Source organism: Tessaracoccus sp. OS52 (assembly GCF_020687685.1).
Classification (GTDB): Bacteria; Actinomycetota; Actinomycetes; order Propionibacteriales; family Propionibacteriaceae; genus Arachnia.
In genome coordinates this window covers 172,213-229,503 of record NZ_JAJEWM010000004.1, presented here as the reverse complement: position 1 = coordinate 229,503, position 57,291 = coordinate 172,213, and the positions used below count along the sequence as shown (strand labels likewise).

General features: G+C 70.0%; 49 protein-coding genes and 1 tRNA gene (2 of these 50 cut by a window edge). 12 read left to right on the top strand and 38 right to left on the bottom strand.

The features are described 5' to 3' along the window. The 3 genes from LKO27_RS13480 to LKO27_RS13470 form a co-directional block, all read left to right on the top strand. A protein-coding gene (locus LKO27_RS13480) for an ammonium transporter (RefSeq protein WP_227738030.1) crosses the window boundary here: on the top strand, window positions 1-938 show its 3' portion. It extends 394 nt beyond the left edge of the window; only the last 938 of its 1,332 coding nucleotides appear in the window; the start codon falls outside the window, past its left edge; the stop codon is at window positions 936-938. Beyond that, entirely contained in the window at window positions 935-1,273 is a 339-nt protein-coding gene (locus tag LKO27_RS13475; protein ID WP_227738029.1) for a P-II family nitrogen regulator, read from the top strand. The genes LKO27_RS13480 and LKO27_RS13475 overlap by 4 nt, the downstream gene beginning before the upstream one ends. A gap of 90 nt (window positions 1,274-1,363) precedes the next feature. Then, window positions 1,364-2,818 carry an NAD-dependent succinate-semialdehyde dehydrogenase gene (locus LKO27_RS13470; protein WP_227738028.1) on the top strand — a complete coding sequence of 485 codons (1,455 nt, stop codon included), beginning with the start codon at window positions 1,364-1,366 and terminating at the stop codon, window positions 2,816-2,818. 3 nt (window positions 2,819-2,821) lie between these two features. Here the strand turns inward: LKO27_RS13470 and LKO27_RS13465 are convergent, their stop codons facing one another. From LKO27_RS13465 to LKO27_RS13455, 3 genes are read right to left on the bottom strand one after another with little or no spacing between them, the layout of a single operon-like run. Beyond that, window positions 2,822-3,886, bottom strand: a complete 1,065-nt coding sequence (locus tag LKO27_RS13465) for a glycoside hydrolase family 88 protein (protein WP_227738027.1) — start codon at window positions 3,884-3,886, stop codon at window positions 2,822-2,824. Continuing rightward, window positions 3,883-5,880 carry a hypothetical protein gene (locus LKO27_RS13460; protein WP_227738026.1) on the bottom strand — a complete coding sequence of 666 codons (1,998 nt, stop codon included), beginning with the start codon at window positions 5,878-5,880 and terminating at the stop codon, window positions 3,883-3,885. The genes LKO27_RS13465 and LKO27_RS13460 overlap by 4 nt, the downstream gene beginning before the upstream one ends. Further along, window positions 5,877-7,295, bottom strand: coding sequence for an MFS transporter (locus LKO27_RS13455; RefSeq protein ID WP_227738025.1), 1,419 nt, complete (start codon window positions 7,293-7,295; stop codon window positions 5,877-5,879). Before LKO27_RS13455 ends, LKO27_RS13460 begins: the two co-directional genes overlap by 4 nt. A gap of 160 nt (window positions 7,296-7,455) precedes the next feature. Here LKO27_RS13455 and LKO27_RS13450 point away from each other — a divergent pair, with 160 nt between their 5' ends. Next, window positions 7,456-8,385: a hypothetical protein gene (locus LKO27_RS13450; RefSeq protein ID WP_227738024.1), complete on the top strand. Its 930-nt coding sequence runs from the start codon at window positions 7,456-7,458 to the stop codon at window positions 8,383-8,385. Between the two features lie 65 nt (window positions 8,386-8,450). On the opposite strand, the gene LKO27_RS13445 is transcribed toward LKO27_RS13450, so the two are convergent. The 5 genes from LKO27_RS13445 to LKO27_RS15640 all read right to left on the bottom strand — a co-directional run bounded on the left by LKO27_RS13445 (window position 8,451) and on the right by LKO27_RS15640 (window position 14,152). Beyond that, window positions 8,451-9,536 carry a winged helix DNA-binding domain-containing protein gene (locus LKO27_RS13445; protein ID WP_227738023.1) on the bottom strand — a complete coding sequence of 362 codons (1,086 nt, stop codon included), beginning with the start codon at window positions 9,534-9,536 and terminating at the stop codon, window positions 8,451-8,453. A 39-nt stretch (window positions 9,537-9,575) separates the two neighbouring features. Next, window positions 9,576-9,806, bottom strand: a complete 231-nt coding sequence (locus LKO27_RS13440; RefSeq protein WP_227738022.1) for a hypothetical protein — start codon at window positions 9,804-9,806, stop codon at window positions 9,576-9,578. Window position 9,807: 1 nt separating this feature from the next. Continuing rightward, window positions 9,808-10,512, bottom strand: coding sequence for a DUF2306 domain-containing protein (locus tag LKO27_RS13435; protein WP_227738021.1), 705 nt, complete (start codon window positions 10,510-10,512; stop codon window positions 9,808-9,810). Continuing rightward, window positions 10,509-11,195, bottom strand: coding sequence for a hypothetical protein (locus tag LKO27_RS13430; RefSeq protein WP_227738020.1), 687 nt, complete (start codon window positions 11,193-11,195; stop codon window positions 10,509-10,511). The genes LKO27_RS13435 and LKO27_RS13430 overlap by 4 nt, the downstream gene beginning before the upstream one ends. A gap of 116 nt (window positions 11,196-11,311) precedes the next feature. Beyond that, window positions 11,312-14,152, bottom strand: a complete 2,841-nt coding sequence (locus LKO27_RS15640; protein WP_227738019.1) for a LuxR C-terminal-related transcriptional regulator — start codon at window positions 14,150-14,152, stop codon at window positions 11,312-11,314. Between the two features lie 107 nt (window positions 14,153-14,259). Here LKO27_RS15640 and LKO27_RS13420 point away from each other — a divergent pair, with 107 nt between their 5' ends. After that, the gene (locus LKO27_RS13420; protein ID WP_227738018.1) at window positions 14,260-14,787 is read left to right on the top strand and encodes a GNAT family N-acetyltransferase; all 528 of its coding nucleotides are present in this window, start codon (window positions 14,260-14,262) and stop codon (window positions 14,785-14,787) included. 4 nt (window positions 14,788-14,791) lie between these two features. Here the strand turns inward: LKO27_RS13420 and LKO27_RS13415 are convergent, their stop codons facing one another. Continuing rightward, window positions 14,792-16,141 (bottom strand): FAD-dependent oxidoreductase, encoded by a 1,350-nt coding sequence (locus LKO27_RS13415; protein ID WP_227738017.1) that lies wholly within the window; start codon window positions 16,139-16,141, stop codon window positions 14,792-14,794. Window positions 16,142-16,343: 202 nt separating this feature from the next. Continuing rightward, a tRNA-Thr gene (locus LKO27_RS13410) sits at window positions 16,344-16,419 on the bottom strand. A gap of 125 nt (window positions 16,420-16,544) precedes the next feature. Between LKO27_RS13410 and LKO27_RS13405 the strand changes: the two genes are divergently transcribed. Beyond that, window positions 16,545-17,762: an ROK family transcriptional regulator gene (locus LKO27_RS13405; protein ID WP_227738016.1), complete on the top strand. Its 1,218-nt coding sequence runs from the start codon at window positions 16,545-16,547 to the stop codon at window positions 17,760-17,762. On the opposite strand, the gene LKO27_RS13400 is transcribed toward LKO27_RS13405, so the two are convergent. The 14 genes from LKO27_RS13400 to LKO27_RS13335 form a co-directional block, all read right to left on the bottom strand. Continuing rightward, entirely contained in the window at window positions 17,717-19,363 is a 1,647-nt protein-coding gene (locus tag LKO27_RS13400) for an alpha/beta hydrolase (RefSeq protein ID WP_227738015.1), read from the bottom strand. The genes LKO27_RS13405 and LKO27_RS13400 overlap by 46 nt on opposite strands. Window positions 19,364-19,372: 9 nt before the next feature. After that, complete coding sequence (locus LKO27_RS13395; protein WP_227738014.1) at window positions 19,373-20,206, bottom strand: regulatory iron-sulfur-containing complex subunit RicT; 834 nt, start codon at window positions 20,204-20,206, stop codon at window positions 19,373-19,375. A gap of 56 nt (window positions 20,207-20,262) precedes the next feature. Next, entirely contained in the window at window positions 20,263-21,735 is a 1,473-nt protein-coding gene (locus LKO27_RS13390) for a DoxX family protein (RefSeq protein WP_227738013.1), read from the bottom strand. A gap of 82 nt (window positions 21,736-21,817) precedes the next feature. Continuing rightward, on the bottom strand, window positions 21,818-22,972 hold the full coding sequence (locus tag LKO27_RS13385) for a DNA polymerase III subunit delta' (protein WP_227738012.1): 1,155 nt from the start codon (window positions 22,970-22,972) through the stop codon (window positions 21,818-21,820). 30 nt (window positions 22,973-23,002) lie between these two features. Then, a complete protein-coding gene (gene tmk, locus LKO27_RS13380) occupies window positions 23,003-23,614 on the bottom strand; it encodes a dTMP kinase (RefSeq protein ID WP_227738011.1) in 612 nt (203 codons plus the stop codon). Beyond that, a complete protein-coding gene (locus LKO27_RS13375; RefSeq protein ID WP_227738010.1) occupies window positions 23,611-24,978 on the bottom strand; it encodes a hypothetical protein in 1,368 nt (455 codons plus the stop codon). Before LKO27_RS13375 ends, tmk begins: the two co-directional genes overlap by 4 nt. Window positions 24,979-24,987: 9 nt before the next feature. Continuing rightward, window positions 24,988-27,693 (bottom strand): type I DNA topoisomerase, encoded by a 2,706-nt coding sequence (gene topA / locus LKO27_RS13370; RefSeq protein ID WP_227738009.1) that lies wholly within the window; start codon window positions 27,691-27,693, stop codon window positions 24,988-24,990. Between the two features lie 169 nt (window positions 27,694-27,862). Then, window positions 27,863-28,519, bottom strand: a complete 657-nt coding sequence (locus LKO27_RS13365; RefSeq protein ID WP_227738008.1) for an SRPBCC domain-containing protein — start codon at window positions 28,517-28,519, stop codon at window positions 27,863-27,865. A gap of 1 nt (window position 28,520) precedes the next feature. Then, a complete protein-coding gene (locus LKO27_RS13360) occupies window positions 28,521-28,910 on the bottom strand; it encodes a helix-turn-helix transcriptional regulator (RefSeq protein ID WP_227738007.1) in 390 nt (129 codons plus the stop codon). A gap of 48 nt (window positions 28,911-28,958) precedes the next feature. Beyond that, window positions 28,959-30,428 carry a methyltransferase gene (locus LKO27_RS13355; RefSeq protein ID WP_227738006.1) on the bottom strand — a complete coding sequence of 490 codons (1,470 nt, stop codon included), beginning with the start codon at window positions 30,426-30,428 and terminating at the stop codon, window positions 28,959-28,961. 9 nt (window positions 30,429-30,437) lie between these two features. Beyond that, window positions 30,438-30,812, bottom strand: a complete 375-nt coding sequence (locus LKO27_RS13350) for an Rv3654c family TadE-like protein (RefSeq protein ID WP_227738005.1) — start codon at window positions 30,810-30,812, stop codon at window positions 30,438-30,440. Continuing rightward, the gene (locus LKO27_RS13345) at window positions 30,809-31,129 is read right to left on the bottom strand and encodes a TadE family type IV pilus minor pilin (protein WP_227738004.1); all 321 of its coding nucleotides are present in this window, start codon (window positions 31,127-31,129) and stop codon (window positions 30,809-30,811) included. The genes LKO27_RS13350 and LKO27_RS13345 overlap by 4 nt, the downstream gene beginning before the upstream one ends. A gap of 77 nt (window positions 31,130-31,206) precedes the next feature. Beyond that, the gene (locus tag LKO27_RS13340; protein ID WP_227738003.1) at window positions 31,207-31,473 is read right to left on the bottom strand and encodes a DUF4244 domain-containing protein; all 267 of its coding nucleotides are present in this window, start codon (window positions 31,471-31,473) and stop codon (window positions 31,207-31,209) included. Between the two features lie 125 nt (window positions 31,474-31,598). Next, on the bottom strand, window positions 31,599-33,845 hold the full coding sequence (locus LKO27_RS13335; protein WP_227738002.1) for a DEAD/DEAH box helicase: 2,247 nt from the start codon (window positions 33,843-33,845) through the stop codon (window positions 31,599-31,601). A 189-nt stretch (window positions 33,846-34,034) separates the two neighbouring features. Here LKO27_RS13335 and LKO27_RS13330 point away from each other — a divergent pair, with 189 nt between their 5' ends. After that, complete coding sequence (locus LKO27_RS13330; RefSeq protein ID WP_227738001.1) at window positions 34,035-37,487, top strand: bifunctional proline dehydrogenase/L-glutamate gamma-semialdehyde dehydrogenase; 3,453 nt, start codon at window positions 34,035-34,037, stop codon at window positions 37,485-37,487. 60 nt (window positions 37,488-37,547) lie between these two features. Here the strand turns inward: LKO27_RS13330 and ald are convergent, their stop codons facing one another. From ald to ssd, 5 genes are all read right to left on the bottom strand, one after another. Continuing rightward, window positions 37,548-38,657 carry an alanine dehydrogenase gene (gene ald, locus LKO27_RS13325; protein ID WP_227738000.1) on the bottom strand — a complete coding sequence of 370 codons (1,110 nt, stop codon included), beginning with the start codon at window positions 38,655-38,657 and terminating at the stop codon, window positions 37,548-37,550. Window positions 38,658-38,781: 124 nt separating this feature from the next. Beyond that, window positions 38,782-39,522, bottom strand: coding sequence for a type II secretion system F family protein (locus LKO27_RS13320; RefSeq protein ID WP_227737999.1), 741 nt, complete (start codon window positions 39,520-39,522; stop codon window positions 38,782-38,784). Next, entirely contained in the window at window positions 39,519-40,331 is an 813-nt protein-coding gene (locus LKO27_RS13315; RefSeq protein ID WP_227737998.1) for a type II secretion system F family protein, read from the bottom strand. The genes LKO27_RS13320 and LKO27_RS13315 overlap by 4 nt, the downstream gene beginning before the upstream one ends. Continuing rightward, window positions 40,328-41,476 carry a TadA family conjugal transfer-associated ATPase gene (locus tag LKO27_RS13310; RefSeq protein ID WP_227737997.1) on the bottom strand — a complete coding sequence of 383 codons (1,149 nt, stop codon included), beginning with the start codon at window positions 41,474-41,476 and terminating at the stop codon, window positions 40,328-40,330. Before LKO27_RS13310 ends, LKO27_RS13315 begins: the two co-directional genes overlap by 4 nt. Next, the gene (ssd, locus tag LKO27_RS13305) at window positions 41,473-42,510 is read right to left on the bottom strand and encodes a septum site-determining protein Ssd (RefSeq protein ID WP_227737996.1); all 1,038 of its coding nucleotides are present in this window, start codon (window positions 42,508-42,510) and stop codon (window positions 41,473-41,475) included. Before ssd ends, LKO27_RS13310 begins: the two co-directional genes overlap by 4 nt. A 96-nt stretch (window positions 42,511-42,606) precedes the next feature. On the opposite strand from ssd, the gene LKO27_RS13300 reads away from it, so the two are divergent. Together LKO27_RS13300 and LKO27_RS13295 are read left to right on the top strand one after the other, a co-directional pair. Next, window positions 42,607-43,353, top strand: a complete 747-nt coding sequence (locus tag LKO27_RS13300; RefSeq protein ID WP_227737995.1) for a class I SAM-dependent methyltransferase — start codon at window positions 42,607-42,609, stop codon at window positions 43,351-43,353. Window positions 43,354-43,403: 50 nt separating this feature from the next. Further along, window positions 43,404-43,874, top strand: a complete 471-nt coding sequence (locus tag LKO27_RS13295; protein ID WP_227737994.1) for a phage holin family protein — start codon at window positions 43,404-43,406, stop codon at window positions 43,872-43,874. 6 nt (window positions 43,875-43,880) lie between these two features. Here the strand turns inward: LKO27_RS13295 and LKO27_RS13290 are convergent, their stop codons facing one another. From LKO27_RS13290 to LKO27_RS13265, 6 genes are all read right to left on the bottom strand, one after another. After that, window positions 43,881-44,510, bottom strand: coding sequence for a CoA pyrophosphatase (locus LKO27_RS13290; RefSeq protein ID WP_227737993.1), 630 nt, complete (start codon window positions 44,508-44,510; stop codon window positions 43,881-43,883). Next, a complete protein-coding gene (locus LKO27_RS13285; protein WP_227737992.1) occupies window positions 44,507-45,202 on the bottom strand; it encodes a TlpA disulfide reductase family protein in 696 nt (231 codons plus the stop codon). The genes LKO27_RS13290 and LKO27_RS13285 overlap by 4 nt, the downstream gene beginning before the upstream one ends. Next, complete coding sequence (nth, locus tag LKO27_RS13280) at window positions 45,199-45,876, bottom strand: endonuclease III (protein WP_227737991.1); 678 nt, start codon at window positions 45,874-45,876, stop codon at window positions 45,199-45,201. The genes LKO27_RS13285 and nth overlap by 4 nt, the downstream gene beginning before the upstream one ends. Beyond that, window positions 45,877-46,338, bottom strand: coding sequence for a RidA family protein (locus tag LKO27_RS13275; RefSeq protein WP_227737990.1), 462 nt, complete (start codon window positions 46,336-46,338; stop codon window positions 45,877-45,879). Further along, window positions 46,339-46,500 carry a DUF4177 domain-containing protein gene (locus tag LKO27_RS13270; protein WP_143939381.1) on the bottom strand — a complete coding sequence of 54 codons (162 nt, stop codon included), beginning with the start codon at window positions 46,498-46,500 and terminating at the stop codon, window positions 46,339-46,341. Window positions 46,501-46,601: 101 nt separating this feature from the next. After that, window positions 46,602-46,889, bottom strand: coding sequence for a WhiB family transcriptional regulator (locus tag LKO27_RS13265; RefSeq protein ID WP_227737989.1), 288 nt, complete (start codon window positions 46,887-46,889; stop codon window positions 46,602-46,604). 234 nt (window positions 46,890-47,123) lie between these two features. Between LKO27_RS13265 and LKO27_RS13260 the strand changes: the two genes are divergently transcribed. Both LKO27_RS13260 and LKO27_RS13255 read left to right on the top strand, forming a co-directional pair. Then, entirely contained in the window at window positions 47,124-49,580 is a 2,457-nt protein-coding gene (locus LKO27_RS13260) for a transglycosylase domain-containing protein (RefSeq protein ID WP_227737988.1), read from the top strand. Then, entirely contained in the window at window positions 49,549-50,490 is a 942-nt protein-coding gene (locus LKO27_RS13255; RefSeq protein ID WP_227737987.1) for a metallophosphoesterase, read from the top strand. Before LKO27_RS13260 ends, LKO27_RS13255 begins: the two co-directional genes overlap by 32 nt. Before the next feature lie 11 nt (window positions 50,491-50,501). Here the strand turns inward: LKO27_RS13255 and LKO27_RS13250 are convergent, their stop codons facing one another. The 3 genes from LKO27_RS13250 to LKO27_RS13240 are packed head-to-tail and all read right to left on the bottom strand — an operon-like array spanning window position 50,502 to window position 57,057. Continuing rightward, window positions 50,502-51,953: an L-fucose/L-arabinose isomerase family protein gene (locus tag LKO27_RS13250; RefSeq protein WP_227737986.1), complete on the bottom strand. Its 1,452-nt coding sequence runs from the start codon at window positions 51,951-51,953 to the stop codon at window positions 50,502-50,504. Further along, complete coding sequence (locus tag LKO27_RS13245; RefSeq protein WP_227737985.1) at window positions 51,950-54,439, bottom strand: hypothetical protein; 2,490 nt, start codon at window positions 54,437-54,439, stop codon at window positions 51,950-51,952. The genes LKO27_RS13250 and LKO27_RS13245 overlap by 4 nt, the downstream gene beginning before the upstream one ends. Beyond that, window positions 54,436-57,057 (bottom strand): glycoside hydrolase family 2 protein, encoded by a 2,622-nt coding sequence (locus LKO27_RS13240; RefSeq protein ID WP_227737984.1) that lies wholly within the window; start codon window positions 57,055-57,057, stop codon window positions 54,436-54,438. Before LKO27_RS13240 ends, LKO27_RS13245 begins: the two co-directional genes overlap by 4 nt. A 160-nt stretch (window positions 57,058-57,217) precedes the next feature. On the opposite strand from LKO27_RS13240, the gene LKO27_RS13235 reads away from it, so the two are divergent. Further along, a protein-coding gene (locus tag LKO27_RS13235; RefSeq protein WP_227737983.1) for a LacI family DNA-binding transcriptional regulator crosses the window boundary here: on the top strand, window positions 57,218-57,291 show its start. Its footprint extends 1,015 nt past the window's final position; the window shows 74 of its 1,089 coding nt (coding positions 1-74); it begins with the start codon at window positions 57,218-57,220; its stop codon lies off the right edge, out of view.

Below are 57,291 nucleotides of genomic sequence, written 5' to 3'. Positions count from 1 at the left end.
TCGTGTTCTCCGCGGTCTGGGCCGTGCTCGTCTACTTCCCGGCCGCCCACTGGGTCTTCGCCTTCGACGACAGCGTCTCGGCCAAGGGCGGCTTCATCGCCAACACGATCGGCGCCATCGACTTCGCCGGCGGCACCGCGATCCACATCAACGCCGGAGCCGCCGCCCTGGCGCTCGCGCTGGTCCTCGGTCCCCGCCTCGGCTGGGGCCGCACCCCGATGAGGCCGCACAACCTCACCCTGGTCATGCTTGGCGCCGGGCTGCTCTGGTTCGGCTGGTTCGGCTTCAACGGTGGCTCGGCGCTGGCCGCGAACGGCACCGCCGGTCTGGCCTGGGTCAACACCCTGGCCGGCGCCTGCGCCGCCATGGTCGGCTGGCTGGTCGTCGAGCGGCTCCGCGACGGTCACGCCACCAGCCTCGGCGCGGCCTCCGGCATCGTCGCGGGCCTCGTCGGCATCACGCCCGCCTGCGCCGCGGTCAGCCCGCTGGGGGCACTGGTGATCGGCCTGCTCGCCGGCGTCGGCTGCGCCTACGCGATCGGCCTGAAGCGCAGGTTCGGCTACGACGACTCGCTCGACGTCGTCGGCGTCCACCTCGGTGGCGGCCTGATCGGCACACTGGCCATTGGCTTCCTGGCCGATCCCTCCTCCCCCACCGGGGCTGCGGGCCTCTTCTACGGCGGCGACTTCACCGTCCTGTGGGCGCAGATCCTCGGCGCCGGTGCGGTGCTCGTGTACAGCTTCGTGGTGACCCTGGTCATCGCCAAGGTCCTCGACGCGGCCATGGGCCTGCGCGTCACCGAGACCGCGGAGACCGCCGGCATCGACAACGCCGAGCACGCCGAGTCCAGCTACGACCTCAGCCAGGTCGGCTACTCCGCCTACACCGTCAAGCAGACCATCGTCATCCCCAACCGTGAAGAGGAGACCGTCTCATGAGGCTCGTCACCGCAATCGTCCAACCCGGAATGCTGACAGCCGTCCAGGTGGCCCTCGCGCAGCACGGAGTGGCGGGGATGACCGTCACCGAGTGCGCCGGATACGCCCGTCAACGCGGCCACCGCGAGGTCTACCGCGGGGCCGAGTACACCATCGACTTCCTCACGAAAGTCAAGATCGAGGTCCTCGTGGCCGACGACGAGGCCAGTGACGTGATCGACGTCATCCTCGACTCCGCCCGCACCGGGGCCGTCGGGGACGGCAAGGTCTGGTCCACCCCCGTCGATGAGGTGGTCCGGATCCGCACCGGGGAAACCGGGGCTGCCGCCGTCTAGGACCCTCTGCCCGAGTAGAGCCAGTCCCCTCCAGTCCGCAGGCTGGAGGGGATTCGGCCTTGTCCGGGCCACTCGCGATAGCCTGTCGCCATGAGCCGACGCAGCCTCCCCGAAGACCTGTCCACCCAGCTGTTCATAGGCGGCGAGTGGGTCGACGGCGCGCGGGACGCCATCCCGGTCGTGAATCCCGCCACCGGCCAGGAGCTCACCCGGGTGGCCAACGCCGACGTTGCCCAGGGACTCGCCGCCCTCACCGCCGCCGACGACGCGCGCGCGGCCTGGGCCGCCACCCCACCCCGCACCCGCTCCGACCTCCTGCGCGCAGCCTTCGACGCCGTCGTCGCCCGCCGCGAGGACTTCGCCCGCACCATGACGCTCGAGATGGGAAAGCCGCTGGCCGAGGCCGACGGCGAAGTCACCTACGGGGCGGAGTTCCTGCGCTGGTTCTCGGAGGAAGCCGTGCGCATCCATGGCCGCTACGGCACCCTGCCTGAAGGGGCGCTGCGCGCTCTGGTGATGAAGCGGCCCGTTGGCCCGTCGCTGCTGCTGACTCCGTGGAACTTCCCACTTGCCATGGCCACCCGGAAGGTGGCGCCCGCGCTGGCGGCCGGGTGCACCGTGGTGCTGCGCCCCAGCTCGGCCACCCCCCTGACGACGCTGCTGCTGACCAAGGTGCTTGCCGACGTCGGCGTCCCCGACGCCGTAGTGAACGTCATCGTGTCCTCTGAGCACGACGTCACCGACGCGATCATCGCCGACCCCCGTCTTCGCAAGCTCTCGTTCACCGGTTCCACGCCGGTGGGGCAGACCCTGCTGAAGCAGGCCTCCGACGGCGTCCTGCGCACCTCCATGGAACTCGGCGGCAACGCGCCGTTCCTGGTGTTCGAAGACGCGGACCTCGACGCCGCCGTCGCCGGGGCGCGGGCCGCGAAGCTGCGCAACATCGGGGAGGCCTGCACCGCAGCCAACCGGTTCCTGGTGCACGAGTCCGTGGCCGAGGAGTTCGCCCGCCGGCTGTCGGAGGTGTTCGCCGGCCTGGAGGTCGGCGACGGCCTTGCCGAGGGCACCGACGTCGGCCCACTGATCTCCGCCGAGGCCCGCGACGGGGTGCACGCCCTGGTGACGGGCGCCGTCGAGGCAGGGGCGGAACTGCTGACCGGCGGCGAGATCCCTGAGGGCCCGGGCTACTGCTACCCGCCCACCGTCCTGACGGGAGTGGCGGCGGACGCGGAAGTCATGATGAACGAGATCTTCGGGCCCGTCGCGCCGATCACCACGTTCCGCGACGAGGATGAGGCCCTCAGGATCGCGAACTCCACCCGGATGGGCCTGTCCAGCTACGTGTTCACCCGCGACGTCGACCGCATCCAGCGGATGGGTGCCCTGCTCGAGGTCGGGATGATCGGAGTCAACACCGGGGTGCTTTCCAACGCGGCCGCGCCCTTCGGGGGCGTGAAACAGTCCGGGCTGGGACGTGAGGGCTCGTTCGAGGGGATCGAGGAGTACCTGGAGACCGTCTACCTGGCATTGCCCGACCCCTCCTGAGGGTCAGCCGCCGAGGCGGTCCCAGTTGATCGCAGCCAGCACGAACGCCGCGATGCCGTAGGGGTGGTTGGCTCCCGTCGGGGTCCACAGGTAACCCAGGCGCGGGAAGAGGGGCACTGGGATCGTCGGGCCAGAGATCTCCGGCAGTTCCAGACGCCCCGCCCGACGGCGAACCGCGGCCGTCACCGTCGCCAGTGCCCGCTCGGCGGGCTCCCGGAAGTCCGGTCCGATGTAGCCGGCGCGGACCGAGTGGAGCCAGCCGGAGGCGACCAGCCCCGTCGCCGAGAGCTCCCGATACCCGCCGCGCGCGGGGCGGCTCCGCCGCTTGTCCGCCAGCACCGTCGGCCACGTCCCGTCCTCGTGCTGCAACCCCAGCAGCGCGTGGCTGGTGCGGGCGAGCAGCTCGATGATCCTGACGCGCTCAGGGTGCTCGGCGTCGAGCTGGTCCAGGATCATCGGCAGCGCCGCCACCACCCAGCCATTGCCACGGCCCCAGAACACGTTCGGGAACGGCCTGCGCATCCGTACCCAGTAGGAGTGGTGCCACAAACCCGAGCCCTCGTCGAACATCCGCTCGGCATAGAGCCCGGGCTGGCGCGCCGCGACTTCGACCAGTGCGCCGTCGCCCGTAGCCCGGCCGTACAACGCGGGGAAGACGCTGAACATCATCAGCGAGTCCACCCAGACCGAGCGCGGGTACAGCCAGTTCCACGGTGAGTTGCCCAAGTGGTTCACGGCGTCGTCGACGGCGCGTGGGGCAGTTCGGATGTAGTCGACGGCGCGCTCGGTCAGCGGCGCGAACCGGTCCAGCCCCCGGAGCTGGAGGGACCACGTCACGAGTGCGGGCGCGACGGTGTCGGAGGAGTGGATGGCCGGGGCGTGGTTGAGGTAGTGGTCCCCGTAGCGCTCCAGCCACGGCAGGTAGCGCGCCTGGCCCAGGTGGTCATCGAGCTGCGCGAGCGCGAACCCCAGCAGCGCCGGCCCCCACATCCACTTCAAGACCGGGCGATCCAAGCTGGCCGCGGTGACGTCGTCGCACAGCGCAACGGCGGTCTCCAGCGGGTTCACTCCCCGCCCCCGACGGCGCGCGCTCCCCCGGCGTTGGCTCCCTGCGCACCGGTGCCGCCGTCGACGACGCGGCTCCGGGCCTCCCAGTCCAGGTCGAGCGTGTGCCCGTCGTGTTCAACGTGCAGTCGGGTCGGGTTGCGCTCGGCCCTGACGAACGGGGTGTCGAACCGCGGGTAGTCGGCGCCCAGGAGCTCGCCGTCGCGGAACAGGCCACAGTCCCAGCGCAGTTCGTAGTCGATGCCGTCGATGAGCGTGGTCACTCTGCCGTGCCGGGGTTTGCGGCCCCGGGTGTGGTGGACGTGGAGGTTGCGGATCCGGGCAGTGAACTCCTCGAAGCTGCCTTCGCCGCTGGAGCCGGCCACCACCACCCAGCCGGTGACGTCGCCGCGCTGGACCACCGACTGCGGTTCGGGCTCGGCGCCGAGTTCTGCCGGGCGCAGCGTCACGATGCCGACGAAGCCGTCCCCGCAGCGCGCAACCAACCACGAGCCACCGCCGGGGTGCGGACCTATGTCGTGCTCGTCGAAGCGCTCCCTGGGCCAGAACAGGTGCGAGAACTCCAGCCGGTCGCGCTCGAGGAAGCCGCCGCGGAAGCGCAGGTCGTGGAGGGCGATCAGCACTCCCCTGTCCTGTCCCACCCGTGGGTTGATGCCGTTGCCCACCCAGGACGCCGGGGAGAAGTTGCGGGCGGCGCCGTCGAACATCGGGGCGCCGGGGTGGAGCGCGAACACCGGCACGCCCCCCGGGAGCACCGCCTGCCAGATGTGCTGCTGGTCGCCGAAACCGCCGGGCTGGTAGCCCTGCGCACTGGAGAGCAGGTAGTGGGGTGTGCGCCAGGTCTGCACGTTGGCCCGCTGGATGGCAACACCCTGCGTCGCGGGGTTGAGCAAGCGCACCAGGCCGGGCATGAGGGATGCTGGTACGTGCCGGAAGGCCCCGAGTGGTTCCAGGAACCGGTTGGTGTGCATCCGCCAGCGGCGCACCATCTCCATGGTGATCCGGATGGACTCCGGGGTGGTGAACGCCTCCATCAGCCAGAAGAACAGCCCCGTGGTGGCGACGTCGTCGGCAGGCCCCACCTCGCCGACCACCTCGTCCAGGTCGAGGCCGAAGCTCTCCCTGATGAGCACCTCACCCGGTTCCGCCGCGATCCTGCGCAGCACCTCCGGGGTCTCGTACGAGCTGACGACGAAGTGCCCGCCGGTCTTGTCCAGCGTCGGCCGGAACTCCCGCCCGAAGGCGTGGTCGGCGACGTCGTTGGTGTCGGCCCGGCGCGGGTCCTTCTTCTGCACCTCGTAGGCCCGGCCCGCCGATGAGATGAAGAACCGCTCGAAGCGGTGCATGGCGATGTCGAGCAGGAGCAGGTCCAGCACCGTCGTCGCCCCGGTCACCACCTCCTGGTCCTCGGCGTGGTCCACCAGCAGCCCCAGCGGTCCGGCGTCCTCCTCGTAGTAGGTGTTGGAGTTCCACTCCGTGAAGCCGTAACGGAAACGGTGAGCGAACCACTGCTGGAGCCGTTCGCGGCCCCGCCGCTGGCGCTCGCGACCGGTCAGCCGTCGGCCATCCGGTCCGGGGTTGGTGAACTCCTCGTCGGGGTAGAGCTGTCCGGCCAGGTACTCGCAGGTGGCGAAGATCACCTGGTGGTTCTCCGACCAGAAGCACATGGAGTCCTCACCGGGCTCGTCCATCCAGTACCGGAAGCCGAGCAAAGAACCACGGATGCGCTCGCTCGCCGCCTGCGACAGGTGCGGGTTGCCGCTGTAGGCGATCCGCAGGAGCGTGAGGACCCGGAAGTCGGCGCAGTCGAAGCGGGTGTCGACGAACTCGCAGATGGTCTCGATGGGCCCCTCGTCAAAGGGTTCCCCGGCCACCACCTTGTCCAGGTCGGACAGCCCCGACGCCGACATCTTGATCCCCATGCCGGGGTCGTCGGGCTGCGGCGGGGTGGTCTCGCGGCCCAGGGAACGCAGCCAGAGGGCGAGCGAGGTGATCATGCGGGCTCCTCCTGTGGTTGGACGGCGCCGCGACGACGGACGAGTTCGGCCTGGTTGGCCAGCGCCACCGTGCGGCTCAGCGGGTAGCGGCGGGAGATGAACCAGCCGAGCGACATCAGCCCCGCGATGCCGACGAGCATGAACACCCTGATCCCCCACACCGCGGACTCCGGCTGGGTTGGGACCTCGTTGGCCACCGGCGCCAGGTAGCCGGAGAACTGCAACACCAGACCCAGCGACTGGATCACCAGCGCGGAGGCAATGCCCCGGGTGAAGGTCATCAGCCCGGCGTAGGAGCCGGCATTGCGCTGCCCCGTCTCCAATTCGGCCGCGTCGAGGACGTCGGGGAACATCACCCAGCACATCAGCTGCGCGCCGGCCATCCCGGAGGCCAGCACGAAGGCGAAGCCGTAGACCAGGGCCACCGGACCGTCCGCGGGGAACAGGGCCACCGCGAACGCACCTGCCAGCGCGAGCGGAATCAGCGTCCGGTACACGCGAACCTTGGAAACCCGGCCCACCAGCCAGCTCACGATCGGGTAGGCGATCACGTTGACCGCGATGAACACACCGAGGAAGACCTGGGAGTTCGCCCCCACCACCACGTAGAGGGCGTAGTAGAGGACGGTCGCGGAGACGATGTCGAAGGCGAGCGCCTGACTGAGGTACATGCCCAGCAGCCTGCGGAACGACGGCGTCCGCAACGGCGCGACGAAGGTCGCGGCGTCGAACCGGTCCTGCTTCGGCGGGATCGGGACGCGTTCGCGACAGAACAGGGCGACGCCGAGCATGACCAGCATGAACACGGTCCCGAACCCCAGCACGATCGCGGCGTACATCGTCGACAGGTCCATGGAGCCGGCGCGGTACTGGCCGAAGAGCCAGGACGCCAGCAGCGTCACGCTGGCCGAGGCCACGGTCGAGAACAGCAGGCGGGTGGTGTTCACCAGGTTGCGCTGGTCGTAGTCGGTGGTGATCTCCGTCGACATCGAGGCGTACGGGACTGCCATCACGGTCTGGACCGTGTTGTAGCCGATGTAGGAGACCATCGCCCAGACCATCTTGCCGACCTGCGACTCCAGCACCGGGAAGGGCAGCCAGAGCAGCGCCATGATCGGTATCAGCAGCAACGCCCCTGCGAGGATGAACGGGCGACGGCGGCCCCAGCGCGTGCGCGCCCGGTCGGAGATCGCACCCATGAGGGGGTCGTTGACCGCGTCCCAGGTCTTCGCCACCAGAACGGCCGTGCCGGCCAGCCCCGGAGCGAGCTTGATTACGTCGGTCAGGAAGATCAGGTACATCACCGCGATCAGCGACGAGGCCCCACCCGCGAAGATGTCTCCTGCCGCAAAGGTGAGGCGCTCGCGCACGGTGATGTCGCCCGGGACCCTGCTCGCGGCGCTCTGCTGGCTCACGGGCCCCAGTCTGGCAGACCGATCGACCCCACCGGCGGCAAGCGTGGAACATGCGGGTCCGAACTCCGACCCGCATGCGCCACCCTTTTGACGGACCCGGTTTCCACAGCCACCAGCCCCATATGACGCGCGACGCGCCCCCACAACCAGAGTGCGACGTATGAGGAAGAAGTTCCCGGTCCCGACCGGACTCTCGGCCCTGATCACCGCCCAGGGCGGCATGTTCACCGTTGCCCAGGCCAGCGCGCTGGGCGCAACCCATTCCGTGCTGGCGAGGTGGCGCAAGGAGCGCCGTTGGTACCGGGTGGGACAGGACCTGTGGTCGGTGAACGAGAACCCGACGTGGGACGGCTGGGCGTGGGGTGGCGTCCTGCTGGCCGGCGACGGAGCCGCGCTGGGAGGGCTGGCCGCAGCGCATCTGTGGGGCTTCGCGCCGGAGCCCGAGGTCATCGACGTCTGGGGAGCCAAGAAGTCTCGCCAGCGCCCCGGCGGGCGTTGGCGATTCCGGCGGGGCAAGCGGCTGGGTCTGGGCGAGCCGGCCAAGGTCTGCCGGGAACAGGCAGTCCTCGAACTGTGCTCGGAGGCCCAGGACGAGGACGAGGTCGTCGGGCACATCACCACGGCGCTCGCGAACACTCCGATGACCGCCGGCTCCCTGCAAGGCTTCGCCTCAAACACCCGCACGCAGCCCTACCGATCGTTGATCCTCGACGTCCTGGCCGAGCACCGGACGGGGGTGCACAGCCCGCTGGAGCGGCGCTACGTCCACGACGTCGAGAAGCCGCACGGCCTTCCCGCCGGCCAGAGGCAGCAGAGCCACTCCGCAGGAACGCAGACCGACGTGTCATACGAGGAGTACCTGGTGCTGGTCGAGCTCGACGGAAAGGCCCACCACAAGGGCTTGGTGGCCCACGCAGACATGGCCCGCGACAACCGCCACGAACTCATGGGGTTGCGAACGTTGCGGTACGGCTGGAAGGCGCTGCTGAGTCCTTGCCAGGTCGCACGCGAGATCGGGCAGGCACTCCAGAGGGGCGGTTGGACGGGTTCGGTCTCCAAGTGCGCCCGCTGCAAGCGTGTGCCGGACTGACCCGTCGGGAAGAGTGGCGCATGCGGGTCCGAACTCCGACCCGGATGCGCCACCCTTGGGACCGGTCAGGGGGTGGTGAAGGGGAACCGTTCGAACTGGTCGGCCAGCGCGGCACGGACAGGCTGGCTGAGTGGCGTGAACTCGACCACCTCAAGCGTCCGCTTGCCCGGCCGGCCACCCCGCTTCCAGAGGCCGAGCACCTGGCCGTCGACGACGACGCTGCGGCCGAAGACGCCGTTGTTGCCCGGCACCAGGCGCTGGTGTTCCTCCTCCGTCATCGCGAACAGCCTGTCCTGGTAGCCGAGGATGAACTCGTCGAACCCAGGCAGCAGCACCGGTGAGGCGACGGCGTCGCCGAGTTCCCGGACCTCCTCACGCAGGCCGGGGCGCCAGTAGGTGGGCTCAGGCTCCGTGCCCACTTCGAACTCGCCCACCACCAGGTCCAGCGCGGCGCGGGCCTCGCGCAGGGTGAGCTTGGTCCACCAGGCGAAGTCGCGGATGGTGGCGGGACCGTGGGAGTTCAGGTAGCGGCGCAGGAACTCGGCCGCGGCCGCGATGCGGTCGCCGTTGAAGCGGTCCTCGAGCCCGGTTCCGGCAGGCACCCAGGTCTCGGCGAGCACCACGTTCTGGTCCTTGCCGTTCCACGGACCGTAGAACAGCACGGTCTCGGAGACCATGCGTCCGAGCAGGTGGTAACCCGGACCACCCTTGGTCGGCTGGCCGTCGGCCTCCCACAGCGCGAACAGGTCGGCGCGGGAGAGCCCGTTGGGCGCCTCGGCCAGCGCGGCCACTGCCACCTCCCGGGCCCGGGCCATGCGGTCATCGTCCAGGCCGAGCTGGTGCTGGCGAGCCCGCGCGGCCTTCATGGCGGGCAGCGCACAGAGCTCGCCCATCCACGTCGCGTCGGTGGCCGGCATCAGGAAGACGGTGCCGCGCATCGGGTAGCCGCGCACGATCTCTCCTGCATCCATGGCTGCGGTGACCGCTGACGCCTCGGACCCGCTCCGGAGGGCGGCCGAGGCAACTACCCCGGGCAGGTCCTGGCCCTGCATGGCCCCGTGGGCGGCGACGGCCTCACCCGGCGACCCGTACGGCTGGGTGACCAGGCCTTGGGCGACGAGGCGGGCGCGACCGAGCAGCTTGTCTGGCATGCGACCATTCCTACCAGCACTGGGGTCCGACGTCCGTGTCTACTGTGCCTTGGCAACGGGGTTCACCGAGACGAGCGGAGCACCCAGGTCGCGGATCCTGCCGATCAGGCCGTGCAGTTGCGCCTGGTCCCTGACCTCGCCGCGGATTGTGGTGGTGCCGTCGTCGTGCGCAGTGACCGTGAGGCCGTCGAACCAGTCCGACCAGCGCTGCTCCAAGTGCCCCAGCACCCGCAACTCATACTGGCTGGGAGAGGTCTGGCGCCGAGGCATGTCAGGACACCGTCATAACGGTTGCGCTCCGCTCGGTTCGCCGGACGCCGGGACGGCGGATCACCCATTCGGCGACCGCGGCGTTGATCAGCCATCCCGCACTGACCGACAGGGCGGTGCTGAGGTCGCTCTTCCCGAACAGGCCTTCTCCGAGACCCTGCGTGAACGCCTGCGTGCCGGCAGCCACGGCGAGCGCGTAGGCCCGGATCATCCAGGCACGGTGCGCGAGGACGTCGCCGCGACGGATGGCTGCCACTCCCAGCACGAGGCTGGAGGCCATGGCCACGGCAACTGCAATCCGGACCGTCCACAGCAGGAGACCGCCTGGGGCATCGTGGTAGAACAGCGTCATCCACAAGCCCGAGCCCGCCACCGCCAGCCCAGCAGCAACCAGTAGCCGCCCTGCTCCACGGTGCCATGCGGGGTGGCCGCGTCGGATTCGAGCGGGGAACTGGAAGGCTCCTGCCAAGGCGAACACCGCGGCCCCGACCACGTGGACCACCAGCGGCGCGGGAGAGGCCGCGATGCGGGCGTTATCCGGCAGCAGCCGTTCACCGCCGGCCAGCTCCAGGACGCGCAGCGAGCCTGCGATGAGCGGGATCATGACAAGGACCGCCAGCGCGACGGGGACCCGCCACGCCGAGCCACGGCCGCCCGGCGGACGCTGTCGCGCTGGCCGGGCGGTGGCGAGGGAGTACCGGGTCATCTGGCACCAGCTGTGGAGGGATGCTCGTCTGCAGGGATCGGCGTCGACGAGGCGATTGCGCGGGTGGAGCGCCACAGCGAGAAGCCGAGCGCGACCAACGCCACGCCGTTGGGGACTGCGAGCAGCCGGTGGAAGGCGTCTGGGAGCAACGACAGACCAAAGGACACCAGGCCTCCGATGGCGAGAAGCGCAGAAGCCCAGCGCCACAGCACGCCTGCGCGGAAGAGCGCGATGCCGAACACCGTGCCACCCACCAGATAGGCGAGACCCTGGATCTGGATCATCGTCTGCAGGATGCCGATGTCACTGGCCGGCTGGCCGCCGTCGGCGGTGATCAGCACGGCGTTGACGAAGCCCGGCAGTTCCGGCGCGATCGCCGGCAGGACGAAGGCCGCAAGGAACGAAGAGCACAGGATCAGCAGGTAACCCGCTGCGAGGCCCAGGAAGCCGACGAGTCCGACGATCCCATTGCGCCGCACCTGGCTGAGGTACATCCCGGTGATGCCGATCAGCGCAAACACCGCCATCAGCAACTTCAGGGTGTTGCGAACGGCCAGCTCAAGAGTGGTGATGGTGTTGGCGTCCAACGGTGGGTGGTTCACCTGGACCCCGAGGAAGATGAGGCCAGCGGCCGCTGCCGCGACGCCCGCCCCCCGGGTGAGGGTCTTCGTGGTGATGTTCATAGCCGGCTCCTTGTCCGCGTCCCGCGTCGTTGTGCCGCGATGACTGCTCGAAACCTACGGCGCGCTCCGGTGAGCGGGCGTCACCACGTGTGGTGACCCACAGTGTGATTGCCGGACTAGAGCAGACCGAGTTCGCGACCCCGCCGGACAGCGGCCGCCCGGGTGCCGACGTCGAGTTTGGTGTAGATGCGCTTGGTATGTGTCCGCAGCGTGTTGAGGGACACGAACAGCTGCCGGGCAAGTTCGGGCCCGGTGAGGTCGCCGGGCAGGAGCCGGAGGATCTCCAGTTCTCGGCGGCTGAGCGGGTCGGGCAGCGAGGGCATGTCGGCTGGCGTGGGTGGTCGTGGGACCAGCCCCAGCCCCACGGACGCTTCATCCGTCGGCGCAGCCGAGGGTGCCGGCACTCCCTCTGCGGCCCGCAGGAGTCGCTGCGCGTGCCGCCGAAGCCGTCCGCTGTCGACGCCCCCAGTCAAGGATGCGTTCCCGTCGTCGGTTTCGGGCGGCTCATCATCGGCAGTCCGCAGGAGAGCCAGCATCGCAGGACCCTCATCCAGGAACAGTCGGACGTAGCCGTCCGGGTCTGGCGCCAGCGCCAGGGCGACGCCGAGCACGGCAAGCGCATCCGCCATCCGTCCGGCAGCGTGCAGTGCGAGCGCGCGCAGCACGCGGATCTCCAGCAGGCTGCCCGCACGCTTTGGCGCGGCGTCGGCCTCAAGGCGATCCAGCAGCCCGAACACCTCATCCAGAGCGCGGGGGGTGGCCACCGCACGGAGTACCCCCTGCGAGTGCCTTTGCTGCCCGAGTAGCAGCCGGACAAGGGTGAGATGTTCGTACTCTCGGAGGAAGGTCGCGGGCCGGCTTGCCGAGACCCCATGCTCACGCGCCCATTCCCTGGCCGTGTCGAGATCCCCGGCGGCGATGTGGAGTCGCGCCCGGATCGCCGGTATGGGGCGGATGTCGGGGTAGGAGCCCGCCCGGTAGCGTTCTTCCGCCTCGTCCAGCAGTTGAAGGGCGACGGCATGTTCCCCCTGCGCGGCACGCACCTGGGCCGTGACCACGTACCAACGGTGACGGTTCTCCGTGATGGAACCGTGGACCCCGGCAGCTCTGGCGGTCTCCAGGTGCGCCTCGGCCGCGGCCAGGCGTCCCTGCTCCCGTTCCAGGTCCGCCAACGCGACGTGGAGGTCCGGCACCGCGCGCGCATGCGGCTCGCCGATCGCGGAGACCGACTCGAGCGCCGCGTCGTACTCCTCCCGAGCGCGCTTGGGCTTTCCGGCCGTCACCCACATGTCGCCGAGGACGACGCTCATGTCGAGCGCGTCAACCACGTTGCCCGCGGCCCGGAGACTGCTCCGGGCAGCTGTGAACGTGGTCAGCGCCTCCTCAACACTGCCCGTGGCCCAAGCGGCCAGCCCGACGAAGCCCGCCGCGCTGCCTCGGGTGAGATGGTCCCTCGGCTCCGCCATCGCCAAGGCCTCACGGGCATGCCGCGCCGTCGCTGGAACGTTGCCGCGCGCCTGCGCGAGGGCAGCGCGGTACAGCCGGATCGTGGCGGGGGCGCGCCTCAGGTCCTCGGTGTCGGCCCAGGAGGAGCGGAGGCTCGGGTCCTTCACGCCGGCCGCCAGGGCGGCGTCGGCCGCGTCCAGCCGGGCCTCCATGGCGGCAAGGTCACCGGCCAGCATCATCGACCACGCCGATGCGACTCCAAGGACGGGGCTGGCTCGCACCACGGGCTCCGGCAGGGAACGCACCGCTTCGAGCAACACACTGTCCCGGCGCGCCCGGCGCAGTTCGGGGATGGCCCGTTCCACCAGTTCCGCGGCGCGGCCCGGTTCCCCTCCCGCGACGGCGTGCCTCACCGCTTCGGGAAGGAAGCCCTGCCCTTCGAACCATCGGCTCGCGACGGCGTGCAGGTCTTGCGCCACCCCCGGCTCCTCAGCCGCGAGCCGTGCGCGCAGCACGTCGCCGAAAAGGTGGTGGTACCTGTACCAGTTCCGCTCGGCGTCCAGCGGCACCAGGAACAGGTTCGCCCGTTCAAGTTCGTCCAGCACCCCGCTGCCACCGGTGCCTCCGGTGACGGCGTCGCAGAGAGGACCGTTCAGGCGGTCGAGGACGGACGTTCGCAGGAGGAACGTCCTCACTTCCTCGTCCTGCCGCGCCAGCACCTCATCGACCAGGTAGTCGATGACGAAGCGGTGGCTCCCGGTGAAGGCCTCGATGAACCCTGCGACGCGTCGTGGTGTGACTCCTCGCAGCGAGAGACCAGCGAGTTGGAGTCCCGCGGCCCAGCCCTCGGTACGCTGCTCCAGAGCCCTGATCTCGGGCCCGCCGAGTTCGAGTCCCATCACGTCGTTGAGGAACTCGCCGGACTCCGACCCGGAGAACCGGAGCTCCGCGGCGCGCACCTCGGTCAACTGCCCGCGACCGCGCAGCCGCGGGAGTGGCAGCGGCGGGTCCGCCCGGGTGGCGAGCAGCAAGTGCAGATTCTCGGGGGCGTGGTCCAGCAGGAACGTCACAGCCTCGTGCACGTCAGTCTTGGTTATCGCGTGGTAGTCGTCGAGCACCAGGAGCCAGTGCTCCTCGGGCCGTTCCCACCCTGCTCTGGCGGCTGCGTTGACGACGGCGGTCAGAGCGTCCGTGGGAGGTGACTTGGGCAGCTCTCCGGCGTCGGAGCCCAGTTCCAGGCCGGCTCCGGTCAGCGCGGCCACCAGATGGGTCAGGAACCTGGACGGCTCGTTGTCGGCATCATCGAGTGAGACCCAACCCACGCGCTCCCGCCCGGAGACCCACTGGGCCAGGAGCGTTGTCTTGCCGAAACCGGCTGGCGCGGAGATGAGGGTGAGGCGGTGGCCAGGGTGCAGGGCGGCACCCAGGAGTTCGGCCAGACGCGGGCGGGCGACCGACCCGGCGCGGGGGGTGGGCGGGAAGAGTTTGGTGGCCAGCACCTCGATCGACACCCATGGATCATACGGCCGGGTGCTCGCAGGGGTGAACTGTGGCACAGCGGGTCGACACTCGGACCCGCTTGGTCCGGGCCTGAGTGGCCCTTGCGCAGGCTTGCGCCGTGCGCGAGGCTGTGGCCGTGACCGAGAACGACTCCTCCTGGCTCCCGGAGGACTGGGACCATCCCCTGCGTGTGGACCTGCCCACGGGGCACCACCTGCGCCCAATTCGCGCGGACGACGTCGAGTTGGACATGCCCGCCGTCATGGGGTCGCAGCAGCGGCTGTGGTCCATCTACGGCAAGGCCTGGGGCTGGCCCCCGGCGTCGATGACGGCGGAGCAGGACCGGGAGGACCTGGCGCGCCACGAGGCCGAGATCGCCAGCCACGAGTCGTTCAACTACGCGCTCTTCGACGAGGGCGAGACCGAGTTGCTGGGCTGCGTCTACATCGACCCACCGGAGAAGCCGGGAGCCGACGCCGAGATCTCCTGGTGGGTGGTCGACCGGCTCGTCGGCAGCGACGTCGACGCCGCGCTCGAGGAACTCGTCCCGGAATGGATCCGGACGAAGTGGCCCCTGTCACGGCCACGATACGTGGGACGGGACCTCTCCTGGGACGAGTGGCTGGCCCTGCCGGACCTGGACTGACCGCTCAGGCGCTGTGCAGCGCCACCACGGCGGCCACCTCGTGGCCGGAGCGCACCGCACCCTCCATGTAGCCGTTGAACCGGGGCGCGTACTCGGCGCCGGCCCAGTGCAGCACGCCGTCGGACTCCCCCAGCGCCGGGCCGTTCGCCGTCCAGACGCCCGGCGCGAAGTGGGCCCCATGGCAGCCGCCGGTGTAGACCTCGGCCGACCAGTCCCGCTCGACGTACTCCAGCGGCTTCGCGGCGATGTCACCGAAGGTGCGCACCACTGAGTCAACGAACGCCCGCTCGCGGAGGGTGACCGACCGCTTCGACAGTGAGTCCGCGTCGGCTCCCTCGAAGAACCCCATGAGCAGCCCCCGCTGGCTGTCACCCGTGGTGGTGTCGAACGTCACGCGCACGGGGCCCTCGTCGGCGCTGGACTGGCCAGACAGGCCCTCCTCGCGCCAGAAGGGGGTCTCGTACACGAGGTAGGCCTTGATGACGTTGCCACCGGCGACCTTGTCCGCGGTCTCCGCGCGCCATTCGGGCAGCGGCGGCTCGTGTTGCAGCTTGACCGCCAGCTTGGGAGGGAGGGTGGAGACGATGTGCCGCGCCTGGACGCGTTCGCCGTTCTCCAGGACGAGCGTGCCGGATTCAGCCGAGTGCTCGACCTTGACCACAGGGGTGCCCAGCCGGACCCTGTCCCCCAGCTCATCGGCCATGGCCTCGACGAGGGCGTACATGCCGCCGTCGACGCGCAGCTGGTTCAGTCCGCCATTGGAGGCCAGCATGGATTCCAGATCCGGCCCGGAGTTGACCTCCATGAGGCCCTCCTGCAGCGTGGTGCCGTTCTCCAGGGGGCCGAAAGCGGTCTGGTAGACCTTCTTGAAGCGCTTCTGCGCTCCGACGGTGCGCAGGTTGGTGGTGACCCAGCGGTTCAGGTCCTGGCCGAGCCAGACGTGGTTGGCCTTGGCCCAGGCCTCGTCCTCGCGCAGCCGCTGGCCGAGGCGGCGCAGGCGCAGGAGCCCGCTGCCGAGGTCGGCAACCTCGAAGGGTGTCAGTTCCGAGGACTCCTCGGTGGAGGGCAACGGCATCGTCTTGCCGCGCAGGCGCACCATCAGGTGGCCGCTGGCCGGGTTGCCGATGGTCTTGAGACCGAAGTGTTCGATGAGTTCACCGATGGAGTCGTGGCCGCCGCCGATCCACTGGCCGCCGAGCTCGACGTACTGTCCGTCGGCGAGGATGCCGTTCTCGACCCGGCCACCCACGCGATCCCGCGCTTCTATGACGACGACGTCGAGACCACGCCTGACCAGGTCCCGGGCGGCGGTCAGCCCCGCCAGACCAGCTCCGATGATGGCGCAGTCCAGCATGTCCCCTCCTCGTGTCACTTGGGCGCGCGGTCCGCACCAGCCCAACCAGAGTACAAGGGGGGCACCCGGGCCCCGAACACCACCCCTGCCTACGGATCCTGCGACCGCATGTTATTGCGCCCACCGGAACTGCACCCACGGCGTCGCGAGCCCGCCACGAAGAACGCGAACCCCGGCCATGGACCGAGGTTCGCGCTGGTGCTGGAGCCGCCCACGAGAATCGAACTCGTGACCTACGCTTTACGAGAGCGTCGCTCTGCCTACTGAGCTAGGGCGGCAGCAAGCAAGAACTATAGCGGTGTCTGCCGCAACGCGAAAAGTCCGCCGATGTGCTCCGAGACCCGCGTGTCGGTTTGACAGACCCGTGCGGGGATTCGTGCTATGCGTGGTGGACAATAGCTGTATGGAGACAAGCGGCCACGGCGCCAACCCGAGTTCCGTCCGAGGGTGGAACGAGTACGCCGTGGTGACCTCACTGCGCGAGGGACCCAAGCGCGTCTCCGCCCTTGCCACGGCCACCCGCCTGACGCCTGCCGCCCTCGGAGACGTATTGCGCGGATTGCAGGACAAGGGGTGGGTGAACGTCAGTGCCCCGGTGAAGGCTGGCCGCGGGAGGCCCGCCCAGCTCTACCGGCTCCGGCACCCCAGGGCCTGCCTGGTCGGACTCGACGTCGGCTCGCACGCCACCCGCGCAGTCGTCGTCGACCTTTCGGGGAAGGTGCTCTCCCTGTCCGAGGACCGATCCGACGCCCACGCCTCGGTGGCTGAGCGTCGGAGAGTCGTCGGGTCCGTGCTGAAGCAGGCAATGACCGACGCCGGACCGCATCCGGTGTGGCTGACCATGCTCGCGGTGGGCGGTCTCATCGACACCAGTGGCCGCATCCTGAAGTCGGTGGCGCTGCCGGAGTGGGAGGGCCGCAACCCTGCGGCCCTGTTCGCCGACCGGCTCCCCAGCAGGTCTCTCGTGGTCAACGACGTCCGCGCGGCCACCTGGGCCGAGCACGTCGCCGGGGCCGCCAGGAATCACGACGACGTGATGCTGGTCCACCTCGGGAGACGGCCCTCGCTCGGGCTGCTGCTGGGCGGCGTACCGCGTCGCGGCGCCCACGGCATGGCCGGCGACATCTCCCTCAACCCGCTCCTGCCGAGCGAGGAGCGGATGGACTGGATCCGGCGCTTCGACGGCGACGACCCCCTTGGCGACGCTGTCCGCGCCGCACTGGCGGGCGACGCCGATGCACTGGCCGGCGCCGTCGGATACGTGGAATCCATCTCGCCCGCGCTGGCTCTTGCGACGTCGGTGGTGGACCCGGCGGTCGTGGCCATCTCCGGGGCGCTGGCGCCGCTGGCGCCGCACTTCCTGCCGGGCCTGGTGCGCCACGTTGCCGAGCGCGTCCAGGCGCCCCCGCTGGTGGTCGCGTCCGCCCTCGACCAGTACGCGACGGCGCTGGGCGCCGCACTGCTCGGGCTGCGCCGGCTCCGGGACCTGCTCGCGTCACCGACCGCGGGCGTCGCCCCGCTCACCCGGGAGGAACTGGAACTGCGGCTGGCGGCGGCGGGGTCGTCGGGCGTGGATCAATTGCAGGTGGTGCCGTCGTCGGGGACCGTTCCGTCCTCGTAGAACTCGGTGAGGACCCGGTTCAGACACTCGTTGTCCCCGGTGGCCGAACCGTGCCCGGCGCCCTCGAAGGTCACCAGCACACCGGAGACCAGTTGCTCGGCCATCGTCACCGCGTGCTCGTAGGGGGTTGCGGAGTCACCTGTGGTGCCGATGACCAGCAGCTCAGGAGCGCCCTTCCCGGTCAGCTTGAGCCGGGGGGCCGAGTCCGCGGTCCACAGCTCGCAGACCAGGTCCATGCCGGCGTTGGGAGCCAGCACAGGTGCCTTGGGGATGATCTCGGCGAACCGCTCGTAGGACGCCTCGACGCCCTCGTCCGGCCAGTCGGCGCACCGCATCGCCGGGAACGCGAGGATGCTGGGCCCGCCGCGTCCGTTCAGGTTGTCAGCGGCGCTCAGGAGGTCCCCACCCCGACCCTGCATGGCCTCCATGACCACGTAGGTGAGGCCCTCGTAGGCCTCCTCGTCCGCGTAGAGGAAGGCCATGACGCCCGTCGTCCCCAGGCCCTGCGTGACCTCACGGTCCCCCACTGCGATGGGATCGGAGTCCAGTCCCGTGAGGAAGTCGTCGATGGTGGCGAGCACTTCGTCACGGGTGTTGCCGAAGGTGCAACGCTCCTCGGCGGCACACCAGTCGGCGTAGTTGCGCAGCGCGAGTTCGAAGCCCTCGATCTGGGAGACGGCCTCGTCGTCGGTGATGTCGACGGCGGAGTCGAGCACCATGCGGCCCACCCTTTCGGGGAACAGCTCTGCGTACATGGCGCCCAGGTAGGTCCCGTAGGACACGCCCAGGAAGTTGAGCTTCTGGGCGCCGACCAGATGGCGCATCAGGTCCAGGTCCCGGACCACCTCGATGGTGGTGAGGTGGTCCAGCAGTTCACCAGAGGCGTCGCGGCACTGCTTGGCGAACGCCGCCCAGCCGTCGACCAGGGCCCTTTCCTCGGCCGGCTCGTCCGGGGAGCCGTCGAGTTCATAGACCTCGTCGGTCTGTTCCTGGGTGCCGCACGCGACCGCGGTCGACTCCCCCGTGCCGCGCGGGTCCCAGGCGATCTTGTCGTACCCGGGCCAACGATCATTGCCGATGCTCTCGGCCATGAACTGGCCACCGACGCCGGGGCCACCGGGGTTGAGGAACATCGGGTCGTGCTGGGGATCGTCGGAGGGCACCTTGCGCATCGCGATCTCCAGGGCGGCCTCGCCGGGCTTCTCCCAGTCGAGCGGAACGCGAATCTTCGCGCACAGGGCGCCCTCACCGCAGGCGGCCCAGTTGACCGATTGGGTCCAGTACCCCGTGAGGTCCTGGCTGAGGGGCTCCTCCAGGTCGACGGTCGGAGCGGCGGCCTCGACGTCGAGCTGGCGGTCCGGGTTCAGTTCCGGCTCCGTGGGCCAGGTCTCGTGCTCGGCCACAGGCATCTGGGGGACGCCGGGCTGCGGATCGCCGGGCTGCACGGGCGCCCCGGACTGCTCCGACGGTGACGCCGACGGCGAGGCCGGGGTGTCCCGCGGCGCACCGCCGACCATCCCACCGAGGAAGAACGACGCCACCAGACCGATGGCGACCACAACGAGCAGTCCCTGCGTCCAACCGACCCAGTTTCGTTTCATCAAGCTCTCCTAGACGGACGGGGAGCGCCTCCGACGATCCTGCGCCGTCGAACACACCGATGAGAGCGCACATCCGACCACACCCTGCGAGGTCTTCACCACAACCCTCTCCGAAGGAACATTGTGCCCGACGACCAAACCCGGCTCACCGTCCACGGTCACGGCCTCACCCACCGCCGGCGCCCTGCGCCTGAAGTCCTGGTACAGCGGGTGCTCGTAGGCCAGGCAGCACAGCAGCCGCCCGCACGCACCCGAGATCTGCAGCGGGTTGTTCCCCAGCGACTGTTCCGCGGCCAGTCGCATGGTGATCGGCTCGAAGTCCTGCAGGAAGGTGCTGCAGCACAGCTCCCGTCCGCACACGCCGATGCCGCCCTGCAACCGGGCGGCGTCGCGCGGCCCGACCTGCCGAAGGTCCACCCTGGCGCCGAGGCGCCGCGCCAGGGGGCCGAGGATCGGGCGGAAGTCCACCCGGTGCGGTGCCGTGTAGTAGATGACTGCGAGGCGTCCGCCGTCGGGGATCGGGTCGACGTAGTCGGTGGCGACCACCTTCATCGGCAGCGCCGCCTCGGCGATGACGTCCTCTGAGGTGGCGCGGATGCCGTCGCGCCGGGTGCGCAGGGTTTCGTCCCGGTGCAGGTCGGCCTCGGTGGCGGGTCCGGCGCAGACGGGCAACGGCCCGGTGTGGTCCGCGGTTTCCTGCGGCGCCCAGACACAACGCGCCACCTCGTTGCCGTCGGCGGTGGGGTACAGCACCCAGTCCCCGACGGCGAACTCCCCGCCCCCGGGATCCAGGTAGTGCAGCGTGCCGTGCTCCTCGAAGGTCACGGCCATCACTTTGGCCACGCCCTCAGGCTAGCTCCAGCCCTTCCGGCGGGACCCGGCGCCCCCCGCTTGCCGGATCAGCCTTCGGTCTCCGCCCGTGCGGCCGCCCGGGCCTTGCGGAACGCGCCGTCGACGCCCCACAGGCCGCCACCGACGCCGAGCAGGACCAGACCGATCCCGGCCAGCAGCAGTTCCCTGTCACCGTAGAAGCCCAGGACCCCCTCTGTGAACACGCTGAACCGACCCCAGCGCAGCAGGACCAGCACGGCGACGGAGACCGCGAACAGCACGAACCCGACGACCCGCTGGATCATGCCGATCACCAGCAGCAGGGCCATCACGGCGAACGAGAACCCGGCGATCCAGGCCACCAGCCGGGGCTCGGGGATGAGCGGCTGCTGGGACAGGAACTGCGCGGCGCCGTCGATTCCGGTGAGGATCTGGTAGCCGGCGATCCCGACCACCGCCGCGGTCACGAGCCGGAGCACGAACAGGCACAGGCTGCTGAAGAACCGGTCCGTGGAGACCTTGTAGGCGGTGGCCGCGTCACGCACGGCGTTCTCCGACGACGTCGGCACCACTCCGAGCCGCTCGTTGCGGGCGCGTCGCTCGGCGTCCAGTTGCGCCTGGAGCTCCCGTTCGCGCGCCTCGGCCTCGTCGGCCTCGCGGGCGCGGGCCTCCAGCCGGGCCTGGTCGTCGATGATCGCGGTGTCATCGGAGCTGCGATTGCGGCGGTAGATGCCGTCGGCCGCCACGGCACCGGCGGCGACGGCGGCCGCGCCGGCCCCACCGGCCGCCATGGCCGTGGCCCCCGGCGAACCTGCCTCGACCACCGGGACGACGCGGGTGGCGTCGGGGTCATAGTCGTCGTCAGTGTCGGCCGTCGGCGCGTCAGTGCCGGAATCGACCTCGCCGTCATCGCCGTCGCGCTCGTCGTCGGGGATTCCGGCATGGGAGACGCGCGGGGCGTCCTCGTCGTAGGCGCGCTCGGTGTCCTCGTCGAAGGCGGGCTCGTCGTACTCCTCGGCCACAGGCTCGTCGAGGGTCTCCTCCTCGATCGCGGGCTCCGACTCCTGGTGTTCGACGTCGCGCTCGTCGGCGGTGTCGGCCAGCACGGGCTCCGTGTGCGCAGCGGGCGCCTCCGTCTCCGAGGGTGCCGGGGCAGGAACGTCGGTGTGCACCTCGGTCACCACGCCCTCACCCTCGGGAAGGTCGGGCTTGTCCTCCAGGGGTGCGCCGAACAGCGCCGCATCCTCGGAGACCTCCGGGCGCGATCCCTCGGGCGCCGCGTCGTCGGTCCACAGCGGCGACTCCACCGGGCGGTCCGAGCTACCCTCGACCGCCGCGTCATCCTCCGGGCGGGCCTCCTCGGAACCGGACGGGGACTGCTGCTGGGGTGGCTGGACCGGGACCGACTGCTCGCTGGAGTAGTCGTCCCACTCTGCCGGGCTCAGCGCGGTTCCGTACTCGCTCTGCTCATCGTTCCAGTCGGCGTCGACGTCGCGGGGCGTTCCCTGACGCACCCAATCGCCTTCATCAGTTGCGGGCATGGCTGTTCCTTCTCTGGGTGAGTTCGCCCTCATCCTCCCATCCATTTGCGTCCCAGCCCCGGCGCCACACGCCGTCGGCGGGTCACACAGTGGCCCTGCCCGCCTCCGCCAGGCTCACCATCAGCGCCTCCATGGCCAGCAACGGGGCGACGTTGGTCTCCAGCGCGGTGCGCGCCTGCAGGATGGCGTCCAGCGCGTGAATGGTCTGTTCACCCGTGCTGCGGCGGGCGATCGGCTGGATCTGGTCGGCCAGGTCCGAGTTGATGAGGCTGATCCCGGGCGCGGTCTGGAGCGCCAGAACGTCCCGGTAGAAGCCCGTGAGTTCCGTCAGCACGTTGTCCAGGGCGTCGCGCTGCATGCGCTTGACCCGCATCTTCTGCTGGTCCTCCAGGTCCTTGATGGCCGCCTGCGCTGATCGCGGCTTGGCGCCGCGACCGCCCATGCCCATCGCGGCCTGCAGTTCCGCCAGTTCCCGGGCGTCCAGGTCCGCCGTCGCCTGCGCGGCCTCCTCGGCGCTCGCCGCCACGAGGTTCTCGGCGGCCGTAAGGCAGTCGGTCAGGCTCCGCAGCTTCGTGGGCAGGGAGAGGATCTCGTTTCGGCGGATCCGCGCCGACTCCGAACGTGCCAGCATCCGTGCCCTGCCGACGTGACCCTGCGCGGCCCTTGCGCAGTGCGCCGCCAGGGCGGGCGAGATGCCGTCCCGCTTCACCAGCAACTCCGCGACGGCCTCAGCGTCGGGGGTCACCAGCTGGAGCTGGCGGCAGCGGGAGCGGATGGTGACGATGACGTCGTCGGCGCTGGGGGCACACAGCAGCCAGACCGTCTTGGGAGCGGGCTCCTCGAGCGCCTTCAGGAGGGCGTCGGCGCCGCGTTCGGTCACCCGGTCCGCGTCCTCGACCACCACCACCTGGAACCGTCGTTTGATAGGCGAGACGTTGGCGCGTCCGACGAGCTGGCGCACCTCCTCGACGCCGATGGACAACTGCTCGGTACGCAGCAGGGTCACGTCCGGGTGCGCACCCGACAGGGAGGTGCGGCACTCGATGCACTCGCCGCACCCGCCGCGTTCACACTGCAGGGCCGCCGCGAACGCCTTGGCCGCGTTGGAGCGGCCGGACCCGGGGGGCCCGACGAACAGCCAGGCGTGGCTCATGGAGTGCCGCCCGCCGGCGACGGCGCGCCGCAGGACCTCGACGGCTCTCTCCTGGCCGATCAGTTCATCGAAAACGCTAGCCACGCAACCATCCTGCCAGCCGCCTCAGACACCTCACGCGAGCAGGGCGGCCACCCGCGTGGCGATCGCGGCGGCCACCTCCTCGCGGGGCCTGCGGGAGTTGAGGACGAGGTAGTGCTCGGGGTCGGCCGCAGCGAGGTGGAAGAAGTGCTCCCGGACCCTGCGGTGGAACTCGTCCCCTGCTCCCTCGAGGCGGTCCTTCTGCGCGATGCGGCCGACGGCCTCGCCCAACTCGGCGTCGAGGAGGATGGTCAGGTCGGGGCGCAGGCCGGAGGTGGCCCAGGCTGCGAGGCGCTCCACCTCGGCGACGTCGAGATGGCGCCCGGCTCCCTGGTAGGCGATCATCGAGTCCACGTACCGGTCACTGACCACCACCAGGCCGGCGGCCAGCGCGGGCTCCACCACCTCCATGACGTGCTGGGCCTTGTCAGCGGCGTAGATCAGCGCCTCCGCGCGGGGGGCGACGTCGCCGCTGGCAGGATCGAGCACGAGGCCCCGCAAGCTCGCGCCCAGCGAGGTGCCGCCCGGCTGGCGGGTCCGTACGTGGGCGATCCCGTGCTCCTCGAGCCAGCCGATCAGCAGCTCGGCCTGCGTGGACTTGCCGACGCCGTCGCCGCCCTCGAGGACGATGAACTTGCCCCTCATCCCTTGCTCTTCGCCTTCTCCATGTACTTGCGCAGCTTTGCGACGCGTTCGGGCCAGACCGCCACGAACTCGGCGCGGGAACGCGCGACCGCCAGGCGCTCGCGCTCGCGCCGGGCACCGAGTTCGTAGGCCTCGGCGACGGTGAGCCCGTCCAGCTTGGCGTCTTCCGGCTCGGCCACGCAGGCCCGCAGGTGGCCGCTCAGTTCTTCGAGCAGCCGCATCGACTTCGCGAGCACCTTGCTGGGCATGACGCTGACCACCGAAGCCGACACGGCCAGTTGCTCGGCCGCCTGCAGCGCGCCCGCCCACTGCGGGTTCGGTGAGTTGGCCTCCAGGGAGCGGCAGCGGTCGGCGAGGATGTAGATCCCCTGCTGGGCCCGCCGGTAGAGCAACGGTGCCGCGACGTCGTGGGAGACGTCACCCAGCCGGGGCGCATGGACGGCGCCGACGAGGGCCTCGGCCACCTGCAGCGCCGCCGCGACGACGTCGGAGCGGCTGTCCTTCCTGACCCCCGCCAGCACCCGCTCGACGGATTCCCGCCACTGCGGGTCGAGGGCGTGGGCGAAGCCGCGGACGTCGCGGGCCACCACGTCGAGCTGAGCTCCGACGATGCCGACGTCGTCGGGGCGGCCGAGCTCGAGGTCGAGCAGCACGTCGACGAGGTCCTGCAGGTCCCGCGCGAACACGGCGGTGACAAGGTCCTCCATGGTGGACTCCCGCCGCACGGGCTGGGGTTCGGGGAAGTCGGTGAGGCCGGTGGCGGGCGGGCCGAGCCGCTGCTGCAGCGTCGGGAACTCGCCCACGGGGGTGGCCGAGACCGACAGCATCGAGGAGAGCACGAACTCGCGTTGCTGGGGAGTCATGTCATCGGAGGGGAACACGCTGGTCTCGCGGTAGCGGGCCGTCGCCACCCCGCCGCGCCGGACCGTGACCAGTTCGTCGACGATGGATCCCAGGGACGCGTCGTCCTCGCCGCACAGCGTGTACTCGGAGTGCCGCACGCTGAGCGCGGCGACCGGCCCCAGCGTGGCGCCCCGGGCGATGGGCCGGATCAGGACGGCGAACTCCAGCGGCAGTTCCGCGCTGGCCCCGATCGGTTCCGACCTGTACTGAGGCAGCCTCGGAGCCCAGCGCGGCGCCTCCAGGGTCCACTCCCCGAGGCCGTCGGAGACCCGGTGGGCGACGACGACGCCTGCGCGCAGCAGACGGTTGTCGGGGGCATCGATGATGGTGACGTCGGAGGAGTTGCTCCGGCCGCGCAGTTCGACCAGCCGGGTCAGGCCGACCGCCTTGGACGTGAGGGGCGGAGCGGTTGCCGTGAACGGCATGTGGAACCGCATGGCTTTCCTGCGCTTCTTGCCCATGCGCCCAACCTAGCCGTTCCCGGTGCTCTTCTTCGCGGCAGTCCTCCCGGTGGCCGGCTTCTTCGTGGCCGCCCGCTTCGCGGGGGCCTTCTTGGCCGCGGGCTTGCGAGCGGGCTTCTTGGCCGGGCCCTTCGCGCGCTTCTCGGCGAGGAGTTCGAAGGCGCGCTCCGGGGTCACCTGCTCGGGGTCGTCGTCGCGGCGCAGGGTGGCGTTGGTCTCGCCGTCGGTGACGTAGGGGCCGAACCGCCCCGACTTGAGCACCACGGGCTTTGCCGAGACCGGGTCGTCGCCGAACTCCTTCAGCGGCGCGGCCGCGGCGGCGCGGCCGCGGGTCTTGGGCTGGGCGTAGATGGCCAGGGCCTCGTCGAGAGTGATCTCGAAGATCTGGTCCTCGCTGGTCAGCGAGCGCGAGTCGGTCCCCCGCTTCAGGTAGGGGCCGTAGCGACCGTTCTGGGCAGTGATCTCGACGCCGTCGGCGTCGGTCCCGACTACCCGGGGCAGGCTCATCAGCTTCAACGCGGTCTCGAGGTCGACGCTGTCCAGCGACATCGAGTTGAACAGCGATCCGGTGCGGGGCTTGCGCGACTTCGGCGCGTCCTCGGGGAGCACCTCCGTGACGTAGGGGCCGTAGCGGCCGTTCTTGGCCACGACCAGGTTGCCCGATTCCGGGTCCACGCCAAGTTCGCGTTCGGCGTCGAGGGGCTGGCTCAGCAGTTCCTGGGCCACCTCGATGGTGAGCCCGTCGGGCGGCAGGTCCTCGGGCACGTTGGCGCGGCGCCCGTCGGAGTCCTCGATGTAGGTGCCGTAGCGGCCCACGCGGACGTTGATGCCCGAGTCCTTGATCGGGAACGTGGACAGTTCGCGGGCGTCGATCTCGCCCAGTTCGTTGACCAGCGTCTCCAGTCCTTGGTGCTCGGAGCCCGCCGGGCCGCGGTAGAACTCGGTGAGGACCTTGAGCCGGTCCGCGTCGCCGGCGGCGATCTCGTCGAGGAGTTCCTCCAGTTCCGCGGTGAACTTGTAGTCCACCAGCTTGGAGAAGTGCTCCTCCAGCAGGCGGGTCACGGCGAACGCCAGCCAGGTGGGCACCAGCGCGGAGCCCTTCTTGAACACGTAGTCGCGGGCCGTGATGGTGCGGATGATCGACGCGTACGTCGAGGGCCGCCCGATCTCCAGCTCCTCCAGCTTGGCCACCAGCGACGGCTCGGTGTAGCGGGCCGGAGGCTTGGTCTCGTGACCGGCGGCCGTCACCGACTCCGCGTGGACCTCGGCGCCCTGCGTGAGCTGAGGGAGGCGGGCCTGGGAGTCATCGGAGGCCGAGTCGTCGTCGCTCCCGGCCACGTAGGCCTTCAGGAAGCCGTGGAACGTGATGGTCCTGCCCGAGGCGGTGAGTTCCGCGGCCTCGACTGCGCCCGTGGCCAGCTGCACCGGGGACGCGAGCCTGGCGTCGATCCGCACCGTCATCTGCTCGCCCTTGGCGTCGGCCATCTGGGAGGCCAGCGTGCGCATCCAGATCAGTTGGTAGAGGCGGAAGGCGTCGCCGTGGAGCCCGGTCCGGTCAGGATGGACGAAGGTGTCGCCGGCCGGGCGGATGGCCTCGTGCGCCTCCTGGGCGTTCTTGACCTTGGAGGCGTAGTAGCGGGGCTTCTCAGGGAGGTAGGCGTCGCCGAACAGCTCCGAGACCTGCTTGCGCGCGGCCGTGATGGCCGACGCCGCCAGCGTCACGGAGTCGGTACGCATGTAGGTGATGAAGCCCTTCTCGTAGAGCTCCTGGGCCACCGACATCGCCCGCTGCGCGGTGAAGCCCAGCTTGCGGCCGGCCTCCTGCTGCATCGTCGTGGTCCGGAACGGCTCGTAGGGGCGACGGGTGTAGGGCTTGGCCTCCACGGACGCGACGACGAGAGTCCCGTCCTCGATTGCCTTGGCAATCGCCTTCGCACCCGCCTCGTCGAGAATGACGGCCGACCGGCTGGTGACGTTGCCGGAGGAATCGAAGTCGCGGCCCTGGGCGATCTTGTTGCCGCCCACCGTCGTCAGCCGGGCGGGGAAGTTGCGTGGCTCGGCCGAAGCACCGCCGTCGAGGATGGCGTCCAGGTCCCAGTAGGAGGCCGGCACGAAAGCGATCCGTTCCCGTTCCCGGTCCACCACCAAACGCGTCGCCACCGACTGCACCCGGCCCGCCGAGAGCCTCGGCATGACCTTCTTCCACAGCACCGGGGACACCTCGTAGCCGTAGAGCCGGTCCAGGATCCTGCGGGTCTCCTGCGCGTCCACCAGGTCGGTGTCCAGCTTCCGCGGGTTCTGCACGGCCTCGGCGATCGCGCTGGGAGTGATCTCGTGGAACACCATCCGCAGGGCCGGAACCTTCGGCTTGAGCTCCTCCAGCAGGTGCCAGGCGATGGCCTCGCCCTCGCGGTCACCATCGGTGGCGAGCAGGAGTTCGTCGACCCCCGCGAGCTTGGACTTCAGGTCCCGGATGGTGGCCTTCTTGTCCGCGGCCACCACGTAGAGCGGCTGGAACCCGTCGTCGACGTTGACCCCGGTGCGTGCCCACTTCTCGCCCTTGTACTTGGCGGGCACCTCGGCGGCGCCCGTCGGCAGGTCCCGCACGTGGCCGCGGCTGGACTCCACGATGTACCCGTCGCCGAGGTAGCCGGCGATCTTGGTCGCCTTCGTGGGCGACTCGACGATCACGAGTCGCTTGAGCTTGTCAGCCATGCAGCTTCTTTCGTTCCGTGGGGTGGGACTGGTTGGAATGCTAGCCCACGTGTCCACGGTGGCTTTCCGGGGAAGCCGCAAGTTCGTGCCTGAGGGGTGGTCCCCCGGCAGCGGCGTCCCGCGTCGGGGTGGGCGCTCCGTGCCCCGACGCGGTCCCGCCGAGCTGCCCTCACATGCCCGTGCCGGTGTAGAAGCCGTAGGTGGCCTCCGCGTTGCGCGCTGCGGTCTGCGGATCGGCGCCGGAGGCGACGTGGGCCGCGGCCCAGGCGTCGGAGGAACCCCGGTAGAACTGCTTGCCCTCCTCGGTGACGGCCCAGGCCTGCGCCTCCTGCGGCGAGAGCGAACCCCCCGTCGCACCCAGGTGCAGCGCAAGGCCGAGCAGTCCGCCGTCCCAGCCCACGCCGGTGGCCCCCGGTCCATAGGTGTCCCACATCTCCTGCGGCATGTCGGCCACCCGGGCGACGTGCTCAAGCCGCATGCGGGTGGATTCACCCTCCTCCGTGAGCAGGAGACTGACCCAGGTCGTGCCACCGCCGAACTCCCACGTGATGCGGTAGCCGGCCGTGCCCCCCGAGGGTGGATCGCACTGGAGCACCTCTCCCCCTGCGTTGCCCTCGAGTTGGTAGCGGCCTCCGAGTTCCAGGTCACCGCTCACCGGCAGGAACCAGCGCGCGATGCGCTCGCCCGTGGTGACCGCCTCCCACACGTCCTCGATCGGTGATGGGTAGGTCTGCTCGAGGGTCTGGACGTGCGACGGCTCACCGTCGCGATCCTCGACCCGAACTTCCCTGGTGACTGCTTCCAGCTGTGCGACCACGTCGACCATGTCATTCCTCCTTGTCTGGCGGGACTTGTCCCTTTGGTTCTTCGGTTGTCTGCTGCGCGGCCAGGCGCCGCTGGCGTCTCCCTCGGGCGAGCTCGGTGCCCAGCGCGTCGAACCTGGGCAGCCAGAACCGCTCGAAGGCGCTGAGCCACTGCCTGGCCTCGCTGGGTCCGCGCGGGTCCACGGCGTAGATCCGTCGGGTGCCCTCGGCGCGAACGGTTGCGAAGCCCTGCTCCCGCAACAGCTTCAGGTGCTGCGAGACGGCAGGCTGGCTGATGCCGAACTCCCTTGCCACCACGGAGCCGATCTCGCCCGCGCCAAGCTCCCCGTCGTGGGCGAGGAGTTCCAGGATCCGCCTCCGGACGGGGTCCCCGAGGACATCGAGCGCGTGCATGACCCGATTCTTGCGTCCAGACTTAAATAAGTCAAGACTTAAGGATGATCAGAGCGTCAGCATCTGGTCCAGCAGCGCCTGCCGGACGACGGGAACCACTCCCGCGGCGAGATCGGCGGCGTCGATCTCAAGGATCTGGGCCACCGCGGCTACAACCTGCGAGAGCGTGAGTTCGCCGTCGAGAGACCCCAGCACCGCGGCTTCGGCGGTGCCCACCTCGATGGCGCGCAGGAGGCCCGTCCGTTGCCGCAGGACGATGTGCTGCGGGTCGGCCGCTCCGGGCTCGCCAAGCGTCTCCTGCCTCACATCACCCAGCCGGGGTGAGGCGGCGAGGAGATCGGCCAAGGGCAGGCGGGAGGCGTCGACGGCGGCGCGATCGTGCGCGAAGACCACGCCCACGGGCTGTTCCACCGCGTGGGGCCAGGTCTCGAAGCGCAGGTGGGGTTCGTCGCGGCCGGCAGCGGTCAACAGGATCCAGCCCATGCCGACCTCCTCGATCCCCAGTTCGTCGAAGTAGGCCAGCCAGCGCTCGTAGGCGGGGCGCCACTCCTCGGAACCGACGAGCCCCGCGTCGGTGAGCCAGAGCTCGATGTAGGAATAGCGGTCCAGGCGCTCCCGTTCGATCACCCAGCAGTCCAGCCCTGTGCCCTCGACCCAGCCGCGGACCCGCTCCTCCCAGGACTCCTCCCCGGTCACGGCCCAGTTCACCAGGAACTGGGCCGTGCCGCCGGGATTGAGGTGGTCAGCGGCTCCCCTGACCACGGCGGCTACCAGACCATCAGCCTCGAAGCCGCCCTCGCGGTAGGTCAGGCGCACGTCGTCATCACCAGGGGGGCTCATGACGTAGGGCGGGTTGGAAACGATCAGGTCGAAGCGCTCCCCCGCCACCGGCTCGTAGAGGGAGCCGAGGCGGAAGTCCACGTCGATGCCACTGAGCGCGGCCGTGAGTTCGGCGAACTCCAGGGCGCGGGCGTTGAGGTCGGTCGCCACGACGCGCCCGCAGTGCCTTGCCAGGTGCAGGGATTGCACACCACAGCCCGTCCCGAGGTCGAGGGCCGAGCCCACGTCGTCGCGGACCGTCAACTGGGTCAGGGTCAGCGAGGCGGGCGAGGCGCCAAGTACATAGTCCGGCCGGGTGGCGGAGTTGACGCCGTCCATCCCGGGGGTGAGGTCGCTGACCAGGTACCCGGAGGCCCCGTCGTCGGGTGAGTGGTAGGGCCGGATGTCGAGTTCGGCAATGACCCGGTCCGCCTCCCGGCGCAGCACCCCGGCCGCAACCAGTTCGTCGACGTCCAGCGCCTCCACGGCAGCGGCGTCGGGGACAGGCTGCTGCAGCAGGAACAGCCGAATCAGGACGGCCAACGGATCCATGGCGTCACCGAGCGCGACCGAGCCAGCCACCGTCGTGTTGCGCTCCAGCCCCGCCTGGCCCGCATCCCCCAAGCGATGCAGAACTGCCTCGACGGTGTAGCCGCCATCGAGAAGACGGGCGCGCAAGGCGGTGGCATCCAGGTCCATGGCGACACCCTAGGCCGTTCCCGCCGCAGCGGTGCGCACCACCTCCTCCGGGAAACCCGGCACCTTCGGGTGCAGCGCCATCTTCACGTCCAGTTCCACCACGAAGCCCCGATGGTCCCCCCGGACCTCGCACTCGGTGACCGCCGCGTGGTTGAAGCGCGCGGCCAGGGTGGCCGCGTCGCAGCCATCCAGGCCCTCTGCCATCGCTGATGCACCGGCCAGTGCGGCCGCGTCGGCTGCGTCCTGGGCGTCGCTGACAGTCGCCAGCCAAGCCACGACGGTGCAAGCGGCCGACGTGACGACGACCAGGACCATGGCCACCGCGGCGGTCAGCACGGTGCCCACGCCGCGCTCGTCCGTGTGCCTGCGCGAGCGTCCGGTCATGGTGCCACGCCCCCCTCGTAGCGCGCCCACGACGTCGCACTCACCTGGATGACTCCCATCCGGAACACATCCACCGGAGTGGTGACGCTGACCTCGACCCCGTCCCCCACGTCATCGGCCTCCACCCGGGCACCTTCGGGCGCCTCCTGCTGCGCGCGCTCCGCCGCGGCCTGGTCCCCGCGAGCCAGCTGCCGTGCCACCTCTGAGCTGGTGCGCGCGCAGGCCGCCTGCGCGACGCCAAGCATCACCAACCCCAGCAACACAGCGGCGAGGACGGTGGTGGTCACGAAGCCGACCGCCAGTTCAACCGTCACCATGCCCCGCTCGCCCCGCCGACCACCCACCGGCCGACGGCGCGGAGCGGCGCCCCCCGGCGCCGCCCCGGGCCGCACGTTCACGAGGTCATCAGCTTGAAGACGCCGAGCACCCAGTCGAACAGCGCCTGGAAGAAGGCGTTGTCGTTGAAGATGCGCAGCAGCACGAGCGCGGCCGTGGCGGCGGCCACGAGACCGATCGCGTACTCGATGGTGGTCAGACCACGCTCTGCGAGGCGGCGGACACGTCCCCTGTGCGGCGACACCTCGAGCTCGCAGTCGGCCGCGACGGCGTCGTCGGCCAGGTTGGTTTCCATGGCCTGCGCGGCCTGGCTGGAAATGCTCATTGTCTTGCCCTTTCACCGGATGATCAGGTGCCCATCACCCGATCTGCCCAACACTCTGGTTGCGGCGCAGCGCCATCCGTCAGGTGACTTTCTCCCTGTGGAGAACTCGGCCTGGGAGCGGCTGATCAGCCGAGAAGTGCGCGGAGCAGGGCGCGGGCGTCAGCCTTGTCGAGGACCTGATTGGCGTTGCCGCACTTGGGCGAGACCACGCAGGCCGGGCAGCCGTCGTCGCAGTCACAGGTCTCCAGGCGCTCCAGCGTGGCCGCGAGCCAGCCGTCGACCACCTCGAACCCCCGCGCCGCGAACCCGGAGCCGCCGGCCATCCCGTCGTGGACGAAGATGGTGGCAAGTCCGGTGTCCGGGTGGGCGGCGGTGCTGACGCCGCCGATGTCCCAGCGGTCACAGGGCGCGAACACCGGCAACAGCCCGATCGCCGTGTGCTCCATGGCGTGGGCCGCAGCACCCATCCGCAGCGCCGGCCAACGCAGGAGACGCTCCAGTTCCAGGGGAACCGTCCACCACACCGCCTGGGTGCGCAGCTGGCGCTTGGGCATGTCCAGCTCGGAGGCGTCGAGCACATCGTGGGTGACCTCGTCGCGACGGAGATACCCCGTCACCTGCGAGGTGATGAGCACGTCGCCGAAGCTGGCCTCGGAGATGCCCAGTGGCCGGCGCTGGATGTGTCGGAGTACCTCGATGTCGAAGGTGGACTGGGCCTGTGTGTAGTAGTGCGGCCGCACAGCCGTGACCAGTGCCTGGTTCTCGTGCCTGTCCAGCGCCGTGACCGTCCAGGTCTCGCCCTGGTGCAGGTAGACGGCGTCCGGGTGAACGGTGCGGTCGGCGGCCTCGTCGCTGACGACCCCGAGGACGCGGCCCGTCTCGCGTTCGATGATCTCGATGGGGGCGGGCCCGGTGGCGCGCAGGTTGATGAAGTCGACGGCGCGGTCCGGCCGGGTCCAGAACCAGCGCCCGCCGCGGTCGCGCAGCACGCCCTGGGCGGTCAACTGCTCCACCAAAGGCATCGTCGCGGGTCCGAACCAGCGCTCATCCTCCGTTGTCAGCGGGTGTTCCTGCGCCGCAGCGGCCAGGTGCGGCCCGAGCACGTGTGGGTTCTCCGGGTGGCAGACCGCGTGCTCGACGGGGGCGTCGAAGATCAGCTCCGGGTGCGCGAGGAGGTAGGTGTCCAAGGGGTTCTCCCGGGCCAGCAGCACCACGAGGGAGTCCTGCCCGGCCCGCCCGGCGCGGCCCGCCTGCTGCCAGAACGACGAGAGTTTGCCCGGGTAGCCGGAGACCAGGACCGCCTCCACCCCGGAGACGTCGACGCCCAGTTCGAGCGCGTTGGTGGTCGCGAGCCCACGCAGTTCCCCCGACTGCAGCGCCGCCTCCAGTGCCCGCCGGTCCGACGCGAGGTAGCCGGCCCGGTAGGAGGCGATCCGCTCCGGCTGCACCGCCTGTTCCTGCGCCGCGACGGCGACGAGCTCGGCCCCCGCCCGGGACGGCACGAACGCCAGGGTCTGCGCGCCGTCGTCGGACAGACCCGCGAGCAGTGCCGCAGTGTCGTGGTTGAGTGAACCAACCGGCTGCCAGAGCGCGACGGTGCGGGCCGCCGTCGGCGCGGTGGCTGAGTCAACCACCTCGACACGCTCCTCCCCGATCAGCGCACCCCCGAACTCGGCGGCGTTCGGGGCCGTGGCCGACGACAGCAGCATCGTGGGATTGGTGCCATAAAGGGCGCACAGGCGGCGCAGGCGCCTCAGCACCGCCGAGACGTGGGCACCGAAGACCCCTTGGTAGCGGTGTGCCTCGTCCACCACGACGTAGCGCAGCCCGGCCAGGAACCGCGCCCATTTCTGGTGGTTTGCCAGCACCGAGAAGTGCAGCATGTCCGGGTTCGACAGCACGAGGCTCGCGTGCTCCCGTGCGAACCGGCGCTCAGCGACGTCGGAGTCACCGTCGAGCGTGCCGACGCGCCACCCGGCCGGCCCGAGGGCGCGCGCGGCACGGAACTGGTCGTGGGCGAGTGCCTTCGTGGGCGCCAGGTAAAGGGCCGTGTGGCGTGGTTTGGTGAAGCTGCGGGCCTCCGGGAGTTCCCAACCGAACCTGCCTTCGGTGGTGGCGGCCAGCACCGGCATCAGGTAGGCCAGCGACTTGCCCGAACCCGTCGGCGTGACAATGGCGCTGTGGCGCCCGGCGAAGGCGAACTCCGCGAACTCGCTCTGGTGCCGCCAGGGACGCTGGATGCCCACCGCCTGGATACTCGTCACCGTCTCCGGGGGCAGCCACTGCGGCCACTCACCAGCCTCTCCCGCACTGGCTTCCCGACGGCGCAGCGCGACCACCTCGTCGCGCTCGAGCACCCAGTCCCAGTTCACGAACCCACTCTGCCATCCCAATCAGACACCCTCCCGCGCTGCTGCGAGCGGTGGGGTGTCCGGGGGGGTGGGATTCCAGGACGCGAACTCGGCGTGTCGTGGACGCCTCCCGTCCATGACACGCCGAGTTTGCGTAGCCGATTCGCACCCCCGCCAGACACCCACGCACCGACGGGCCAGACTGGGGCCATGGAGTTCACCGAGGGATCGGCCGCGGTGGCGCCGCTGGTCGACGACGCCATCGACCTGGCCACACGCTGGCGGGAACGGGCAACAGCGCAGGAAACGGCTTTGGAGCGGGCCACCGGGGAGCAACTCGCGCGGCTGCTGGCCGACGAGGCCGGACTGGCGCTGGCCGTGAAGTTCGTGGACGAGGTGGCCCGGCCCGAGGACCCGCGCGCCGCGGCGAAGGCGTTGGCAGGACTCGGCTCGGGAGGGGTCCGCTTCCTGGGGCGGCTCGACCGGCTGCTCCTGCGGGCCGGTTCCCGGGTGGCCCCGTTGGCGCCCCGCGTGGTGGTGCCACTGGCGCGCCGTCGGCTGCGGCAACTGGTGGGGCATCTGGTGGTCGATGCCCGGGACCCTGCCCTGCGTCGCCACCTCGCTGCCGCCCGCCAGGACGGTTTCAGGCTCAACGTGAACCTCCTGGGCGAGGCTGTGCTCGGGGAGGCCGAGGCCGCGTCCCGGGCCCGGCGCATCGTCGCGCTCCTGGATCGCGACGACGTCGACTACGTCTCGGTCAAGGTGTCCTCGCTCGCCTCGCAGATCTCCACCTGGGACACGGCGGGAACCACCACGCGGGTCGTCGAGCGGCTACGGCCGATCTTCCGGGCGGCGAACCGACGCACCCCGCGGTCCTTCGTGAACCTGGACATGGAGGAGTACCGCGACCTCGACATCACCCTGGCGGTCTTCGAGACCATCCTCACCGAACCCGAGTTCGAGCACCTGAGCGCCGGGATCGTGCTGCAGGCCTACCTCCCGGACGCCCTGGCAGCGCTGGAGCGGCTCATCGGCTTCGCCACGCGACGTGCGGCCGCCGGTCACGCCGAGATCAAGATCCGGCTCGTCAAGGGCGCGAACCTGGCCATGGAGCGGGTCGAGGCCGAGGTCCATGGCTGGGCGCAGGCGCCGTACGAGTCCAAGGTCGACGTCGACGCCAACTACCTGCGCCTTGTGGAGCGGGCGCTGCGTCCCGACGCCACCGACGTGCTCCGACTTGGCGTCGCCAGCCACAACCTGTTCGACGTGGCGCTCGCGCATCTGTTGGCGCAGCGTCGTGGCGTCGGGCACCGCCTGGACGTGGAGATGCTGCAGGGCATGGCCCCCGCGCAAGCGCGTGTGGTTGCCGGCGACGTCGGCTCCATGGTTCTCTACACGCCCATCGTGGCGCCCGCGGACTTCGACGTCGCCGTCGCCTACCTGGTGCGGCGCCTGGAGGAGAACGCGCAACCCCAGAACTACCTGCACGCGGCCTTCAACGACACCGTCGGCCCTGACTCACCCATGGCCAGGCAGGAGCGGCTCTTCCGCGAGTCGGTGGCACTGATGGACTCCGCTCCGCTCGGCCCGAGGCGCAGCGCGGAGCGTCCTGAGGTGGGCGACCACTTCGCCAACCAGCCCGACTCCGATCCCGCCATCCCCGCCACCCGCGAGTGGGCCGGTGAGGTGATCATCGGCGACCCCGGCGAACCGACCAGTCCCCTCCTCTCACCAGAGGATGTCGACGGCGTGGTGGCCACCGCCCGCGACGCCGCGCCCGGCTGGGCCGCGCGGACGCCGTCGCAGCGGGCCGCGATCCTGCGCCAGGCTGCCCGCGAACTCGAGTCCCGCCGCGGCGACCTGGTGGCTGCGATGGCTGCCGAGGGCGGCAAGACGATCGACCAGTCGGACCCGGAGGTCAGCGAGGCCGTCGACTTCGCCCGCTACTACGCCGATTCCGCCGAGGCCCTCGCGCCCCGGAGCCCGATGACCGACGGCGCCGCCTTCACCCCACCGCGGGTCACCCTGGTGACGCCGCCGTGGAACTTCCCGGTCGCGATCCCGATCGGGGGGGTGCTGGCCGCGCTGGCGGCGGGCTCGTCGGTGATCATCAAGCCGGCGCACGGGGTGGAGCGCTGCACCGAGATCGCCGTCGAGGCGCTGTGGGCGGCCGGCGTCCCCGACGACGTGCTGCAGGTGGTGCGCTCGGGCGAGGGCGAGGCCGGACGCGCTCTGGTCTCACACCGGGACGTCGACGTCGTGGTCCTGACCGGCGCCATCGAGACGGCGCGGCTGTTCCAGTCCTGGCGGACCGGGCGCGACGGCGGGCCGCGCGTCCAGGCCGAGACCTCGGGCAAGAACGCGCTGGTGATCACGGCGTCGGCGGACCTGGACCTGGCGGTCGCGGACCTGGTCAGGTCCGCCTTCGGCCACGCGGGGCAGAAGTGCTCGGCGGCATCGCTGGGGATCCTCGTCGGGTCGGTGGCGACGTCGCGCAGGTTCCTCCGTCAGCTTCGCGACGCCGTCGCCTCACTGCGCGTGGGGTGGCCGGACGACCTCGGCGCCACCGTCGGCCCCGTCATCGCACCTCCCCGCGGGAAGCTCCTGCGCGCCCTCAAGAAGCTCGATGCCGGGGAGCGCTGGCTGGTGGAGCCGGCGCAGCTCGACGAGACGGGCCGGCTCTGGCGGCCGGGGGTCAAGACCGGTGTGCGCCCCGGCTCGTTCTTCCACCAGACGGAGGCCTTCGGGCCGGTGCTGGGCCTGATGACGGCCAAGGACCTGAACGAGGCCATCGAACTTCAGAACGCCACCCGGTTCGGCCTCACGGGCGGCCTCCACAGCCTCGACGAGGAGGAGATCGCCCAGTGGCTGGACCAGGTGGAGGTGGGCAACGCCTACGTGAACCGGGTCACCACCGGTGCCATCGTCGGACGGCAGCCGTTCGGGGGCTGGAAGGACTCCTCGGTCGGCCCGGGCGCCAAGGCGGGCGGCCCGAACTACGTCGCGAGCCTCGGCACCTGGGCACCGGATGGCCTCCCCGAGTTGCGCCGCACTCCTCCGCCACGGGTGCGCGAGCTGGCCCACCGGCTGGCGCCACTGGTGGCGGGCGCCGCGGAGGCTGAGTGGCTGGAGGCAGCCATCCACAGCGACGCCCACGCCTGGGAGACCGAACTGGGGATCGCGGACGACCCGGCCGGTCTGCTCAGTGAACTGAACGAGTTCCGCTACCGGCCGGTGCCGCTGCTGGTGGTGCACTGCGAGCAGGGCGCCCGCTTCGTCGAGCTGGCGCGCCTGCTCCTGGCCGCGCGGCTGACCGGCACGACGGTGCGGCTCTCGCTCACGCCGTCGGTGGCCGCGGACCTGGACGAACTGCTGGCCACCACCGGCGAGGGCAAGCGGCTGGCCGATGAGCTCGCACCGTTGCGCCGGGTGCCCGAGGAGCCGATCACCGATTGGATCGGGACCGCGGTTCCGGGCACGAGGGTCCGAGGTCTTGGGGACGCGAACCACCTGCACGACGCGCTGGCGGCCCACGGCGTCGAGGTGCTGACCGGTCCGGTGCTGGCGAACGGGCGCCGCGAGTTGCTGTCGGCACTGCGCGAACAGGCTGTCAGCCGGACGCTGCACCGCTACGGTCACGTATCCCCGGAGAAGCAGAGGTGATTCCTCGCTCGCCTGGTGGGACGGCTTGGGCGTCAACAGGCAGGGAGTGCAGCCAGCCCGTCACCTGAGCGCGTCCTCGAGCGGTCGCGCCTCGTGCCCCAGGGCCTCGGCCACGGCCGGGTTGACGACGTTTCCGGCATGGATGTTGAGCCCGAGAGCAAGCGCGCGGTTTCCTCGCATGGCATCCCGCCAGCCGTGTTCGGCGAGCCGCAGGATGTATGGGGTGGTCGAGTTCGTGAGGGCGATCGTCGAGGTGTGCGGCACCGCTCCGGGCATGTTCGTGACGCAGTAGAACGTGGAGCCGTGGACCTGGAAGGTCGGGTCCGCGTGCGTCGTCGGGTGGGAGTCCTCGAAGCAGCCGCCCTGGTCGATGGCGATGTCCACCAGGACCGAGCCCGGCTTCATCTGCGCCACCATGTCGTTGGTGACCAGGCGGGGCGCCCGGCCGCCGGGCACCAGCACCGACCCGATCACGACGTCCGCGGTCTGCACCTCGCGACGGATGGTCAGGTCGTCCGAGGCGAGCTGCCGGACGGATCCCTCCCAGCGCCAGTACGCGTTGCGAAGCTTGTCGAGGTCCGTGTCCAGCAGGGTGACGTCGGCGCACATGCCACGGGCGATGTTGGCCGCGTTCTGCCCGGCGGTGCCGGCGCCGAGGATGACGACCTTTGAGTTGGGGACCCCGCCGATACCACCCAGCAGCCTTCCGGGGCCGCCCTGGGTGGAGGTGAGGTGGAACGCCGCCACCTGCGGGGCGAGACAACCCGCCACCTCGCTCATCGGGTACAGCAGGGGAAGCTGACCGCTGGGCAACTGGACGGTCTCATAGGCGACGGCGGTGGTGCCAGCCGCCAGCAGGGCATCTGCCAGCGCCGGAGCTGCCGCGAGATGCAGGAAGGTGAAAAGGGTGAGGCCCTCGCGCAGGCGTCCGAACTCCTCCTCGACGGGCTCCTTGACCTTGCACACCAGCTCGCAACCCCAGGCCTCGGCAGCGTCCGCGACCTCCGCGCCCACTGCGCGGTAGTCGTCGTCGGGCATTGCCGACCCGGCGCCCGCCCCAGCCTCGATGACAACCTGGTGGCCGTGTCTGACGAGTTCGTTGGCGCCGGCCGGCGTCAGCGCGACGCGGTACTCGTTGTTCTTGACCTCGCGTGGGACGCCGATCCTCATGTTCGCCTTCGCTCCTGGGTTTGCGCTCACACTAGTGCGGCGGCGACGCCTGCGGCCCGAAAGGAAAGAAGATCGTTCGCGTACTCGGCGGCGGTCCGGGGGCTTACGGATGGCGGTGTGGGCGTCACCCCAGGAAGCCCGCCATCAACCCCGCGACGATCGGCACGACGCCCACCAGCACGAAGGCCGGCAGGAAGCAGACCATCAGGGGCATGACCGAGCGCACCCCCACGGCACGCGCCGCCTTCGCGCGCTCCGCCTCCAGCCGTCTGCGCTGGTCCTCCGCGTGCACCCGCAGCGCGTCCACCAGCGAGGTGCCGGATCTGGCCGAACGGGCGACGTCCCTGGCGACGGGCCCCCAGGACGGATCCTCCCGGAGCTGCAACCACGCCTCGGCCTCCGCGCGCCCCAGCCGAAGTTGTCCCGCCACCCCCTCCAGCAGACCGACCGTCGGTTCCGAACTCACCTCGGCCACCGTCTCCACGGCCCGCTGCATGGGGGCTCCCGCCTCGATGCAGGCCGCGAGCAGTTCCAGCGTTCCGGGCAGTTGCATTCCGACGGCAGGGTCCGCCCGTCCTGAGGGCCACAGCCAGCCTGATCCGACCAGGACCAAGGTCCCGGCAGGCGCGGCCAGAGCCGCTCCGACGGGGGTCGGGTCCGCCAGGAGGAGCAGGCCTGCGACAACACCGCCCAGCCACACCCGGCTGCGCAGGGAGGGTGCCTGCGGCTTGCCGCTGAGCAGCATCGCCACCCGACCGGTAGCGGCATCGGCCCCGGAGAGCCGACGGAGGCCGGCATGGGGTGCGGGGAACGCGAGCGTCGCAGCACCCACCATCAGCGCCACTGCGAGAAGGAACCCACTCATCTGCGACCCACCCCCATCGGCGAGCGGGCGATCTTCTCCGTCCAGACCACCCCCGCGGCGGCCAGGGCAAGACCGACGACGAGGAGGACCTGCCCAAGGACCGAGCCGAAGAGGAAGGAGACCGGATCAGCTCCCACCACCGTGCCGAGCCCGATTGCCACCAGCGGCAGCGTCGCCATGATCCGGCCGCTGGCCCGCGCCGCCGACAGCTCGGCCGCCACCACGTCGGCCAGTTGGCGTTCCCGGCGCATCGTTTCGGTGACCTGCGCGACCACCGTCGCAACAGGCGCGCCACTGGATTCGCTCACCCGCCAGGCGGCCGCCAGCTGCGCCATCCCCCGTCGGCCCGGCTCCCCGGCGATCCCCACCAGAGCCCTGCCCGCATCCCCGCCCAGACCCACGGCTGCAGCGGCCGGTGCCAGACAGGGGTTGTCCGCGGCGGCCTCCACCAGTGCCCTCGTCGGAATCTGACCGGCCCGCAGGAGCAGGGCGACGGTGTGCGCCGCCCGGCCCGTCTCGTCCTCTGCAGCAAGCACGTGTCTGGACTGAATCGACTGGCGCACCACCCAGGCAACCGTCGCCACGACGATGCCCACTGCCAGCACCCAGCCCAGGGTCCGGCCACCGAACAGCGCCCACACCCAGGCCAGACCGAAGCCCACCGCCGTCAGGGGCAACCAACGCCTGGCGGCCCCGGCCTGCCGCCGCTGCCGGAGCCTCACCAGGCCCTTGGCCGGGGGTTCCCCGACCAGCACCACCACCGCGAGCGCCACGAGACTGGCGGCAGGCAAAGCTGTCAGCGCAATCATGACAACCCCACCAGGGCGCGCAGTTCCTCGCCGGCCGGCCCCCACGCGGTGACCGGACCGTCGAAGGAGGCCGCCGGCTGCAGTTCCACCAGACCGTCGCGGGCACGGGTGAACAACCCGATCTCGGCCACCCGACGACGGCCGTCGGCGAGCCGGCGAACGTGGATGCCCACGCGCAGTGCCGCAGCCACTTGGGCGTGGCAGGCCTCCCTGCTCAGCCCGCCGAGGGCGGCGAGCGCCTCGAGCCTCGCTGGCACGTCCGTGATCGAGTTGGCGTGGATGGTGCCGCAGCCGCCCTCGTGACCAGTGTTCAGGGCGGTCAGCAGGTCCGAGAGCTCGGCACCGCGCACCTCCCCCAGCACCACCCTGTCAGGACGCATCCGCAACGCCTGGCGCACCAGCTGGGTGAGGGTGATGGCCCCCGACCCCTCGGTGTTGGCGGGCCGGCCCTCCAGCCGGACGCAGTGCGGGTGGTTGGGGGTGAGCTCGCGGGCGTCCTCCACGACCACGATCCGCTCCCCGGCCGGGACGAGGGCCAGCAGCGCCGCCAGCAGGGTGGTCTTGCCGGTGCCCGTCCCTCCGCTGATCAGGAACGGGACCTTGGCAGCCATGATTCCCTCCAGCACCGCCATGCCGTCCGGATTCACGGAGCCGGAAGCGGCCAGGTCAGCCAGTGTGAGTCTCGAACTGGCGGGCACCCGCAGGGAGATACAGGTGCCGGGCGCGGCGACAGGCGCCAGGACGGCATGCAGCCGGGTGCCGTCGGCGAGCCTGCCGTCGACGAACGGCTGGGCGTCGTCGAGTCTTCGTCCGGCTGCCGCGGCAAGCCGAACGGCCAGTCGGCGGACCTGCTGGTCGTCCAGGAACCTCACCCCGGAGCGCTCGAGCCCGCGACCCCTGTCCACGTAGACGTCACGGGCGCCGTTGACCACCACGTCGGAGACCCCGGGCTCGCGCAGCAGTTCCTCCAGCGGTCCCGCCCCCGTGCTGTTTCGGCGCACCGCCTCCATGGTCTGCAGCATCGTCTGGTCGGTCACGACCATCCCCAGCCTGCGCATGGCCATGGCCACGTCCGACGGCGTGTGTTCGCGCCCCAGGGAGCCCAGCTGCGCCTGCAGGTCCTCCAGGTGGTGGTCCTCGATCATCTGCTGATCCCCTCCCACAACCGCTGCGCGTCCCGTCGGAACCTGCGCGCCTGCGCGGATGCCACGCTCCCACCCGACTGCGCCAGCCGCAGCAGGGCCTTGTCGTGCCGGACCTCACCGAGCAGCCCCATTCCCAGGGACTCGGCGACTGCTTCTGCGGGCAGCGTGCGGCCCGGCCCGCTCCGCACCACCAGCCGGGCCGACTCCAGCCCTCGCCGCTCCACCACCATGCGGGCGGAGGCCACCGACGCCACGTCGGCACCAACCACCAGCAACGTCTGCGTCCCATGGGCGTCGAGCCGGGCGTTTCCGGCGGATCCGGCGTCGATGAACACGGCTCCATGGGTGCGTGCTAGGGATCCGAGCACCGCAGCGACCGCCGCCGCGTCGGGGTGGGCGGGGCGGCGTCTGTCCAGAGCCAGGACGTCCACGCCGTCCGTGGAGAGCAGGTGCCCGTCGAGGTCACCCAGCTGACCCTGCGCCTGCCCCAGCCCGTCCCAGCGCAGCCCCTCCCGCGTCTCGGCCCCGAACAGCAGGTCCAGGCCGCCACCGCACTCGGCGAGCTCGACCGCCGCGCTCCGAGTGCCGGCCGCGGCGGCCACCGTCGCCAGCCCGACCACCAGTGAGCTGACTCCCAGCCCGCCGGAGGCTCCCACGACCGCCAGCAGCAAGCCCCCGCTCTCCCCCTGCAGATGCCCCGCGAGCACGTCGGCGAGCTCTGCCGTGGCGTCCGGCAGCGCCAACGCGGGCGCCCGCAGCTGCGCCGACGCCGCGAGCAGACTCTGGTCCGCGACCCCGACCACATAGGTGCCCGCCAACCGTTCCAGCACAGCGGCCCGCGCCGCCATGTCCGAGCCCAGCAGCCTCACGGGCGCAGCAGCCCAGCCACGCCTGAGTTCGTCGCGGTCCTGCACCACCTCAACCTGCACTCCCAGCGCCACTGCGGTGGCGAGCACGGCTTCCGTCAGGGCGGGGTCACGGGTTCCGAGCAGCGCTGGTGGGGCGCTGGCCCCCGTCGTCATGGGTCGTCTCACGTTCCACACTCTGGTCGCCGCTGCGCCCTAAACGTCACTGATACGAATCGGTTGTGGATAACCTGTGGGTGAACAAGTCCCCGAAGCCAGGAAGTCATGACGAAGCAGAACGTTCTCCTACCCGAAGCCGTCAGCTGGCTCACGGTGTGGACGCACGCCCGCAGCCTCACCATCGACGGCGGGGCAGCCATGGCCCGCCGCCTGCGCGACGAGGGCCACACCGTCTTCTCCATGGCTTGGGACGAGGCCACCGTGGTGCGGTTGGACGACGAGCCCGGGATACTCGCCATCTGGGCGCGTCCCGAGGCCATCCCCACCGAACCGTTCCAGTTCGACGTCGTGCTCACCCACCAGAAGTTCCACCAGCTCGACCCCTTGCAGGCCCTCGGTGAGATCGCCCGGGTGCTTCGTCCCGGGGGTTGCCTGAGCGCGTCGTACGTCATCCGCGACGACTCGGTCCCGTGGGTGCGGCGCCTCGCAGCGCTGCTTCGCCACTACGACCCGATGGCCATGAAGGGCGACTACGGTCACCAGAGCCTGGCGGTCCTGGACCATTCCAAGTACTTCCCCGAGGTGGAACAGCGCGCCTTCCGGGTCTGGCAACCCGTTTCGCTGGAGGACCTCCAGGCACTGGTGGCGCGCCAGCCGCTGTCGAAGAACCTGACGGACCAGCAGCGGGAACGGCTGCAGTCCGAAGTCGCGGACCTGTTCACGTCGTCGGTGCGCCCCGGGGAGAACCTGCGGCTCCCGTTCCAGTTGCTGTGCGTGCGGGCCTGGGTCAGCCACGAGGAACTCACGGCGCCCGTTCGCCTCACGGACGACGGCGTCAGGATCCCGATCTGACCCGCCCAGCCCCTTGGCCCCCTAGTCTGGGACCAGACGAAAGGACAAAGATGGACACTCCCGATTACGGCAACGCCTTCCAGGAGTTCCGCGCGGACTTCGCGGAGTTCGTCGAGCGAGAGAAGGAACTGGCTAAGGCCGAGCTCGTCCCGGCCGCCAGGCACGCCGGTATCGGTGGTGCCCTCTTCGGCGGGGTGGGGGTCTTCGCCTTCCACGCCATCTGGATGCTCATCATCGCGCTGGCGCTCGCCGTCGGCTGGCTCCTGGACAGCGTCACCGTCCTGGGCCCGTGGGGTTCGTTGACCATCGGTTTCGTGGTGACGGCCGTGGTGTCGCTGCTGATCGCGTTCATCCTGCTCAAGATCGGGCAGGGCCAGTTCAAGCGCGTCCACGCCCCGGAGGCAACCATCGCCGAGGCCAAGGCCACGATGGCGGCCCTTGCCGACGCCGCCACCGGCAAGCGTGCCGAGGTAGGCGTCACGGTGCGCCCGGTCGAGGAACTCCCCCGCCGCTCCGCCTGAGGCTGGTCAGTCGCGCATGAAGCGCGCCGGGATGTCCACCACCCGGCCCTTGTCCCACTCCTGCTCCCAGCCCGCGAGGTGGAGCGTGAGGTCCAGCAGGTGACCGCTGAAGCCCCAGATGAACATGTCGCCCAGCACCCACGCCGGGCCCACATAGCCCAGGGGGTGCCGGCCACTGACGCGCGCTTCGGGATCCGCCAGTTCCGAGACCGGGACGTCGAAGACCCACTCCACCTCCGCGGGATCGGCGGCGTGCAAGGGCTTGGAACCGTCCCAGGTGCCGACGAAGGGCGTCACGTCGTAGCGGCTCTTGGGCACCCAGGCCACCGGGAGCTGGCCGAGCACCGTGACGAGCGCCGGGTCGAGTCCGACCTCCTCCTGCGCCTCGCGCAGGGCCGCGTGCATGAGGCTCGGGTCGCCCTCCTCCCGGCCTCCGCCGGGGAACGCCACCTGCCCCGCGTGGCTGCGCAGAGTCGAGGCCCGCTCGATGAACGTCAGCCGCGGATCCGGCTCATCGGTGAACAGCAACAGGACCGCCGCGGACCGCACTCCCTGGGGTGCGCGTTCGCGCCATTCCGCGGGGGCGTCGACGCCCTCGCGCAACGAGGAGTGCAAATTGGTGAAGGAGTAGCTCATCTCGCCCCGAAGTTCTCGTCGATCGCCGCGGCGAGGTCGGCCTTCGACTCGAGTACCCCGATGTGACGATCCACGATGACGCCGTTCTCGTCGACGAAGACCGTCACCGGCAGGCCGGGGATGCCGACCGAGGCCTGCAGTGACTTGTCCATGTCCTGCACCTGCGGGTAGTCCCATTCCACAAGTCCGGCGAACTCGATGGCCCAGTCCGCCTGCGGGTCGTTGTAGTTGATTCCCAGGAACCCGACGTCCGTGCGCTCGGCGGACAGCTCCCGAAGGAACGGGGCCTCCTCGCGGCAGGGACCGCACCACTGTGCCCAGAAGTTGACCACCATCGGCCGCCGCTCGAGCCCGGCGAGGTTGACCACGACGTCGGAGCCGAGGCAGGGCAACGCGGTCTGCGGCAGCCCTCCCTCGACGGCCTCAGCTGCGGGATCAGTGGTGGGGCAGTCCGGCAGGCCGTAGCGCAGCCTGAGTTGCTGGAGGTCGACGTCGGACTCAGCCGGAGCTGGAGCCGACGGCGCGGGCGCCGCAGCGGGCCCTGCCGGGGCGGCGCAGCCCGCGAGGATCAGCACCGGCACCAGCGGCGCCAGCAGCCAGCCACCGGCCCAGTGAGGGCCCGAACGGGCGAGTGGGCTCTCAGCCGGCCTCGGCAACTTCCGGTCCGGTGGGCTGTTGCGTCGGCCCCTCATGCCCGCGGCTCCCGGATCAGCAGGATCGCCTGGTCGGGGTCCGTGACGCCCTCACCGAAACTGGGGCAGATGTCAGCGAGCACGCAGGCCCCGCAGGCGGGTTTGCGGGCGTGACAACAACGTCGCCCGTGCCATATCACCCGATGGCACAGCATCACCCACTCCTCGGGCGGGAACAGCTCGGCCACCGCCCGCTCCACTTCGTCGGGCTTCTTGGAGGCCACCCATCCGAAGCGGTTGGCCAGCCGGATCAGGTGCGTGTCCGGCGTGACACCGGGGACTCCGAAGGCGTTGCCGAGTACGACGTTGGCGGTCTTTCGCCCAACGCCGGGCAGCCTGACCAGCTCCTCGAGCGTCCCGGGCACCTGGCCGTCGAACTCGTCGACGATGGCCCGCGACAGCCCGACGATGGCCTTGGTCTTCTGCCGGAAGAACCCCACCGGGCCGATCAGCTGCTCCACCGCTTCCGGTTCAGCTGCAGCCAGGGCTGCGGCATCCGGATAGGCCGCGAACAGCGCAGGCGTCACGGCGTTTACCCGGCGGTCGGTGGACTGCGCGGACAGCACCGTCGCCACCAGCAGTTCGAAGGGCGAGGTGAAGTCCAGTTCACAGCGCGCGTCGGGGTAGGCCACCGAAAGGCGCTCGTTGACCTCCGCGGGCGGTGCGATGCTCACCTAGATCTCAACCATCAATTCCACCTCGACGGGGGCGTCCAGTGGGAGGACTGCCACGCCGACGGCGCTGCGCACATGGGAGCCCTTGCCCGGTCCGAACACATCGACGAGGAGGTCGGAGGCGCCGTTGGCGACCTTGGCCTGGTCGGTGAAGTCGGGGGTGCTGGCAACGTAGACGACGACCCTGTGGATGCTGGAGATCTGATTGATCCCGCCCAGCTTGTCCGAGACGGCGGCGAGAGCGTTCAGCACCGCCGCACGAGCCGCGGCGACGCCGTCGTCCAGGCCCACCTCCATGCCCAGCTTGCCGGTGGCCAGGAGGCCACCGTCCACCAGCGGCAGCTGACCGGAGGTCCAGGCGAGGTTGCCCGAGATGCGCGCAGGGACGTAGGACGCGATGGGCGCCGCGACCTCAGGCAGTGCCAGCCCCATCTCCGCCAGACGCTCCGCAGGCGAGAGCATTCAGCCCTCCTGGACGGGGCGCTTGAAGTACCCCACGAGAGTGTCTGGGTTGGGACCCGGCGCGACCTGCACCAGTTCCCAGCCTTCGGAGCCGAAGTTGTTGAGGATCTGCTGTGCCACGTGGGACAGGATCGGTGCTGTGAAGTACTCCCATTTCTGCATGGCTACAGCCTGCCACCGGGCAGGGCCGCTGCCAAACAGTCCCACGGGCGGACCAGGCGCCAACGCCACTCGGGCGGGCGGTCCGGCCAGAAGAATGTGGTTCAGCTCGCCTTGCCCACGTTCTCCCCGAACTCGACGAGCACCTCATGCCAGGACTCGATGTCCGGCCTGGTGCGCAGGAGATGCCTGCGCTCCCGCTCCGTCATGCCTCCCCACACGCCCCACTCGATGCGGTTGTCCAACGCTTCCGCAAGACACTCCGACCTGACGGGGCAGCCCATGCAGACCGCACGTGCCCTCTTCTGATCCTTGCCCTCCGGGAAGAGTGCATCCGCCATGTCCCGACACTTGGCCTGGAGCGTCCATTCACTGAACTCTGCCAACGACATCCCCGTGCCCTCCTTCGCGCATTGGTACTTCGTTGGAATGACGCTAGCGCATAAGGGTGGCAGCGCAACAGGCCTTTTCTTCAGCTTCGCCCCCGGTCAGGGCGATTTGGGCGATTTCATGGCCGACTGCCTGCCCGATTCCCCCTCCGCAAGCTGACAGCGGCAGCGTCATGCACGGCAGCGCAGCCAGCCACGAATGCCGGTCCCGGACGAGGGTCACGTAGAATCGGGCCCATGAAGTCTGCCTCCATGAGCCAGAAGGCCTACGCGATGCTCATGTTCGTCGCCGTCAGCACGCTTGCGGGTCTCCTGCTCGCGGGGCTCGCGGTGCCGTTCACCGCGCTGGCCGGAGGCGTCACCCGCATGGCCTCGGACAGCATGCAGTACCTCCCGGAAGAGTTAGAGACACCGCCGCAGGCCGAGCGTTCGAGGATCCTGATGGCCGACGGCAGCACGCTGGCCACCTTCTACGACGCGAACCGCGTCTACATGCCGCTGGAGAAGATCGCGCCGGTAATGCAGGACGCCCAGATCGCCATCGAGGACCACCGGTTCTACGAACATGGCGCGATCGACCCGCAGGGCCTGTTCCGCGCCTTCTTCAAGACCGCCACGGGAGACACGCAGGGCGCATCCACCCTGACCCAGCAGTACGTGAAGCTCGTCCAGGTGGAGGCCGCCGTCGCTGCAGGCGACGACGAGGCTGCTGCTGCCGCCACCGAGGTCAGCATCGAGCGCAAGATCCGTGAGATGCGCTACGCGATGGCGGTCGAGGACCGACTTTCCAAGGCGGAGATCCTCGAGCGTTACCTGAACATCGCCTACTACGGCCACGGCGCCTACGGGGTGGAGGCCGCCGCCTACACGTACTGGGGCACGACGGCGGCGGAGCTGACGCTGGAACAGGCGGCCATGCTCGCCGGCCTGGTGCAGAACCCGGTCCAGTTCGACCCGGTCAACAACACCGAACTCGCGATCGAGCGCCGCGACGTCGTCCTCAACAGGATGGCCGAGCTCGGGATCATCACCGAGGCCGAGCGCGACGCGGCGAAGGCCATCGCTTTCGACCCTGCCAAGGTCAACCGCATCCCGAACGGTTGCCTCGCCTCCGAGTTCCCACACCTTTGTGACTACGTCCGTCTCACCCTGCTCTCCAAGAAGGTCCCGAGCCTCGGAGAGACCGCGGAGCAGCGCGAGAACATGCTCAACCGTGGTGGCCTCACCATCCAGACCCTGATCGACCCGGAGAGCCAGCGCGCCGCCGAGGCCGCAGTGGCCCAGCAGCTGTCCCCAGTGGACCCGCTGATCGGTGGTTCCGTGGTGATCCAGCCAAGCACCGGGCTGATCGTGTCGATGGCGCAGAGCCGGCCCGACCGCGGCGACGACCCCGGTGAGACCTGGTACAACTACATGGTCGGAGAGTCCCAGGACGGCGAACCGATGGGCGGCAGCAACGGCTTCCAAGCCGGATCGACGTTCAAGATCTTCACCATGACCGCGGCGCTGGAGGCAGGCATGTCCCCGGAGCAGACCTACAAGGCCCCGTCACCGATCGACACCGAGGGCTGGACCTGGAAGACGTGCGACGGTCCTACGGTCCTCACCGGTGAGCCCTGGAGGCCGGTCAACTACAACCGGGCCTACGGCGAGGTGAACATGGTCCAGGCCGCCGAGGACTCCATCAACACCTACTTCGTCCAGCTGATCCGTGACGTCGGCATCTGCCAGACCGTCGATGTCGCGAACCGTGCCGGAGTTGAACTGGCCAGCGGTGAGGACATCATGAGCATGCACACGGTGCCCTCCATCACGCTGGGGACTGCGAGCATCACGCCCCTCTCGATGGCGCAGGCCTACGCCACCTTCGCCAACCGTGGGGTCCGGTGTGACCCGATCATCCTGAAGTCCATCGTGACCAAGGACGGCAAGGAACTGGCCGTTCCGGGGGCGAACTGCCAGCAGGTCATCGCACCGGAGGTCGCCGACGGCATCAGCTACATCCTGCAGTCGGTGATGGCCAACGGCACCGGGCGTCCCGCGCGTCTGGCTGACGGCCGCCCCCAGGCCGGCAAGACCGGTACCACCAACAACACCGAGGCGGTGTGGTTCGCGGGCTACACCCCCGACATGGCCGGTGCGGCCATGATCGCCGCGGACAACGGCAACGATTACTGGGACGGGGTGTTCCCCCGCCGGATCACTCAGGTGAACCTGGCCAACGGTGGCCGACTCCGGGGTTCGGGCGGCGGCGACGCCGGCCTGATCTGGAAGGCCGCCATGGCCAAGGCCCTCGAGGGGGTCCCGCCCACCCCGTTCGTCAAGCCGACGGAGACGATCCTCGAGGGCGAGAAGGTCCCGATCCCCGACACCCGCGGCATGAGCTACGAAGAGGCGAAGGCCGCCGTCGAGGCCGCCGGTTTCAACACCGTGCGCTGGCCCGTCTACGACGAGCGCCGAAAGGGCACCTACCTGGGTACCTCGCCGCGCGGCGAGGCCGCCAAGTTCTCGACGGTGTCGCTGCGGGTCTCCGCGGGCCCCAAGCCCGAGCCCCCGCCGCCACCCAAGCCCGATCCCACGCCTGCACCAGCTACGACTGCTGCGCCCCCACCGCCGCCGCCCGCGACCACAGCGGCGCCACCCCCGGGCAACGGCAACGGCAATGGCAACGGCAACGGCAACGGCGACAACTGAGGTGGGCAAGCTCCTCAAGGGCGCCGGTCTCGTGGCCGGCGCCGCCGTCGGCAGCTTCGCGTGGGGTCTGGCCGAGGCCTCGATGTTCACGGTGCGTCGCCTCACCCTGCCCGTGCTGCCCTCCGGTGGCAGGGACCTCAAGGTGCTGCACGTCTCCGACATCCACCTGACCACCAAGCAGCACCTCAAGCTGGACTTCGTCCGTCGGCTGTCCGCCTTGGACCCGGACCTGATCGTCAACACCGGGGACAACATCGCCGATCCCGATGCCATCTTCCCGTTCATGGCGGCCTGGAACCGGCTGCGGTTCGTGCCGGGAGTGTTCGTGTTCGGCTCGAACGACTACTACGCACCCCAGCCGAAGAACCCCCTGGACTACATCGTGAACCGCTCCTCGGCGCCCAAGCGGCGGCTGGTGCCACTGCCCACCGACGACCTGCGCGAGCGGATGCTCGCGGTGGGCTGGAAGGACCTGACCCACCAGAGGGCCACCATCGACGTCGCCGGCTACCGCCTGGCGTTCCGGGGTACCGACGACGCGCACCTCGGTCGCGACGAGTACGCCCGCGTCGCCGGTCCACCGGACTCGGACGCCGACCTCAACATCGGCGTCACGCACGCGCCCTACCTGCGGCTCCTGGACGCGATGACCTCCGACGGCATGGACCTGATCTTCGCCGGCCACACCCACGGCGGGCAGGTCTGCGTCCCCGGCTACGGCGCGCTGGTCACCAACTGTGACCTCGACGCACCACGCGTCAAGGGGCTGTCCACCCACGCCAGCGGCGGCAATACCGCCCACCTCCACGTCTCGGCCGGGGTGGGCACCTCCCCATACGCCCCGTTCCGCTTCGCCTGCCGCCCCGAGGTGACGCTGCTCACGCTCACCGCGCGCCGCCCCACCCGCTGAGCGTCCCTCCCCTAGTCGTTGGCGACGATGACTGATTCGATGCCCAGGGTGTCGGCGACCTTGGTGATGGTTTGGGCGTGGTGTCCGATTCCGAGGGCGTAGTGGTGGGTTGGTGCCTGCCGGATCCAGCGTTTGAGGAAGGTGCGCACGTCTGGCTGGAAGCGGCCCAACGTGTTGGTGTTGCCGGTGGGCGGGACTGGTAGGTGGAGGGATTCGCCTTCGGCGATGACGAACTTGAACTTGCCGTCGGCGGTGATGGTGTTGCCCAGCATGGTGATCGGGCCTTCTTTGATGTTGAACTCGACGCTGGCTCCGGACCCGGGTTTGCCGTGGTACTTCTTCAGGGACCGGATGGCGGGTTTACCTTCGGCGATGTTGATGTGGTGCGGTCCGTCGTGGCCGACCAGGACGGCGTCGCGTTCGAAGTCGATGGGGTGGAACTCTGCGAAGCTGCCCCCGATCTCGAGGCGGTCCATGACCATCATCGCCACGCAGGTCTTGATGTCGAACTCCCCGCACATCGGGAACCCCTGCGCCTGCAGCAGCGAGTTCCCCACGATCAGGTTCGTCATCAGGGTGCGCATCTCCGATCCCGGCAGCCCCTCGTAGTAGTAGGCCAGGCCGTCGAGGTCCTTCTCCGCGATGAACCCGTCCAGGGCCACCGCTGCCCGGGCGGCGGTCTCCAGGTCGGCGTCGGTGAGTTTCATCGTGATCGGGTCCGACACCGGTTCGGGGGTGTCGAAGAACCCCAGGATCTGGTCCTTCTTCGCCGCCACCAACCCCGGGTCCGGGTCGGCCCAGTGCCGCTGGATGTCCTCTGGTTCACACAACACCACGTGCGCCCCGAACGCCGCGGTCAAGGCGGTCGGGTCGGTGTGCATGTCCAGCATCGACTCCAGCACATGCCCCATCAACCCGATCCTCGCGGTCCGCAACGAGTGGTAGACCTTCGCGATCTGGCACCACTGCGCAAGCTCGGCATCAGCGCCCGGGTCATCATGCAGAGTGCCCAGGATCACCTCCGGCACCGGCCGCCCCATCCGCACCGCCACCGCCGCGAACTCCGGCACCGAACAGAAATCATCATTGGCCAACTGCATGTGGGTGGTCGCGTTCGCGTAATCCAGCGCCCGCCTGGGCTGCAGAGCCACCATCACCACCGGAACATCCAGAGCCCGGATCAGCACCCCGAACGTCGAGGACGTCGCATACGTGACCATGTCCACCAACAACAGGTCCAGGTCAGCGGCCCGCACCCGCGGCAACACCGCATACGCGCTCCGCGCCTCATCCACCAACCCGAAATCAACCACCTCGACCCCGTTGCCGGCCACTTTCGAAGCCAGGACCGCGGTCTTGGCCAACATCTCGTCCCGCAGTCCCGCGAACTGGTCCCAGTACACGTGATGACCGACCGAAACGATCCCCACCCTTGCCGTCAACGGCTTCCGACGCTCAATCAACTTGCTTCTCCTGTGCTTGGTTTGTCTTCCCACATGACTGTGAGGGTTCCGGTGACGCCCTCCACCCGCAGCTTCCGGGGGTCCTGCGCGTCGGTGCCGGATGTCCCGGCCCCGGTGGAGGCTTCGGCGGTGACGGGGGCGCCGTCGACGTCGATGCGCACCTGGCCCACCGCAGCCGGCAGGAGGAGGGTCACCGTCGCGTTGGACAGCCCGCTGACCCTCGTTCCCCGCGTCATGTGCGCCGGGAACGGAGCCACCTCGCGGCAGCGGAGCATTCCGGAGCCCTCCTGGGCCACCAGGACCCGGCACTCGTGGCGGAACGACTTGGCGAGCTGGTAGACCGCGACCCCGCCGTCGAGCCAACACTCGGTGTGCTGCATCAACGGGACCCCCTCTGGCAGTCCGAGCCGCAGTCGGGTGGTGGTGTCAGGGAGGTAGCCGCTGAACCAGTAGGCCCCGTCGTGGCGGTGAATCGCGTGCACGGCACGAGCTGCACCGGCATCCCGCAGTTCGTGGGAGACGCGGAGTCCGACGATGCCCAGCAGGTCGCGCGCGACGGCGCCGACGTCGGCGAAGCGTGACCGGTCGTGGGGCACATGGACTCGCACGCCACGGCCATCGGGTTCGGAGTACTCGAACGGGGCCGATCCACGAACCCACAGGACCTTGCCGGCGCCCACGTCGCGCACGGCCGCGAAGACGCGCTGCTGGTCTTTCCGGGAGACGACCGCCAGCGCCCGGGTGTCCGAACCGGGCGCCAGGACCTCCGTGACCGGGCCACCGGAGAGGTGCGCAACATGACGCAACGCGCGGGGCAGGCCCTGCCCAGGCACTTGGTCCCCCGGCACCTCAAGGCTGAGCTCGACGTCGCCGTCCAACCCGGCCCCGGCCACGTCGAGCCCGATGAGCCGACGACACTCCTGCGCCTGCGCGGAGCCGGACGGGCTGAGGGAGCCGTAGAGCAGCACGGTTCCCCCTGCCTCCGCATGCTGTGTGAGCAACGTGAGCGACTTCGGGTTCAGCCCACCCACAGGGGCCACCAGGACCCGGCCGGTCAGGGCGCCCGAACCCATCGCGGGGCCCAGGTCATCGGTGGAGACCACGGTGTTGAGCGGAAGCCCGGCGTTGATCGCAGAGGTGAGGAACCAGTCCTCGAAGTGCGGCGTCGCGATGGTTGCGGGATCGGAGGCCATCTGCTCGTGGTACTCGCGGAACGGGTAGACCCAGACCAGCGGCCCGGCCTCGTCGGGCGCGGATTCCAGCGCGGTCACCACCTGCGTCGAGACCTCTCGGGCGCAGCGCTCGTCCAGGACCCCGTGGGCAGTGTCGATGGCCAGGATGTTGGCCTCAGTCGGCGGCTGCGCGGACCCGTCGCTCCGGAGCCGGGAGACGGCCAGCGGCAGGTGGATGTCGAAGGGTTCGCGGTGGTAGAAGTCCCACCAAGGCTGCTGCCAGAACCACGGGTCGTTGGCGTAGAAGCGGAACCGGTAGCCGTCGGCGCCCGTGGGCAGCATCGCCACGCGGGACATGAAACCCGACATCTCGATCCCGAAGTCCTCGTTCAGCGGACCCCATGGCGAGTTCGGCGGTGGTGAGGCGATGTGGCCCCCCTCGTACACCTCGAGCGCCGGGACCGAGTCGGCGCCGATGTCTATCCCCGCGGTGTGGTTGGTGCCGCGCACCTGGACGGGGAACCGGAGGTGGGCGGACAGGTCGCGCCAGAAGTCCAGGGATCGACGGCGGAGGTCGCCGGTGCGTTCGGGGCGGAAGCGGACGCCGTCGAAGGACTCCCCCAGCTCCGACCACGCATACGAGCTGAAACCGAACCCGTTGGACAACCACAGGTAGTCGAAGTCGAGCGCGGTGAGGAAGCTCTGCGCCTGTCGGCCCAGGAACTCCCCGAAGCTGGTGCCTTCGGCCACGCCGCCGGGAAAGGCTGCGTAGGAGTGCTGGTCGGCGTGGAGCTCGGAGAAGTGCCTGACCATGGCGATGATTGGACCGATCCCGATGTCCTCGCCGCGCGCCACCACCTCCGGATGCCTCTCGAACTTGAAACTCGACGGAGCGAACTCAGGACCGGGGTCGAACGTGGCACCGACCCGCGTCGGTATCCCGCGCTCGGCACCCACCGCCTTGATGGTGGCGACGAGCCGGGCCAGGTCCCGGTAGCTGACGGTCGGGGCGCCTTCCCGGTAGGGGATGGCGACCCGCTCGGGCTCCTTGGCCTCCCCGTAGGGGTTGGCGGCGGTGTTGTTGAAGCCGATGAAGCGGGCCCACTCGAACTCCCGGTCCAGGTCACCGGCCCAGTCCAGGATCTCGCTGCCGTCAGAGGTCCACAGCAGCACCGAGCACTCGTCGGCTGCGGCGAGCAGCGTTGCCCACTGGTCGAAGACCAGCCGGACGGTCGCTTCCAGGGCTTCTGGTTCAAAGCTGTGGAACGGCTTGAGAGAGACCTCGAGGTTGGTGCACCGCAGCGGTTTGGTCATGGCTCCAGTCTTCCGGCTGACGACTCGGCTGGGACGAGCGCACCGTCGGTGTCGCGAGAACCTCCGATCAAGGTGCCCATCACGGCAAGGACGTCGTCAGCGGCCTCGGTTTCCGCAGGATCCGCCGCCGGCCGACGGGCCTCGGCGACCAGGTCGTTCGCCGTTCGCAGAACCGGCCGCGAGACGAGTGCGGCGTCATCCAGCGGCAGTCGGGAGGATACGCGGAAGGTCGCGGACTCGCCGGCCAGCAGCGTGACCAGTCCGATGTCGACGGTGGCCGCGGGGTCGAGGTGGTCAACCAGCAGCATCAGGTCCTTGACCAGGGCCTGCGCCGTGACCGTCACCAGGTAGCCCCCTTCCGTGGGCTCCACGCTCGCGTCGAACGCGTCGTCCGAAAGGGCGAGCTCAGGGTCCTCGACGAAGTACCACAGTGCCCGTTCGCCGGAAGCTAGGTCGGCCACCAGCAGCTCATGGTCTGCCCGATCCGGAGAGGTGACCTCCGCAGGGATTGCGACGGTCAGGGAGCCGCGGGCCGGAACCGCCAGCGAAACCCGCGCCGCAGCCAGTTCGGCGCCTGTCAGTGCGACGCGGCTCAGGCCGGCAGTCGTCTCCCAGAGCTGGTCGGACTCGTTGTGCAGGACGAGGGCGAGTCCGCCGTCGCGCGGCTGAATGGTGGCGAGCCTGTCGGCGAAGGCGGCGCGCAGCGCGAACCACAGCGGCTTGCGGATGCCGTGACCGTCGACGGCGGCCCAGGACACCACCGGCCAGCAGTCACCCAGTTGCCACACCACCGACCCGGTGTTGAAGGGTGCCAGCGAGCGGAAATGCTCGATCCCGAAGCGCACGGCCCGGGCCTGGTTCAGCTGGGTGGCCCAGTGCCAGTCGAGGTACTCCGCGGGCATCGGCAAGTGGTCACCCAGGCCGCGCGCAAGCTTGAGGTTCCCGTCCTCAGCCTTCTGGTGGGACAGCATCTCGGCCCCCAGTGGGGAGCGCGGGACGTCCCTGACCACGGACTCCAGCGTCGAGAAGGCCGGCGGCCCCTGGAACCCGAACTCCGAGACGAAGCGCGGGCGGAAGTTGCGGTAGGTGGTGTAGTCGTCGTCGTTCCACACCGTCCAGATGTGCATGCAGCCGTTGATGTCGTCGTTGGGGTGCAGGAAGCGGTCGAAGGAGAAGGGGCTGCCCTCGACGTACGCCGTACCCGGCGCGAGTTCGGCCACCAATCCCGGGAACAGCTCCAGGTAGTAGCCTTGGCCCCAGCTGGCGCCGTCGAGCAGGGCGCGCCATCCCCAGTCGGCCCAGCCCCAGATGTTCTCGTTGCCGCCGTTGAACAGCGCCAGTGAGGCGTGACCGGAGATCCGCACGATTGCCTCGCGGGCCTCCGCCTCGAACTCGTCCCACAACTCCGGTTCCTCGGAGTAGGCGGCACAGGCCAGCGCGAAGTCCTGCCAGACGAGCAGCCCGAGCTCGTCGCAAAGGTCGTAGAAGTCGTCGGACTCGTAGATCCCCCCGCCCCAGACGCGGACGAGGTTCATGTTCGCCTCGACGGCGTCGGACAGGGCCGCGGCGAGACGCGGGCGGTCCACCCGGGGCAGGAAGTTGTCCGCAGGGATCCAGTTGGCCCCGCGGATGTGCACGGGGACACCGTTGACGGTGATGGCGAACCGGTTGCCCACCTCGTCGGCAGAGGTGTCGACGGTTACGGTACGGAACCCGACCCGCCCGGTCCAGCTGTCGACCACCTCGTCCGCGGCGTCGAGGAGCGTCACCGCCACGTCGTAGAGCGTCTGCTCCCCGTGGCTGCGCGGCCACCAGGGGTCGGCACCCGGAACGGCAAGAGCGAGGTGCCCGTCGCCGAGGAGCTCCGCCGACGCGGACGCGAGTTCGCCCACGGCGACCCTCACCGTGTGCGGCTGTGACGCGTGCTCGACGGCGACGTGCAGGTCCAGCGTGGCTCCGGCGTGGGTCCAACCGGTCAGTGGACGTACCCGGGCCAGGCGCGCCGCCGTGCTGCTCTCCAGCCGGATTGCCCGCCAGATGCCCGCCGTGACCAGTTCCGGACCCCAGTCCCAGCCGAAGGCATAGGCGGGCTTGCGGATGGTGTTGAACGGGTGGGCGTTGGAGTGGGGTCGCGCTCCCAGGACGCGCTCGCGTTCCTCGGCATGGTTGAGGGCGGCGGTGAAGCGGATGCTGATGCGGTTGGTGCCCTCCACCAGCAGCGCCCCGACGTCGAAGCGATGGGTGCGGTGGTGGTTGGCGGTCCGGCCGACCTCCTGGCCGTTGAGCCGGATGGTGGCCACCGTGTCCAGGCCCTCGGCCACGAGTTCGTGGCGGGTGTGGGCACCGACCGACCACTCGAAGGACCTGCTGTACTCCCAGTCGGTGCGCCCGATCCAGGTGAGCTCGTGCTCGTTGCGCCCCTCGTAGGGGTCGGGAACAAGTCCCGCGGTCAGCAGGTCCAGATGGACTACGCCCGGCACGGCGCCGGGAATGCCCTGCGCGAGGGTTGCCGCGATTGGCTCCGGGACCGGACCGGTGACGGCGCGGCAAGTCCACTCGCCCCCCAGGTCCAGGCGGGTCACGGCGCGGGCAGGCACACCGCGGGGTGAGGTGTTCACGTGGATGACTCCGTTGTGGTTGTGGTTGTTCAGGTGAACCGGCCAGGGCTCAGGCGAACTGCCACGATCGTCACCGTAGCGGCTCCACTCGGATTTGTAAAGCGGTTTAGCTGACCACCATCCGCTACGGGCTGTGGTGCGGAAAAGGTAGTCTCAGCACATGCCGAGACCAGCGAGCGCCGACAAGCCACGTCGCCTCACAATCGCTCAGATAGCCGAGCTCGCAAACGTCTC

Coding starts and splice junctions, on each gene's coding strand:
- LKO27_RS13475 (WP_227738029.1), top strand. CDS start 935: ATGAGGCTCGTCACCGCAATCGTCCAACCCGGAATGCTGACAGCCGTC.
- LKO27_RS13470 (WP_227738028.1), top strand. CDS start 1,364: ATGAGCCGACGCAGCCTCCCCGAAGACCTGTCCACCCAGCTGTTCATA.
- LKO27_RS13460 (WP_227738026.1), bottom strand. CDS start 5,880: ATGATCACCTCGCTCGCCCTCTGGCTGCGTTCCCTGGGCCGCGAGACC.
- LKO27_RS13450 (WP_227738024.1), top strand. CDS start 7,456: ATGAGGAAGAAGTTCCCGGTCCCGACCGGACTCTCGGCCCTGATCACC.
- LKO27_RS13445 (WP_227738023.1), bottom strand. CDS start 9,536: ATGCCAGACAAGCTGCTCGGTCGCGCCCGCCTCGTCGCCCAAGGCCTG.
- LKO27_RS13440 (WP_227738022.1), bottom strand. CDS start 9,806: ATGCCTCGGCGCCAGACCTCTCCCAGCCAGTATGAGTTGCGGGTGCTG.
- LKO27_RS13435 (WP_227738021.1), bottom strand. CDS start 10,512: ATGACCCGGTACTCCCTCGCCACCGCCCGGCCAGCGCGACAGCGTCCG.
- LKO27_RS13430 (WP_227738020.1), bottom strand. CDS start 11,195: ATGAACATCACCACGAAGACCCTCACCCGGGGGGCGGGCGTCGCGGCA.
- LKO27_RS13415 (WP_227738017.1), bottom strand. CDS start 16,141: ATGCTGGACTGCGCCATCATCGGAGCTGGTCTGGCGGGGCTGACCGCC.
- LKO27_RS13405 (WP_227738016.1), top strand. CDS start 16,545: ATGGAGACAAGCGGCCACGGCGCCAACCCGAGTTCCGTCCGAGGGTGG.
- LKO27_RS13400 (WP_227738015.1), bottom strand. CDS start 19,363: ATGAAACGAAACTGGGTCGGTTGGACGCAGGGACTGCTCGTTGTGGTC.
- LKO27_RS13390 (WP_227738013.1), bottom strand. CDS start 21,735: ATGCCCGCAACTGATGAAGGCGATTGGGTGCGTCAGGGAACGCCCCGC.
- tmk (WP_227738011.1), bottom strand. CDS start 23,614: ATGAGGGGCAAGTTCATCGTCCTCGAGGGCGGCGACGGCGTCGGCAAG.
- LKO27_RS13375 (WP_227738010.1), bottom strand. CDS start 24,978: ATGGGCAAGAAGCGCAGGAAAGCCATGCGGTTCCACATGCCGTTCACG.
- topA (WP_227738009.1), bottom strand. CDS start 27,693: ATGGCTGACAAGCTCAAGCGACTCGTGATCGTCGAGTCGCCCACGAAG.
- LKO27_RS13365 (WP_227738008.1), bottom strand. CDS start 28,519: ATGGTCGACGTGGTCGCACAGCTGGAAGCAGTCACCAGGGAAGTTCGG.
- LKO27_RS13360 (WP_227738007.1), bottom strand. CDS start 28,910: ATGCACGCGCTCGATGTCCTCGGGGACCCCGTCCGGAGGCGGATCCTG.
- LKO27_RS13355 (WP_227738006.1), bottom strand. CDS start 30,428: ATGGACCTGGATGCCACCGCCTTGCGCGCCCGTCTTCTCGATGGCGGC.
- LKO27_RS13350 (WP_227738005.1), bottom strand. CDS start 30,812: ATGACCGGACGCTCGCGCAGGCACACGGACGAGCGCGGCGTGGGCACC.
- LKO27_RS13345 (WP_227738004.1), bottom strand. CDS start 31,129: ATGGTGACGGTTGAACTGGCGGTCGGCTTCGTGACCACCACCGTCCTC.
- LKO27_RS13340 (WP_227738003.1), bottom strand. CDS start 31,473: ATGAGCATTTCCAGCCAGGCCGCGCAGGCCATGGAAACCAACCTGGCC.
- LKO27_RS13330 (WP_227738001.1), top strand. CDS start 34,035: ATGGAGTTCACCGAGGGATCGGCCGCGGTGGCGCCGCTGGTCGACGAC.
- ald (WP_227738000.1), bottom strand. CDS start 38,657: ATGAGGATCGGCGTCCCACGCGAGGTCAAGAACAACGAGTACCGCGTC.
- LKO27_RS13320 (WP_227737999.1), bottom strand. CDS start 39,522: ATGAGTGGGTTCCTTCTCGCAGTGGCGCTGATGGTGGGTGCTGCGACG.
- LKO27_RS13315 (WP_227737998.1), bottom strand. CDS start 40,331: ATGATTGCGCTGACAGCTTTGCCTGCCGCCAGTCTCGTGGCGCTCGCG.
- LKO27_RS13310 (WP_227737997.1), bottom strand. CDS start 41,476: ATGATCGAGGACCACCACCTGGAGGACCTGCAGGCGCAGCTGGGCTCC.
- LKO27_RS13300 (WP_227737995.1), top strand. CDS start 42,607: ATGACGAAGCAGAACGTTCTCCTACCCGAAGCCGTCAGCTGGCTCACG.
- LKO27_RS13295 (WP_227737994.1), top strand. CDS start 43,404: ATGGACACTCCCGATTACGGCAACGCCTTCCAGGAGTTCCGCGCGGAC.
- LKO27_RS13290 (WP_227737993.1), bottom strand. CDS start 44,510: ATGAGCTACTCCTTCACCAATTTGCACTCCTCGTTGCGCGAGGGCGTC.
- LKO27_RS13285 (WP_227737992.1), bottom strand. CDS start 45,202: ATGAGGGGCCGACGCAACAGCCCACCGGACCGGAAGTTGCCGAGGCCG.
- LKO27_RS13275 (WP_227737990.1), bottom strand. CDS start 46,338: ATGCTCTCGCCTGCGGAGCGTCTGGCGGAGATGGGGCTGGCACTGCCT.
- LKO27_RS13270 (WP_143939381.1), bottom strand. CDS start 46,500: ATGCAGAAATGGGAGTACTTCACAGCACCGATCCTGTCCCACGTGGCA.
- LKO27_RS13265 (WP_227737989.1), bottom strand. CDS start 46,889: ATGTCGTTGGCAGAGTTCAGTGAATGGACGCTCCAGGCCAAGTGTCGG.
- LKO27_RS13260 (WP_227737988.1), top strand. CDS start 47,124: ATGAAGTCTGCCTCCATGAGCCAGAAGGCCTACGCGATGCTCATGTTC.
- LKO27_RS13255 (WP_227737987.1), top strand. CDS start 49,549: ATGGCAACGGCAACGGCAACGGCGACAACTGAGGTGGGCAAGCTCCTC.
- LKO27_RS13245 (WP_227737985.1), bottom strand. CDS start 54,439: ATGACCAAACCGCTGCGGTGCACCAACCTCGAGGTCTCTCTCAAGCCG.